51 protein-coding genes (1 of these 51 only partly in view) are annotated in these 57671 nt (G+C 32.1%); 21 read left to right on the forward strand and 30 right to left on the reverse strand.

The window, feature by feature from the left end; genetic code table 11:
* The 3 genes from MARIT_RS14485 to MARIT_RS14495 all read right to left on the reverse strand — a co-directional run.
* Positions 1 to 1600, reverse strand: the 5' portion of a protein-coding gene (locus MARIT_RS14485) for a TonB-dependent receptor (RefSeq protein WP_162288618.1). 824 nt of this gene lie to the left of the window's left edge; the window shows 1600 of its 2424 coding nt (coding positions 1-1600); the start codon lies at positions 1598 to 1600; the stop codon falls past the left edge of the window.
* Between the two features lie 115 nt (positions 1601 to 1715).
* Positions 1716 to 2660: a FecR family protein gene (locus tag MARIT_RS14490; RefSeq protein WP_100211880.1), complete on the reverse strand. Its 945-nt coding sequence runs from the start codon at positions 2658 to 2660 to the stop codon at positions 1716 to 1718.
* Positions 2661 to 2694: 34 nt separating this feature from the next.
* Positions 2695 to 3264, reverse strand: coding sequence for an RNA polymerase sigma-70 factor (locus MARIT_RS14495; RefSeq protein WP_100211881.1), 570 nt, complete (start codon positions 3262 to 3264; stop codon positions 2695 to 2697).
* A gap of 117 nt (positions 3265 to 3381) precedes the next feature.
* Here MARIT_RS14495 and MARIT_RS14500 point away from each other — a divergent pair, with 117 nt between their 5' ends.
* Together MARIT_RS14500 and MARIT_RS14505 are read left to right on the forward strand one after the other, a co-directional pair.
* Entirely contained in the window at positions 3382 to 4008 is a 627-nt protein-coding gene (locus MARIT_RS14500) for an outer membrane beta-barrel protein (RefSeq protein WP_157926299.1), read from the forward strand.
* A 30-nt stretch (positions 4009 to 4038) separates the two neighbouring features.
* Positions 4039 to 4728, forward strand: a complete 690-nt coding sequence (locus MARIT_RS14505) for a hypothetical protein (protein WP_100211883.1) — start codon at positions 4039 to 4041, stop codon at positions 4726 to 4728.
* A gap of 140 nt (positions 4729 to 4868) precedes the next feature.
* Here MARIT_RS14505 and MARIT_RS14510 read toward each other — a convergent pair whose 3' ends face one another.
* The 7 genes from MARIT_RS14510 to MARIT_RS16210 form a co-directional block, all read right to left on the reverse strand.
* Positions 4869 to 5615 carry a succinate dehydrogenase/fumarate reductase iron-sulfur subunit gene (locus MARIT_RS14510; protein WP_100211884.1) on the reverse strand — a complete coding sequence of 249 codons (747 nt, stop codon included), beginning with the start codon at positions 5613 to 5615 and terminating at the stop codon, positions 4869 to 4871.
* Between the two features lie 76 nt (positions 5616 to 5691).
* Complete coding sequence (locus tag MARIT_RS14515) at positions 5692 to 7707, reverse strand: fumarate reductase/succinate dehydrogenase flavoprotein subunit (RefSeq protein ID WP_100211885.1); 2016 nt, start codon at positions 7705 to 7707, stop codon at positions 5692 to 5694.
* A gap of 12 nt (positions 7708 to 7719) precedes the next feature.
* A complete protein-coding gene (locus MARIT_RS14520) occupies positions 7720 to 8397 on the reverse strand; it encodes a succinate dehydrogenase cytochrome b subunit (protein ID WP_024740214.1) in 678 nt (225 codons plus the stop codon).
* Positions 8398 to 8711: 314 nt separating this feature from the next.
* Complete coding sequence (locus MARIT_RS14525; protein ID WP_157926300.1) at positions 8712 to 9356, reverse strand: hypothetical protein; 645 nt, start codon at positions 9354 to 9356, stop codon at positions 8712 to 8714.
* Between the two features lie 4 nt (positions 9357 to 9360).
* The gene (gene tssD, locus MARIT_RS14530; protein WP_100211887.1) at positions 9361 to 11313 is read right to left on the reverse strand and encodes a type VI secretion system tube protein TssD; all 1953 of its coding nucleotides are present in this window, start codon (positions 11311 to 11313) and stop codon (positions 9361 to 9363) included.
* 534 nt (positions 11314 to 11847) lie between these two features.
* Positions 11848 to 12594: a uroporphyrinogen-III synthase gene (locus tag MARIT_RS14535; RefSeq protein ID WP_024740217.1), complete on the reverse strand. Its 747-nt coding sequence runs from the start codon at positions 12592 to 12594 to the stop codon at positions 11848 to 11850.
* 12 nt (positions 12595 to 12606) lie between these two features.
* On the reverse strand, positions 12607 to 13239 hold the full coding sequence (locus MARIT_RS16210) for a DUF4271 domain-containing protein (protein ID WP_024740218.1): 633 nt from the start codon (positions 13237 to 13239) through the stop codon (positions 12607 to 12609).
* Between the two features lie 85 nt (positions 13240 to 13324).
* Between MARIT_RS16210 and MARIT_RS14545 the strand changes: the two genes are divergently transcribed.
* Genes MARIT_RS14545 through MARIT_RS14555 form a run of 3 tightly spaced genes read left to right on the forward strand, consistent with a single transcriptional unit; the run spans position 13325 to position 15836 of the window.
* Positions 13325 to 14047 carry a polyprenol monophosphomannose synthase gene (locus MARIT_RS14545; protein WP_024740219.1) on the forward strand — a complete coding sequence of 241 codons (723 nt, stop codon included), beginning with the start codon at positions 13325 to 13327 and terminating at the stop codon, positions 14045 to 14047.
* Between the two features lies 1 nt (position 14048).
* Positions 14049 to 15386, forward strand: coding sequence for a dihydroorotase (locus MARIT_RS14550; RefSeq protein WP_100211888.1), 1338 nt, complete (start codon positions 14049 to 14051; stop codon positions 15384 to 15386).
* 60 nt (positions 15387 to 15446) lie between these two features.
* Positions 15447 to 15836, forward strand: coding sequence for a DUF4296 domain-containing protein (locus MARIT_RS14555; RefSeq protein ID WP_231975162.1), 390 nt, complete (start codon positions 15447 to 15449; stop codon positions 15834 to 15836).
* Here MARIT_RS14555 and MARIT_RS14560 read toward each other — a convergent pair.
* Both MARIT_RS14560 and MARIT_RS14565 read right to left on the reverse strand, forming a co-directional pair.
* On the reverse strand, positions 15824 to 16825 hold the full coding sequence (locus MARIT_RS14560; RefSeq protein WP_024740222.1) for an NAD-dependent epimerase/dehydratase family protein: 1002 nt from the start codon (positions 16823 to 16825) through the stop codon (positions 15824 to 15826). The two genes, MARIT_RS14555 and MARIT_RS14560, sit on opposite strands and share 13 nt — an antisense overlap.
* Before the next feature lie 72 nt (positions 16826 to 16897).
* Positions 16898 to 17950: a hypothetical protein gene (locus MARIT_RS14565; RefSeq protein ID WP_100211890.1), complete on the reverse strand. Its 1053-nt coding sequence runs from the start codon at positions 17948 to 17950 to the stop codon at positions 16898 to 16900.
* A 188-nt stretch (positions 17951 to 18138) separates the two neighbouring features.
* Here MARIT_RS14565 and tyrS point away from each other — a divergent pair, with 188 nt between their 5' ends.
* Positions 18139 to 19431 carry a tyrosine--tRNA ligase gene (tyrS, locus tag MARIT_RS14570; protein WP_100211891.1) on the forward strand — a complete coding sequence of 431 codons (1293 nt, stop codon included), beginning with the start codon at positions 18139 to 18141 and terminating at the stop codon, positions 19429 to 19431.
* A 1-nt stretch (position 19432) separates the two neighbouring features.
* On the opposite strand, the gene MARIT_RS14575 is transcribed toward tyrS, so the two are convergent.
* On the reverse strand, positions 19433 to 19618 hold the full coding sequence (locus MARIT_RS14575; RefSeq protein ID WP_024740226.1) for a hypothetical protein: 186 nt from the start codon (positions 19616 to 19618) through the stop codon (positions 19433 to 19435).
* Between the two features lie 622 nt (positions 19619 to 20240).
* Between MARIT_RS14575 and MARIT_RS14585 the strand changes: the two genes are divergently transcribed.
* From MARIT_RS14585 to MARIT_RS14630, 10 genes are all read left to right on the forward strand, one after another.
* Positions 20241 to 21041 (forward strand): MbnP family protein, encoded by an 801-nt coding sequence (locus MARIT_RS14585; protein WP_024740228.1) that lies wholly within the window; start codon positions 20241 to 20243, stop codon positions 21039 to 21041.
* A 287-nt stretch (positions 21042 to 21328) separates the two neighbouring features.
* Positions 21329 to 22369: a cytochrome-c peroxidase gene (locus MARIT_RS14590; protein WP_100211893.1), complete on the forward strand. Its 1041-nt coding sequence runs from the start codon at positions 21329 to 21331 to the stop codon at positions 22367 to 22369.
* Entirely contained in the window at positions 22332 to 23324 is a 993-nt protein-coding gene (locus MARIT_RS14595; protein WP_100211894.1) for a hypothetical protein, read from the forward strand. The genes MARIT_RS14590 and MARIT_RS14595 overlap by 38 nt, the downstream gene beginning before the upstream one ends.
* An 89-nt stretch (positions 23325 to 23413) precedes the next feature.
* Positions 23414 to 25768: a TonB-dependent receptor gene (locus MARIT_RS14600; RefSeq protein ID WP_100211895.1), complete on the forward strand. Its 2355-nt coding sequence runs from the start codon at positions 23414 to 23416 to the stop codon at positions 25766 to 25768.
* Positions 25769 to 25861: 93 nt separating this feature from the next.
* Positions 25862 to 27118, forward strand: a complete 1257-nt coding sequence (locus MARIT_RS14605) for a PepSY-associated TM helix domain-containing protein (RefSeq protein WP_100211896.1) — start codon at positions 25862 to 25864, stop codon at positions 27116 to 27118.
* 74 nt (positions 27119 to 27192) lie between these two features.
* Positions 27193 to 27735, forward strand: coding sequence for a DUF2911 domain-containing protein (locus MARIT_RS14610; protein ID WP_100211897.1), 543 nt, complete (start codon positions 27193 to 27195; stop codon positions 27733 to 27735).
* Between the two features lie 136 nt (positions 27736 to 27871).
* Positions 27872 to 30691 (forward strand): leucine--tRNA ligase, encoded by a 2820-nt coding sequence (gene leuS, locus MARIT_RS14615; RefSeq protein ID WP_100211898.1) that lies wholly within the window; start codon positions 27872 to 27874, stop codon positions 30689 to 30691.
* Between the two features lie 105 nt (positions 30692 to 30796).
* Positions 30797 to 31753, forward strand: a complete 957-nt coding sequence (locus tag MARIT_RS14620) for a hypothetical protein (RefSeq protein ID WP_100211899.1) — start codon at positions 30797 to 30799, stop codon at positions 31751 to 31753.
* 52 nt (positions 31754 to 31805) lie between these two features.
* Positions 31806 to 33002 carry a peptidogalycan biosysnthesis protein gene (locus MARIT_RS14625; protein ID WP_231975163.1) on the forward strand — a complete coding sequence of 399 codons (1197 nt, stop codon included), beginning with the start codon at positions 31806 to 31808 and terminating at the stop codon, positions 33000 to 33002.
* 16 nt (positions 33003 to 33018) lie between these two features.
* Positions 33019 to 33885 (forward strand): acyl-CoA thioesterase, encoded by an 867-nt coding sequence (locus tag MARIT_RS14630; protein ID WP_100211900.1) that lies wholly within the window; start codon positions 33019 to 33021, stop codon positions 33883 to 33885.
* A 52-nt stretch (positions 33886 to 33937) separates the two neighbouring features.
* On the opposite strand, the gene MARIT_RS14635 is transcribed toward MARIT_RS14630, so the two are convergent.
* Positions 33938 to 35386, reverse strand: a complete 1449-nt coding sequence (locus tag MARIT_RS14635; RefSeq protein WP_100211901.1) for a DUF5689 domain-containing protein — start codon at positions 35384 to 35386, stop codon at positions 33938 to 33940.
* Positions 35387 to 35429: 43 nt separating this feature from the next.
* A complete protein-coding gene (locus MARIT_RS14640; RefSeq protein ID WP_100211902.1) occupies positions 35430 to 38195 on the reverse strand; it encodes a carboxypeptidase regulatory-like domain-containing protein in 2766 nt (921 codons plus the stop codon).
* Between the two features lie 115 nt (positions 38196 to 38310).
* Between MARIT_RS14640 and MARIT_RS14645 the strand changes: the two genes are divergently transcribed.
* Positions 38311 to 39360 carry an endonuclease/exonuclease/phosphatase family protein gene (locus MARIT_RS14645; protein ID WP_024740240.1) on the forward strand — a complete coding sequence of 350 codons (1050 nt, stop codon included), beginning with the start codon at positions 38311 to 38313 and terminating at the stop codon, positions 39358 to 39360.
* A gap of 65 nt (positions 39361 to 39425) precedes the next feature.
* Here the strand turns inward: MARIT_RS14645 and nadD are convergent, their stop codons facing one another.
* The 12 genes from nadD to MARIT_RS14705 all read right to left on the reverse strand — a co-directional run bounded on the left by nadD (position 39426) and on the right by MARIT_RS14705 (position 49649).
* Positions 39426 to 40013 carry a nicotinate (nicotinamide) nucleotide adenylyltransferase gene (nadD, locus tag MARIT_RS14650; RefSeq protein WP_024740241.1) on the reverse strand — a complete coding sequence of 196 codons (588 nt, stop codon included), beginning with the start codon at positions 40011 to 40013 and terminating at the stop codon, positions 39426 to 39428.
* A gap of 2 nt (positions 40014 to 40015) precedes the next feature.
* Complete coding sequence (gene gmk / locus MARIT_RS14655; protein ID WP_024740242.1) at positions 40016 to 40606, reverse strand: guanylate kinase; 591 nt, start codon at positions 40604 to 40606, stop codon at positions 40016 to 40018.
* Between the two features lie 4 nt (positions 40607 to 40610).
* Positions 40611 to 41477 carry a YicC/YloC family endoribonuclease gene (locus MARIT_RS14660; RefSeq protein ID WP_231975164.1) on the reverse strand — a complete coding sequence of 289 codons (867 nt, stop codon included), beginning with the start codon at positions 41475 to 41477 and terminating at the stop codon, positions 40611 to 40613.
* A 31-nt stretch (positions 41478 to 41508) separates the two neighbouring features.
* Positions 41509 to 42408, reverse strand: coding sequence for a DMT family transporter (locus MARIT_RS14665; protein ID WP_024740244.1), 900 nt, complete (start codon positions 42406 to 42408; stop codon positions 41509 to 41511).
* A gap of 167 nt (positions 42409 to 42575) precedes the next feature.
* On the reverse strand, positions 42576 to 43046 hold the full coding sequence (gene lysM / locus MARIT_RS14670) for a peptidoglycan-binding protein LysM (protein WP_100211903.1): 471 nt from the start codon (positions 43044 to 43046) through the stop codon (positions 42576 to 42578).
* A gap of 212 nt (positions 43047 to 43258) precedes the next feature.
* Positions 43259 to 44305: a zinc metalloprotease gene (locus tag MARIT_RS14675; RefSeq protein WP_100211904.1), complete on the reverse strand. Its 1047-nt coding sequence runs from the start codon at positions 44303 to 44305 to the stop codon at positions 43259 to 43261.
* A 351-nt stretch (positions 44306 to 44656) separates the two neighbouring features.
* Positions 44657 to 46195, reverse strand: a complete 1539-nt coding sequence (locus tag MARIT_RS14680) for a polyamine aminopropyltransferase (RefSeq protein WP_100211905.1) — start codon at positions 46193 to 46195, stop codon at positions 44657 to 44659.
* A gap of 5 nt (positions 46196 to 46200) precedes the next feature.
* Positions 46201 to 46968 (reverse strand): hypothetical protein, encoded by a 768-nt coding sequence (locus MARIT_RS14685; RefSeq protein WP_157926301.1) that lies wholly within the window; start codon positions 46966 to 46968, stop codon positions 46201 to 46203.
* 2 nt (positions 46969 to 46970) lie between these two features.
* On the reverse strand, positions 46971 to 47456 hold the full coding sequence (locus MARIT_RS14690; protein WP_024740249.1) for a DUF4178 domain-containing protein: 486 nt from the start codon (positions 47454 to 47456) through the stop codon (positions 46971 to 46973).
* A gap of 202 nt (positions 47457 to 47658) precedes the next feature.
* The gene (locus MARIT_RS15695) at positions 47659 to 48036 is read right to left on the reverse strand and encodes a hypothetical protein (RefSeq protein WP_024740250.1); all 378 of its coding nucleotides are present in this window, start codon (positions 48034 to 48036) and stop codon (positions 47659 to 47661) included.
* Positions 48036 to 48398, reverse strand: a complete 363-nt coding sequence (gene speD / locus MARIT_RS14700; RefSeq protein ID WP_024740251.1) for an adenosylmethionine decarboxylase — start codon at positions 48396 to 48398, stop codon at positions 48036 to 48038. Before speD ends, MARIT_RS15695 begins: the two co-directional genes overlap by 1 nt.
* A 39-nt stretch (positions 48399 to 48437) precedes the next feature.
* On the reverse strand, positions 48438 to 49649 hold the full coding sequence (locus MARIT_RS14705; RefSeq protein ID WP_024740252.1) for an aminotransferase class V-fold PLP-dependent enzyme: 1212 nt from the start codon (positions 49647 to 49649) through the stop codon (positions 48438 to 48440).
* A 126-nt stretch (positions 49650 to 49775) separates the two neighbouring features.
* Between MARIT_RS14705 and MARIT_RS14710 the strand changes: the two genes are divergently transcribed.
* Together MARIT_RS14710 and MARIT_RS14715 are read left to right on the forward strand one after the other, a co-directional pair.
* Complete coding sequence (locus tag MARIT_RS14710) at positions 49776 to 51101, forward strand: serine hydrolase domain-containing protein (protein ID WP_231975165.1); 1326 nt, start codon at positions 49776 to 49778, stop codon at positions 51099 to 51101.
* Between the two features lie 4 nt (positions 51102 to 51105).
* The gene (locus MARIT_RS14715) at positions 51106 to 51447 is read left to right on the forward strand and encodes an SdpI family protein (protein WP_100211908.1); all 342 of its coding nucleotides are present in this window, start codon (positions 51106 to 51108) and stop codon (positions 51445 to 51447) included.
* Position 51448: 1 nt separating this feature from the next.
* Here the strand turns inward: MARIT_RS14715 and MARIT_RS14720 are convergent, their stop codons facing one another.
* Positions 51449 to 52129 carry an SCO family protein gene (locus tag MARIT_RS14720; RefSeq protein ID WP_100211909.1) on the reverse strand — a complete coding sequence of 227 codons (681 nt, stop codon included), beginning with the start codon at positions 52127 to 52129 and terminating at the stop codon, positions 51449 to 51451.
* Positions 52130 to 52301: 172 nt separating this feature from the next.
* Here MARIT_RS14720 and MARIT_RS14725 point away from each other — a divergent pair, with 172 nt between their 5' ends.
* Together MARIT_RS14725 and rseP are read left to right on the forward strand one after the other, a co-directional pair.
* A complete protein-coding gene (locus MARIT_RS14725) occupies positions 52302 to 54098 on the forward strand; it encodes a M1 family aminopeptidase (RefSeq protein WP_231975166.1) in 1797 nt (598 codons plus the stop codon).
* 76 nt (positions 54099 to 54174) lie between these two features.
* Complete coding sequence (gene rseP, locus MARIT_RS14730) at positions 54175 to 55521, forward strand: RIP metalloprotease RseP (RefSeq protein WP_024741039.1); 1347 nt, start codon at positions 54175 to 54177, stop codon at positions 55519 to 55521.
* Positions 55522 to 55605: 84 nt separating this feature from the next.
* Here rseP and MARIT_RS14735 read toward each other — a convergent pair whose 3' ends face one another.
* Entirely contained in the window at positions 55606 to 56457 is an 852-nt protein-coding gene (locus tag MARIT_RS14735; RefSeq protein ID WP_024741040.1) for a cupin-like domain-containing protein, read from the reverse strand.
* Positions 56458 to 56557: 100 nt separating this feature from the next.
* The gene (gene bioB / locus MARIT_RS14740; protein WP_100211910.1) at positions 56558 to 57661 is read right to left on the reverse strand and encodes a biotin synthase BioB; all 1104 of its coding nucleotides are present in this window, start codon (positions 57659 to 57661) and stop codon (positions 56558 to 56560) included.
* Between the last annotated feature and the right edge of the window lie 10 nt (positions 57662 to 57671).

Raw genomic sequence — 57671 nt, forward strand, 5'->3', positions numbered from 1 at the left:
AAAAAGAACCAAACCATTCATTTTTTGGAGAAGGGGTGTAAGTTATCGTAGCTCTTGGTAAAAAGTTCCATAAACTCTTTCCTTTTACAATATAGGTTGATGAATTAAAACCTAAGCTTAAACGTAATTTATCTGTTAACTTCACTTCACTTTGAACATAACTTATTGCATGAATAGATCGGTTTTCAAATATTTTTTTTCTATTAAGTAAAGACAATGACTCTAATGGAGATTTAAAAGCTACATACTTAAAAGACAATCCGAAATTGGTTTGAATACTAGGGGTATAATACTCAAAATCTGTTTTTAAACTAATGTCTTTTATTTTATTTATCGCATTCACCTTCTCTCCTTTCTCATTGACCATAGAATTCGTTCCCATCTTATTATCAAATTCGCTATATGTAAAACTCGTATGTTGAAATACATTAGGAGTATATATATGATTCCATTTAACCGAAGTCAAGAAATTGCCCCAATTTAGATCTAATCCATCTAATAATGGTAATTCTGAAGATTCTTTAAAGCGATCTCTTCCAGCATACAAACTAAAATATAACTTATTAAATTGGTCAATATCATAATTTACTTTAAAATTAAAATCATAGATACTCATATCCACTGCTCCAATAAAAAAACCTAAGATACTCTTTCTAAAAGAGGTTAAAAATGAAGATTTACCTTTAGCTATAGGGCCTTCTAAAAACGATGAAATTGCAATTGGAGTCCAAACAATACCTCCATGATATTTATCTTTATCTCCATCTTTAGTTCTTACATCAATAACAGATGAAAGCCTTCCATTATAATTCGCTGGAAACACCCCTTTATAGAAATCTACCTTCTTAATAGCCTGAGAATTAAAAATAGAAAATACTCCTCCCATATGGTTATAGTTATATACAGGAATACCATCCATCAATACTAAATTATGATTTGCATTTCCAGCTCTTACATTTAAATTTCCAACTCCTCCAAAATTACTAATAACGCCAACCTTTGTTTGCAACGTTTTGATAAAGTCACTTTCTCCAAATAAGTTTACCCCATTATCAATTCCTTCTTTTAAAATACGCTCGTGACTCTTTGTATGTTTCTTATATAAATACAGCTTTCCATCAATAACAACCTCTTCTAAATTATCTTGATTTAACAGCAAATAAAAATTGTGAAATATAGTATCCTTATCAATAGTAAGGTGTAGTTTTTTAGCTTTAAACCCCAAATAACTGGCTATTAACGTGTCTTTGTCTCTTTCCAGTTTTAAACTATAAAAACCATAATTATTAGCGATTGCTCCCGTGGTTAAGTCTGCTGTATAAATGGAAGCACCTATTAGAGGTTCTTTTGTAAAAGCTTCTTTTATATAACCTGACACAACAATATACCTGCTTCTTTTATTTTTATTTATAAGTAATACTTTGTTTTTTAGTTGTAAAATTTTCAAGGAAGTACCTTGAATTGAAAGGGTTAATAATTCTCTAATACTATATTTCTTTTTTTTTAAAAATAGCTCCTTTGTTACATCTATTTTGTTGGAACTATATGCTAGCCCTATTTTTTGTTGCTCTATAAGTTTAAAAACTTGTTTAATAGGCATCTTTTTTCTTTTAATCTTAAGAACAATTGCGTCCAAAGAATTAATGGGCATTTCTTCTTGCGAATACATATTCATAAAACAAAACAATATTCCTAAAAAGATTGTTTTACAAGGTTTATTTCCTAGAGCAATTCGACCCATTAATAACTATTCCTTTGGCATTAGTACCTACCTCAAAATCAAATAATAATTGAAGCTCTTTAATAATTTCTTCTAAACTTTGTTCTTCAAAATTTATAGTAGCAAAACACTTTGAATTATCTCCTTTAGTTGCTATTGGGGTACTATATATTCTCTCTAATTCAGATAGTATAAAAGAGAGTGATTTATTTTCAAACTTTATCTTTCTTGTTTTCCAAGATAAAAAATTAACATCCTCATTTTCTTTTTTAGAAATTCCTGCTTCTTTGAAAATTCCTTTATTTCCAGCAGTTAACAATACACTTTTATCTTCTCCAGAAGAAAAAGAAACTTGACCACTCTTTACAATAACTTCAACGCTACTCAATTCAGATTTTATATTAAAGGAAGTTCCTAAAACTACAACTCTCGTACCTCCTACTTTAACCTCAAAAGGTTTATCTGGATCTGATTCTACTTCAAAAAAAGCTTCTCCTTCTAGGGTTAATGAACACTTCTTATCCTTAAATTCTAAAGGATAAGATAAGCAAGCTCCTTTATTTAAGGTTACTACTGATCCATCACTCAATGTTACCTTTGTAATTGCGGAAGCTGTAACTGTTTTTATAGTCTCTTGATTCCAAATAAAGGGCAAAGCGAGAGTCAACAAAATGCTAATAGAAGCTGCCACCAACCACATTTTCTTACGACTATTTTTAACGGGAATTTCCTTATTAAATAGCTTCTTTTTTAAAGAGTTCCATCCTTCATCAATATCAAATTTCTCTGTATGATTTTTCATTTGGGTGTGCTTCCAAACATAACTAAGCTTTTTATATTCTATTTCAGATTCTTTTTTCCAAGCCAAAAACTGTAACTCCTCTTCTTCAGAGAATTTTTCTGTAAAATGTTTTGCTATTATTTTATCTATATCTGCCATCTCTAATATATAAACGCTTAACCTTTTAAAACCCCTATTGCCCTTTATATAAGAAAGCTAATACTAACAAAAAGGGAGGTAATGGGTTCTCTTTTATATAACTTCGCATGATTTTAATAGCTTTCCCCATTTGATTCTCTACTGTTTTTATAGATATTCCTAGCCTCTCTGCTATTTGAGCGTATGTAAGCAAATCAAACCTACTCAACTTAAACACAATTAAGCATTTTGGAGGAAGTTCTTCTAAAGCTTTATTTACAAATTGATAAACATCCAGCTCTTCCTCTGAATCACTGTCTTTAGAAACATCTTCCTTTAGTGTATTTCGAACCATAACATCATCTACTGATAAATGCTGCATCTTTTTTCTAAGCTTACTGATACAGTTGTTTTTAACAGCTGTTACTAAATAAAAAATAGCTTGAGGGTCCTCTATAAGGTCTTTTCTTTTTTCCCATACTTTTATAAAGACTTCTTGAACAACATCTTTACTTTCTTCTTCGTCTTCTAGATAATGATAAGCTACAGAAGACAACTCTTTATAAGATTTCTTAAAAAGAATTTCAAATTTAGCAAATCCCATAACCCCTTGTTCATCAAACAATTGAATACAATTTTAAATAATTCAAAGATCAAATGTACTATAATATTTTTTTAGAGTAGGGGTATTTCCAAAAAAAACGTGTTAATAGTGAATTTAAAACTAAAAAAACAAACAAAAATGAAACGAGAATTCAGAACAAATAGCAACATGAGAAAATTATTTATTGCCACTGTTATATCTATACTATTCAGTCAGGCTAACTTTGCTCAAGAAAAAGGCACTCACGAATTAAAAGTTCACGCAGGAGTTGGTACTTCTAATACCATAATAGATTTTATTACAGATTTTTTAACCTATCCAGCAACATTAGGGCTAGTTATCGTAAAAAATGGCACCACTAACCCTGCATTTGGTATCACCTATAAATATGCCATAAGAGACAGATGGATGCTTTTTACCGAAGGAAGTTACCAATCTAGAAATACAGATATCTTTTTCAAACAAAATCAAACAGCAGCAGCAGCAAAAAGCGAAAAAAGATATATTACAGCAGGTATCGGTTCAGATTACTATTTTTTATCAAAAGATATTGTACAATTATATTCTGGAGCTTCTGTAGCTTATACTTTTACTTCTGAGTCATTTAGCAACAATACAGCTGGATTTAAAAGTGATAGTTCAAACTATTTTAACTTTCACATTAATGCAATAGGTTTAAGAGTAGGTAAAAAGTTAGCAGCAAGTATTGAGCTAGGTTTTGGATATAAAGGTATTGCTAATGCTGGTATCTCTTATCAGTTTTAGAAAATGCATCCATGCTAAAAATCGTATAAGATGTCTATAAAAAAATTAATATTTTCAATTTTAGCTTTGCCAATAATGATGAGTTGTGAGTCTATAGATTCTTCAGATATCAATCTAGAAACACCTATTTACCAAGATTACAGTATGACTTATAATCAAACAAATAACACTACTCATATAAATGCTACATTTAGAGTAAAAGATGAGAATGGGGTCAGACTTCGTTTATCAAAAGGTGCAAGTGTTTTATTCAATGGAGAGTCTGAAGATTTTTTCAACACACTATCAGATCACTTTTATCATTGGAAAAGACAGGGAGCTATTGACGTAGAAGTAGAGTATAAAAAAAATTCTAAAACATCTTTTACCAATACTTTAAGCGTTAACAGAGTTCCTGATATAGCATTTAGGAATGATTTTAATTCTTTGTCTTTTGAAAATAAGAATATGATATCTTGGAATGGAGAAGCAATCCAACAGGGTGAGGTAGTTTCAATTAACATCATACAAAAGAAAAGGTCTTATTTCTCAAAATTTGAAAAAGAAGGAAGCTTCAATATAGAAATTCCTAGTCTAAAATCTTTAGGTTTTACAGCGGGAAGTACCGAAATTAATCTCTCTAAAACCCATACTATCTACGATATAGAAAATGCTGACAAGCCTTCGGGGGGAAGGATTTCTTATACAAATCTTATTGTCAAGGCAATAGAAGTTAAATAAAAAATTTAACGCCACAATTTCTATTAACTATTGATAGTTTTTTCTTTAGAGAAAAAGTATCTACAAATAATTATTTATAGAATCAAAAAACCTCAGAATAATAAATTCTGAGGTTTTATTCTTTCAAAGATCTATATTTTCTATCCTTTTAAACTTGCTTTTAAAAACTCTGTATTCATACGAGCTATATTTTCTAAAGAAATTCCTTTAGGGCATTCAACTTCACAAGCACCTGTATTAGTACAGTTACCAAAACCTTCTTCATCCATTTGTTTCACCATATTTAACACACGGTCAGCCGCCTCAATTTGCCCTTGTGGCAATAAGGCATATTGTGACACTTTTGCTCCTACAAATAACATTGCGGAAGAATTCTTACAGGTTGCAACACAAGCACCACATCCGATACAGGTTGCTGCATCCATAGCCTTATCTGCATCCTCCTTTGGTATTAAAATAGCATTTGCGTCTGTGGTGTTTCCTGAAGTATTTACAGAGATATATCCTCCAGCTTGTTGAATTCGCTCAAACGAACTTCTATCAACCACTAAATCTTTAACTACAGGAAAAGCTGCTGCTCTCCATGGCTCTATGGTAATCGTATCTCCATCATTAAACATACGCATATGTAACTGACAGGTCGTAACACCTCGGTCAGGTCCGTGTGCTTCTCCATTGATATACATAGAACACATCCCACAAATTCCTTCACGGCAATCATGGTCAAATGCTACAGGTTCTTCTCCTTGATTTATTAGCTGCTCATTTAATACGTCCATCATTTCTAAGAAAGACATATGCTCAGAAATATCGGTAACTTTATAGTCTACCATTTTCCCTTTATCACTTGCACCTTTTTGGCGCCAAATCTTAAGTGTTAAATTCATGTTTTTTAGATTTTAGTAATCAGTATTGAGTAGTACTTAAACGAACAACTTTTCTCAATACTGAACATCTGTCTTATTACTTGTATGAACGTTGTTTTAATTCGATATCGTTAAACTCTAACTCTTCTTTATGCAAAACAGCATCTGCTGGCTCTCCTTTATATTCCCATGCAGCAACATATGCATAATCTTTATCATTACGTTTTGCTTCTCCTTTTTGTAAGCCATCTAACTCAACTGACTCTTCTCTAAAATGACCTCCACAAGATTCATTTCTATTTAGAGCATCTTTAGCAAATAATTCTCCTAGCTCTAAAAAATCGGCTACACGACCTGCTTTTTCTAGCTCAGGGTTCATTTCATTAGCCTCTCCTGGAACCGTTACGTTTTTCCAGAAATCCTCACGCAAAGCCTTAATTTCAACCATTGCTTCTTTCAAACCTTTTTCATTACGAGCCATTCCACATTTTTCCCACATAATTTTACCTAACTTCTTGTGGTAATAATCTACAGAATGTTTTCCTTTATTGCTAACAAAAAACTGGATGCGTTCTTTAACTTCTCTTTCAGCTTCATCAAACTCTTTCGTGTTCGTTGGTATTTTTCCAGTTCTAATATCACCAGACAAATAATTTCCAATAGTATAAGGTAAAACAAAATAACCATCTGCTAAACCTTGCATTAAAGCAGAAGCACCTAAACGGTTAGCTCCATGATCTGAGAAGTTTGCCTCTCCGATACAATATAACCCATCAACAGTTGTCATTAGATTATAATCAACCCAAACACCTCCCATTGTATAGTGAGTTGCTGGATAAATCATCATTGGAGTTTCATATGGATTATTATCTACAATCTTCTCATACATTTGGAATAAGTTTCCATACTTAGCTTCTACAATTGCCTTCCCTAAATCATAAATTTCTTTAGCAGTTGGGCTAGAAATATTTTTCAATTTAGCTTGCTCCCTACCATAACGGTCAATTGCCGATTTAAAGTCTAAATAAACGGCTTCTCCAGTTGCATTTACTCCATAACCAGCATCACAACGCTCTTTTGCTGCACGAGAAGCAACATCACGTGGTACTAAATTTCCAAATGCAGGATACCTTCTTTCTAAATAATAATCTCTATCTTCTTCAGCTATTTGAGTTGGTTTTAATTTTCCTTCTCTAATTGCCAATACGTCTTCTTTCTTCTTTGGAACCCAAATTCTTCCATCATTACGTAATGATTCAGACATTAACGTTAATTTCGACTGATAATCTCCCGAACGAGGAATACAAGTTGGGTGAATTTGAGTATAACAAGGATTTGCAAAATAAGCTCCTTTTTTATGGATTTTCCAAGCAGCCGTAGCATTAGATCCCATTGCATTTGTTGATAGGAAATATACATTCCCATAACCTCCAGAAGCAATTACAACGGCATGCGCTGAATGGCGTTCTATTTCTCCTGTTACCAAATTACGTGCAATAATTCCACGAGCTTTTCCATCTACAATAACTACATCTAACATTTCATGGCGATTAAACATTTCAATCTTTCCACGAGCTATTTGTCGGTTCATTGCTGAATAAGCTCCTAACAATAATTGCTGTCCTGTTTGCCCTTTGGCATAAAAAGTTCTTGAAACAAGTACTCCTCCAAAAGAACGGTTATCTAATTGCCCTCCATAATCACGTGCAAAAGGAACTCCTTGTGCGACACATTGATCTATAATATTAGCAGAAACTTCTGCTAAACGATATACGTTTGCTTCACGAGAGCGGTAGTCTCCTCCTTTTACAGTATCATAAAATAAACGGTAAAAAGAATCTCCATCTCCTTGATAATTTTTTGCTGCATTCACCCCTCCTTGTGCTGCAATAGAGTGCGCTCTACGAGGCGAGTCTTGGTAAGCAAATGCTTTTACATTATATCCTAATTCAGCTAAAGTTGCAGATGCAGAACCTCCTGCCAAACCTGTTCCTACTACAATTACATCTATCAGACGCTTATTCGCAGGATTTACTAAATCGATCTTATCTTTATAAGTTGTCCATTTATCTTTTAATGGACCTTTTGGAATTTTTGAATCTAAAGTTGCCATACTTGTTTCGTATTAATGATTGAAGTGATGAAATAATGCAATAATTACAAATCCAATTGGCAGTCCAATTGCATAAATTTTACTGAATGTTTTCAATCCTTTAGTGTATTTATTATTAGCTCCAACAGATTGGAAAGCTGAATTGAAACCGTGTAATAAGTGTAATGCTAAGAATACAAATCCTACAACATATAAAGCAACTCTCCACATCGGCTCAAATTTGTGTTGCAATTCGTGGAAGTACCTAAACTCACCATTATGTAAACCGCTCCAATCTCCTTGAATAAATTTTGTATTTAATTCAGGAAACCAGAAATCAATAAAGTGAATGATTATAAATACTAAAATAAAACCACCGCTATAGATCATATTTCTACTCATCCAAGTAGAGTTTGCAGCTCCATTATTTTTAGCGTAACTTACTTTACGTGCGCTTTTATTTTTAAGTTCCAAAACAAACCCCATAACAAAATGAAATACGACACCAAAAATTAAAATTGGCTGCATCACATATTGAACTAACGGGTTGGTTCCCATAAAGTGAGATAATGCATTAAACGTTTTTCCATTATCTGGAAAAATTGATGTAATGTTAATTGCAAAATGTTGTAGTAAGAAAAACATTAGGAAGAATGCTGAAAGTGCCATTGCAAACTTTCTTCCGATAGAAGATTTTAGTAATCCCATTATTTTGTTTATTGATTAAATAATTAACACAAATTTAAGGCGAATCGCCCAACCCTACAAACATTCAGTTTTGTTTTGTTTAATATTTAGAATCGGTTTAAATAGTATTTTTACTACAAAATGCTATTATTTGTTTTTATTGAAGTGATTTCAACTTCTTGTTTTGAAGCGAAAATTTAGTTTTTTTTCAGTAAGATAGCCTTTAGCTACGTTGTGACAAAAAGCTAAAATCAGGGTAAAATAAAACAAATTTGCAGGCATACAAAAAAGTGTAAACTACTTCATTTTTAATCAAATTCACCCAATAATCTCTTATTTTACTTCTTATAAAGAATGTCGTAAACTGCTTTAGTTCCTGTTTTCCCTACAACTCCTTTTCCTTTAAACATTTTAACTTCTAACTCCTCTCCCGTTATACCATTAAGAAGTACCACAAAACGACCTTTTACATCATCATACTCTCCATAAAAATCAAGTGTCCAAGTTGTTGCTTCCTCATCACTCCATCTTGATATACGAACCACTTGCTCCTGAATATTTTCCACCTTATGGTTAAACAAATAATTCTGAATATCTTCCCAAGAATAAACAAAAGGCTTCTCCAAATCTTCTTCTTTAACTAAAATTCCTTTTTCATCATATTCTCTTAATATACCTGCTATAAAATCATTTGGAAAAGACCTAAAAGACGATTTTAAAACACCATCCTTTCGGTATTCATAAACATATTCAAATAAGTTCTTTTTTTCTTTTAAAAAACTATAATAACATTCACTTAATTCTTGCTGTTTTACAACCGTATCATCATTTAATTGATATATATACTCATTCATTGCATTTTTATTTTTATCAAAAACTTCTATATCAAAACTTTCCATCATTTTATATCTTTTTTTCTTATGCTGAGAATTACAACTGCATATTGTTGATACTACCAGCACTATATATAACATTGTTTTCATCTTATTATTCTTTTTCTATATTATTATGAATAATTCCCCATTGCCAATGGTAGGTACTTACAACAGGAATTTTATCAAATGACATGTCTGAATAATCCATAATATTATTTGTTTTATCTTCTTTAAAGGTAAACTCACTATTATTATCAAAAGTATGATACAATCCCATTGCATGGAAGGTTTCATGAGCCAATGTACTATCTTCAAGCCCTGCTTTTAGCACAATAACCGAACGAGAGTTTTTAGGTGCAGGTATATCATATGCCATTCCATACAATCCACCACCGTCTTCATCTATAAAATAGATTTTATAATACTTTGTATAATCTTTCTTTTTTCTTGATTTCAATGCATTATTCAAATAATCTTGAAAATGATTTTCATCTGCATCAATAAGAGCTCCTTTTGATGAATATTTTCGATTAAACTGTATATCGGTAGATAAATCTAAATCTACAACCTCATAGTTAGCATTGGCTAAGGCTTGATTAAAATATTTAGTAAATTCGCTCTGTCCTTTTGAAGATTTTCCTGTTTTAGGCTTTCTTCCTAATTTCGTAGTCACATTAACAAACGCTATGTCTGCTCTATACCTATGCGGTTTATCATTTGCTAATATTTTTAATTTACCTGAAAGTTCTCCATCAGCTTCCACTTCAATATATTGATCAGAAGCAAATTCTTTTATACATTTTACTTCCAGATAATCCTTTAGCGTTTTTTTCCCTATTTTTTTATACGAGATCTCATCCTTATTTAATTTAAAGTATGTTTTATCATATTTCAACTCCACTTTTTTGGGCATCGTATTAAGAATTTCTACATTTAGAGAAAAAACTGCCTTTTTATCTGGCAATAATGTCAATATAGGAATTGTATAGTCTTCTCCTTTCTTTACAGGATGACTAAAACGCTCAAACTTATTTTGTAATTTCGTGTATTCCGCGTTGCTTTGTACAAACCTTTTACCTCTGTTATATTTTCCAATTATATCCTTATATTTAGTATCTCCTTTTTTCCCAGTATCTCCCACTCGTATCCAGTCAAACCCAAATTCTCCTTTATACTTTTCGTGCACTCTAAAGTTAACCAATACCTTTGATTCCGATAATATATGTAATGATTCACTTTTCTTTTCTTTACCATTATATTCTGCCGTTACAACAAGCTTGTTTATTTTACCTTTTTTAACATTTTTCTCCCACGCTTCTTTAATTTCTATGTCATTTACAAAAAGGACATCCCCTTGTACGCTTTCTTCTATGAGTATCTCTTTGGTTTGGTTATCGAAATCAGTTCCATCTTTTTTCTTAACCCTAAGCTTGACCTTCCCTCCATTTTCATTTTCAAAATTTATTTTCAATCCTACGCTAGTTTTATATCCAGTTTCTTTAATAACTTGCTTCTGAACATCTACCCAAGCTATAGAAGTTATAGCAGGCGTTCTTTTTTTATTTTGCTTCTTAGGAATCGAAGGCATTTCCTTTCTTTTTTTCATTCCTTTTTTAACAAGGGGTGCATTCTTTTTTTCATTCCATTGCTTTATAAAAGGGTGATTTGTTTTGTAACGTTGTATTCCTGCTGAAAGTACAATTTCCGTTTCCATTCCCCACTTGTTACTAAAAGATTCTCGATAGCTTATAATCGTACAATCATTAAATTTATACTTAAATAAGGTCCTTCCATTGAAATCTCCCTCATAAAAGGCAATTTCTCCATCTTTAATCGTATATAAACTATTAGGAAACGCTACATCCTTATCTTCCATTCTATCTGAAAAAGCCCAGTTTAAATAAAAATCTTCATCTCCTTTTGGAACAAAACAAAGCTGAATAAACCCTCCCATTACCTCACTGGAGGGTCTCCCTGTTTTACGCGTATAGCGTTCATAATCCAAATCTACATAATGTAATTCTCGCTCCTCTCTTCCTATAAATAACTTTGCTACAATACTCATTATAATTTATAAATATTTTACATTAACAATTAAAATAATTTTCTCTAAAAAGAATTTATAATGATTTTAATCCTTCCCTAAAAATAAAACTTATATACGTAGAATAACAATCTTAAGAGGCGCTCCTAAGCCTCAACGAAAAAGTAATCAGCTTTTTATATAGAACTACTAAACAAAAGTAACTTACTATTCATACTTATATTTATTCTCTTGAGTTTTACTATTAGGGTATTAGGCAATAGTTTGTAAGAAAAATCATTAAAAACTTGATTAACTACAACCATCACAAATCACACTAACTCTATTTTATTAAACATCCTTTTTCATAGGTGCCCCTCAAAAAAATATACTATCTAATAATTCTTATTACAAAACAATTATCCTTTAGCTAAATATCTCAATATGAATAGATAGAATTTCTAGCCATTGAAGTTACTAAAATATTTTAATTATACAACATCTAAAAAACTTCACACAAAAAAGAATAGCCTCGCAAAATGCGAGGCTATTCTTTTTTTACTTAAAAAATAAGTATTATTTTTTATTTACTTGCTTTATATATTTCTCTAAAGCCATCGTCATTGAAGGATTTTCTGGTGTTGGTGCTGCTATATCAACACGCAAACCTCTTTCTTCAACAGCTTTAATCGTTGTATTTCCAAATACGGCTATCCTCGTATTATTCTGTTTAAATTCTGGAAAATTTTGGAATAAACTATCAATACCTGAAGGACTAAAAAACACCAATACGTCGTAAAAAACATTTTCTAAGTCAGATAAATCACTCACGACAGTTCTATACAAATCTGCTCTTTTCCAATGTACTCCCAAAGCATCCAACTCCTTAGGAATTGACGGCTTTAATTTATCAGAAGAAGGTAATAAGAATTTTTCATCCTTATGCTTCTTTATTAATTTCGTTAAATCTGAAAACGTTCTAGTACCTACATAAATCTTACGTTTACGATATACCACATACTTTTGTAAATAATAAGCAACAGCCTCTGACTGGCAAAAATACTTCAAATCATCTGGTACTTTAAAACGCATTTCTTCAGCAATTCTAAAGAAATGATCTACAGCATTTCTACTAGTTAAAATAATAGCTGTAAAATTATTTAAGTCAATTTTATGACCTCTGACTTCCTTTACTGAAATACCTTCTACATGAATAAATGAACGAAAATCAATATTCACCTTGTGTTTTTCAGACAAATCGAAATAAGGGGAAGTTTCAGTTTTTGGAGCTGGCTGAGATACCAAAATAGTTTTCACTTTCATAAGATCTTTCCTTTATTTAATAGTTAATTTATAAAGAATAAATAGCGGTGCTATTTCGAGTGTGCAAAGGTACAAAATAAAATAAAACAACTGACTTAAAATCAGCTTTTTGTTATTTACTAAAATTAACACGAATCTCAAAGCGACTAAAAGGGTAAAAAAAACGAATAATACAGTATTATTTTCACAAGCATATAATCTAATGATAATGACAGGAAACAACCACAAACACAGCGTATAAAGATATCCTACTTTAGTTAACAAAAAATATCTCACCTCATTAAAAACCCCCAATATCTTACTGAGTAAAATATCTGTAAAAATGCGAAAAGAGATAAAACTAATAATAAAGATATTTATCATAGAGAAATCATAGAGATTTCCTCTTCTTAGGGGCATTTGAAGATAAAAAAACAATGATAATACCAGCGAACTAAACAATACCAATAACATATAAAAAAAAGAAAAGTGCGATAGGTTTTCTGCCGCTCTCTTTACCATAAAACCTTTGGTAAAAAAAGAAAAAGTATAACCAGCTAGCTTTTTGGGGTTAAACATCTTCATTAATGATAGCATAATTATTGCAATGACTACTAACACTGTAATCCAACTATCCAATAAAATTTCACGTTCAATTGCCTGCACAAATATGTTTTTAGCTCTCCATTTAACACAAAATTAGTGATAAATTAGTGTATCTTTGCCTTACTTGCAGAAGAAATTTATTTTTATGTCAGATACGCTTGTAATAATCCCTACATATAACGAAAAAGAAAACATAGAGGCTATTTTGCGAGCTGTTTTTTATCAAAAGAAAAAATTTGATGTCTTAATTGTGGACGATAATTCACCAGATGGGACTGCCGCAATTGTTAGCAAAATGCAGGCTTCTTTTCCTGATCAGCTTTTTTTAGAAAAAAGATTAAAAAAAAATGGATTAGGAACTGCTTATATTCATGGTTTTAAATGGGCACTTGCTAAGAAGTATGATTACATCATAGAAATGGACGCTGACTTTTCTCACGATCCAAACGATTTAATTCGATTATATGATGCTTGTAAAAATGGAGGAGCCGATGTATCAGTAGGATCTCGATACTCTACTGGAGTCAACGTTGTCAACTGGCCTATGAGCAGAGTGTTACTCTCTTATTTTGCTTCAAAATATGTTCGCTTTATTACTAGGATACCTGTGTATGATACTACTGCTGGTTTTGTTTGCTATCAAAGAAAGGTATTGGAAACTATTCAATTAAACAAAATCAAATTCGTTGGATACGCTTTTCAAATAGAAATGAAATTTAAAGCATGGTTACATCAATTTAAAATACAAGAAGTTTCTGTAATTTTCACAGACAGAACATTAGGTGAGTCTAAAATGAGCGGAAGTATTTTTTATGAAGCTTTATTTGGAGTTATCAAAATGAAAATAAAAGGATTACCAAAACGATAACATGAACAACTATTTAATAAAAAACGCAACAATCGTTAATGAAAACAGTACCTTTATAGGTGATGTTTTAATCGAAAACGAATGGATCTCAAAAATTTCAAAAAACATTACCCCTTCAGAAAACAGCACTGTTATCAATGCGGAGGGAAAATACTTAATTCCAGGAATGATTGATGATCAAGTTCATTTTCGCGAACCTGGATTAACCCACAAAGCTAATATTGCAACAGAAAGTAAAGCCGCTATCGCTGGAGGTATCACCTCTTTTATAGAAATGCCCAATACCGTTCCTCAAGCAACTACTCAAAAACTATTAGAAGATAAATTTCAAATAGCTTCGAAAACCTCATATGCAAACTATTCTTTTATGTTTGGAGGAACGAATGATAATTTAGAGGAACTCCTAAAAACAGACCCTAAAAATGTAGCAGGGATTAAATTATTCTTAGGATCTTCTACTGGAAATATGCTTGTTGATAATGAAGAAGTCTTGGAGAAAATATTTTCATCAACCAAAATGATTATTTCTGTACATTGTGAAGATGAAGCCACTATAAAAAATAACACCGCTAAGTTTAAAGCTACATATGGAGATGATATCCCTATCAAATACCACCCCATTATCAGAAGTGAAGAAGCTTGCTATTTATCTTCTTCTAAGGCTATTGAATTAGCAAAAAAAACAGGTGCTCGCCTACACATATTCCACCTATCTACAGAAAAAGAAACGCACTTATTCCGTAATGACATCCCCTTAGAAGAAAAACAAATTACAGCAGAAGTTTGTGTACATCATTTATGGTTTACAGATACTGATTACGATGAAAAAGGAACTCACATCAAATGGAATCCCGCTGTAAAATCGCAAAAAGATAAAGACGGATTATGGAAAGCTTTACTGGATGACCGAATTGATATCATTGCCACAGACCATGCACCTCATACCTTAGAAGAAAAATCAAATGTATATACTAAAGCTCCCAGTGGAGGACCTTTAGTACAGCACGCTGTACTTGCTATCCTTGAAAAGGTAAAAGAGCAAGTTATTTCTATTGAAAAAGCTGTAGAAAAAATGTGTCACAATCCTGCTAAAATTTTTAAGGTAGAAAAAAGAGGGTTTATAAAAGAAGGGTTTTATGCCGACTTAGTGTTGATTGACCCTAACAGCTCTTTAAAAGTATCTAAAGAAAATATATTATACAAATGTGGTTGGTCTCCTTTTGAAGGAACCGAGTTTTCTTCAGAAATTACACATACCTTTGTAAATGGCAATTTAATGTACAATCAAGGAAAGTTTAATGAAGAAATAAAAGGAAAACGCTTATCCTTTAATAGATAAATGAAAATATACATATATATAATAGTGGTGTCCTTTTTGGTTTCTTGTACAAGCAATACAATGTACGAAAAACCAAAAGGACTCATCCCAAAAGATACAATGGTCTATTTGCTAACGGATTTATTTATTGCTGCTTCGGCCAGACAAGAAAAAAATATTTATCTTAAACGAAGGGAAAACTACCTCCCTTTAGTATATCAAAAATTTAAAATTGATAGCCTCCGTTTTTATGAAAGTAATATTTACTATACTTCTAAAATAGAAGTATATGATGAAATTTTAAAGGCTGTTAAAAGAAACGTTGATACACTTCAAAAAAAATACGAAAAAGAACTAAGAACCAAAGATTCATTGGATGCCGAAAAGCGAAAAGAAATTAAAGATGAAGTTGACACGATAGTTCCTACAAAAACAATGCGATTCAAAAAAAACAAAAGTCAATTTAAATAATTCTCACAAACCTCTTGAACAACTTTATGAATAGGTGTAAACTCAATATGTAACCTTCCTTTTATTTTAGCTGAAGAATAATAAGATACGTTATGAGAAGATTTTGCAGTGTTCTTAACCAAGAAAGGCTTTTTGCCTGTTATTATAGTAAGCAGCCAATCCATTCTCCAAACAATGGACGTAACTAGCTTCCCTACTTTAATGAATGCTCTTTTCTTTTGAAAAAAATCTGCCATTAAAAACAGAATATTTCTAAAAGATTTATTTTCTGACACTAGAATAAATCGTTCATTTTTCGAGGAAGACTTCATTAAACTTATCATTACCTTTACTACATCTTGCACGCCAATAAATCCTGTGACTCCTTCTGTGTAGAACCGAAGCCCATTATAAACCTGTGCAAATAGCTTTCCCGAACCTTCTTCCCAAAAACCACTCCCTAAGATTACTCCTGGATTTACAATAACAACATCAACTCCTTCTTGACTCCCTCTCCAAACCTCCATTTCTGCCCCATATTTAGTAATAGCATACCCATGATTTTCACCTGTTTCAATCCATTCATTCTCTTCTGTAATCAACTTTCCTTCTATGGAGTCTCCTACAGCTGCAATGGAGCTCACAAAACATATTTTCTGAATACCTTTATCAATACATAAATTTACAACATTAGCAGTTCCTTCAATGTTTACTTGACGCATTTTCCTATAATCTTTAGGGTCAAAAGAAACCAACGCCGCGCAATGATACACCTGTATTACCTCCTCAAATACAGGTATTAAAGAAGGAAGCTCCGTAATATCAGCCCGTACCCACTCTATTTTATTAAATCTTCCTAATACATCATCAGTATAAAAAGAAAACACCTTTTTAACCTTTTCAATTTTTTCTTCAGTTCTATAAATCGCTCTAATACGATGATTGGCTTCTGTCAAATAATACAATAAATGTGATCCAACCAAACCTGTTCCCCCAGTGACTAAAATCATACTTCAAAAATAAGCATAAAAAAAAAGCCATTTAATTAAAAATGGCTTTCTTAAAAATTATATCGATTTTCCTTATTGTTTTACAGGAATCGCGTTTACCTGAACTTTCACATCAAAAGTAATTTTTCCAGCAGAACCAGCACCAGCATTAATAGCAACTACCTTAATCAACCCTTTATTTCCATATTGATCTACAAACTCCACAACATCTCCAACCTCTAATCGTTGAATACGTTGACTAGCAGGCTGCTCTATAAAATCTAAATCTGCTCCCGAGGCAACTGCATCAAAATCTGCAGTAGAAATCTTAAAATAAAACTTATTCAACTCCGCCAAGTCAGCCCCCACAAACTCAGAAACATGTAACCCTTCAGCTCCATCTTTCTTAAATACTTTTGGAAAATCAGCTACAGAATAAAAAGAAGCTCCTGTTGTATTTCCATAAAAATAACCAAAATCCCATAAAGCTAAAGTTTCGGTTCCATCATTAATTTTATACACTTCTTCATTAAATAATGAAAGAAAAGTTTTTGAAGTACCATCTGCTAATGGAGCTGCTAATATCGTTTGTGTAAAGCTCGTAAAACCACTAGCTTGCGCACCGTTACCCGCTTTAATAGTGATAGTACCATAAGCATCCTCTGCAATGGAGTTTCTTTTAGATATATCTCTAAAATCCCCTCTATCATTTGTTGTCCAAATAACATACTGCACAACATCATCCGCTCTTGATGGGGTATCAAAATCAAAAGTAAAGTTAAAAGAATCTTTATCATCACCATCTAAATCAATAGAACCATCACTTTTTTTACTTCCTAAAGGGTATTCATAAGGCTGAGGACCTTGATGGCTACTAAAAACGTTTTTTGTCATGTAAATCCTACGCATCTTTTTATCACCTGTAAAGCTTACTTTTACTTTTACCTTACTTCCTGCTTGGGCAACAATATCAATGCTTCTTTCTTCTGAAGCAGCATTCGTAGGATTTACGATTATCTCGTAATTCTTATCCGTGTTATCATCAATGTCTTTAAAAATTTCATTTCCATCATCAGTACAACTTGTAAAGATTAATGAACTAGCTATAAAAGCGACAATCGATAAAGGTTTCAATAATTTTTTCATTCCTATTTTTTATTATTTTATGGGTTTATGAATTAAGACACTAAAGATATCAAACAGTCACTAAATACAGTTGTTTTTTAGATAAAAAAAAGTAAACCACTCTTGTAAAAAAGGCTTCTAACCATTTATTTTTTTATGCCTGTTTTTTTTAAAAGAGTATATTTGCGTACCTAAACGCATGATACATAATGAAAAATTTTATTAAAGAATTACAATGGAGAGGAATGCTACATGATAGCATGCCAGGAACAGAAGAGCACCTTATGGAACAAATGAGAAGTGCCTATGTTGGTTTTGATCCAACAGCTGATTCTTTACATATTGGAAACTTGGTTCCTATTATGCTACTAGCACATTATCAACGTTGTGGCCATAAGCCAATTGCCTTAGTAGGAGGAGCTACAGGAATGATTGGAGATCCTTCAGGGAAATCATCTGAGCGAAATCTACTTGATGAAAAAACATTACGCCACAATCAAGAATGTGTAAAAAAACAATTAAGTCATTTTCTAGATTTTGAAAGTAATGAAAATAATGCCGCTATTTTGGTGAATAACTACGATTGGATGAAAGATATTTCATTTCTAGATTTTATTCGCGATATAGGAAAACATATTACTGTAAATTACATGATGGCAAAAGATTCTGTGAAAAATCGTATTAGTGCGGAATCAAAAGAAGGAATGTCCTTTACTGAATTCACTTATCAAATGGTTCAAGGGTATGATTTCTTGCATCTATATAAAGAAAGCTCTGCTACCCTTCAAATGGGAGGATCTGATCAGTGGGGAAATATTACTACAGGAACTGAATTAATACGTAGAGTTGGAGGAGGAAAAGGCTATGCTATTACCTGCCCATTAATTACAAAATCAGATGGTTCTAAATTTGGGAAATCAGAAGGTGGAAATGTTTGGCTAGATGCTAAAAGAACATCTCCTTATAAATTTTACCAATATTGGTTAAATACTTCTGATGAAGATGCTGAGAAATACATCAAAATTTTCACTTTTTTAGATGAATCAACAATCCATACTTTAATTGAAGAACATAAGGAAGCTCCCCACGTAAGAATATTACAAAAACGCTTAGGAGAAGAAGTAACCGTTCTTGTACACGGTAAAAAAGAATATGACAAAGCAATTGCTGCTTCCAATATCTTATTTGGAAAATCTACTGCAGAAGCTTTAAAAAGTTTGGATGAACAAACCTTCTTAGATGTATTTGATGGTGTTCCTCAAGCAGAAGTTTCTAAAGAAGACGTTGAACAAGGTTTAACCATGGTTGATTCTTTAGCAGGAAAAACTAATTTCCTAAAATCTAATGGAGATGCCCGTAGAGCTCTAAAAGAAAATGCTGTTTCTGTTAACAAAGAAAAAGTTAAAGAGGATTATACTATTAGCTCAAAAGACTTGATTGCTAACAAGTATGTATTATTACAACGAGGAAAGAAAAGTTATTTTTTATTAAAAGTCGCTTAATTTAAGAAGCAGCTTTTATATCAAAAGTTAAAGGGCATCGCTTACAGTTGATGCCTTTTTTTTGATATTTATTACAACATCTACTCTTTGGTTTTACACAATTGGCAATACAAATACGATCACAGGTATCCGATTTCTCAGAAACCAAAGATGTAACCCCTTTATTTTCAGTATAAAAAACAATCATCTTATATAAATATGACGCAAATGTAACAAATTTATTTAGAACAAATAAAAATAAAATAAATTTACCTTTTATGTAGCTTCTTTATTAAAAGTAAAATACCTTTGCAGAAAATTTGTCCATTAGTACGTTTTGATTAAACAATTAATTACATATTTATTTGTTTTTTTATATATGGTTGCCATGTTGCGCCCCATAACACCGTTCGTGGAATATGCTATTAATTACGATTATATTTCAACAGTTCTTTGTATTAACAAAGACAAACCTCAATCAAGTTGTAAGGGGAAATGTCAATTAATGAAAAAGCTAGAGCAGCAACAAGAAGATGATTTCAATTCTTTACAAATATTTATGGAGGAATATCCTATAGGTTTTGTACAGTTCATAAACTTTACTGGTAAAAAGCTTCTCTATACATATAAAACAAGGCTTTTTTTCTACAAACAAAATTATTCCTATTTGTTTGAATGTTTTACTTTCCATCCACCTAACGTATTTTTTTCATAAGCACTCATACTTTATGCCTCTGTACAATACATGAGGCATACGAACAATTAAATCTTTAAAAACAACATTCTAAAAAACTAACTTTTGTTTATTTAGGATGATAAACACATACAACATGAAAAAAATATTCACTTTATTAGCAATTACCTCAATTTTTACTTTCACTTCTTGTAGTGATGATGATACTCCTATAACACACGGAGGAAAAAATAACGTTTCTATTGAATTTGACAGCTCCTTCAATGAAGATGATTTAATCTTAGGAAGCTCATATATTAATGGTAACGGCGAAAACTTAACGATATCCTCTTTTGATTATATCGTAAGTAATTTTGTTTTAATTACTGAAGAGGGAAAGGAAGTTCCTTATCCAAAAGAAAAAAGTTATTTTATTATTAGCGAAGGAGGAAACGGTAAAGATAAAAATGTGAAGGTAATGCTCAAAGATATGCCTGCTGGAAAGTATATTAAAATGAGATTTGGTATCGGCGTAGATCAAAAAAGATATATGGAAGGGCAAGCTGCTCAAGAAGAATTTTGGACAAAAGCAGAAGGATATAATTTAACATGGAACTGGCAAGCGGGATATAAATTTGTCGTTTTAGAAGGTAACGTTAAAACCAGCGGTCAAGCAGACAAAGAAAAATTCATGCTGCATATTGCTAGTCGTGGTACCTCAATAGATTTATACAAAGAAGTAGAAGTTTCTATGGAGACCGCTTTAGTTGATCACGATAAATCTCCACAAATCCACATAAAGGTAGATGCCAGTAAAATGCTAGATGGTACTCATAAAATTAAGCTTTCAGAAGGCACTACTATCATGGGAGGTGAAAAAGCCAGCTTAATAGCCGATAATAATAAAGAAATGTTTGCTGTTCATCATGTTCATAACGGTAGTGACAGCCACCATTAAAAGCCTAAAACCAACAGGTATATACATCAACACCTGTTGTTTTTTTAATCATCTTATAGTGAAGTTAGCTTTTTCTCACAACGTAGCTAAGGCTATGTTACTCAAAAAAGACGTATTAGGGCAAAAAACCCTAAATTTTCGCTTCAAAACAAAAAGTTGAAATCACTTCAGTAAAAAATCATAGTTTAAAAATATCCTTTCCCTTTTACTTTTTTTTACAAAAGTGGAATTGAACGGAACACGCATGTTTTTTACAAGCTTATGATAAACTCATCAAACATTAAAAGATGAAAAAAATTATATTATTAATTAGCGGGTTGATCTTTTTTACAAACTGTAATAACGAAACTGTAAAATATGAAAAGGTGCCATTACCTTTTGAAAAACCTAGTAATTTTCCTGAATTAAAATATAACTTAGAAAGTAATCCTTTGACTGATAAAGGATTTGAACTAGGAAAAAAACTATTTTATGATGGAAGATTGTCTTCTGATGGTGCTGTTGCTTGCGCTTTTTGTCATCAACAAAAATTCGCATTCACTCATCATGGCCATCAATTCAGCCATGGCGTCGAAGACAGAAAAGGAACTCGAAATTCGCAACCTATACAAAATATGGTTTTTCAAAGCCAATTCGCTTGGGACGGAGCAGCTTTTCATTTAGATTTATTCCCTATCATTCCCATAACTAATGAGAATGAAATGGGAGAAACCGTAACTAATGTTCTTGAAAAACTTCAACAAGATCCCTACTATCAAGATTTATACACGCTGGCATTTGAAGATGGTAAAATAAATACAGAAAATACCTTCAAAGCACTTTCTCAGTTCATGATCATGATGGTTTCAGCAAATTCTAAATACGATAAGTACATTAGGAATGAACCTGGAGGTGATTTTACGGAAAGTGAAAAAGAAGGGCTTCGTTTATTTGAAAAGAAATGCGCTTCTTGTCACAAGACTGCTTTATTTACTGATGATTCATTTAAAAACAATGGATTACCTATCAATCCAGAAATCAACGATGTAGGAAGAATGCGTGTAACTCTTTTGCCTGAAGATAAATATAAATTTAAAGTTCCTAGTCTTAGAAATATTGCTCTAACAGCTCCTTATATGCATGACGGCAGGTTTGGATCATTAAAATCTGTGCTCAATTTTTATGCTAATGGAATGCAAGAAACAGAAAACCTAGCCCCTATATTAAAACACGACAATGGTTCTTTAGGTATCCCTATGTCTTCAGAGGAACAACAAAACATAATCCTCTTTTTAGAAACTCTAACAGATAATGAATTTATTAACGATGAAAGATTTAAAGAAAAATAATATTCTATTCGTACTACTATCTATACTATTTTCAGCAAACAGCATAGGAAACAACCCATTCCCTACAAGCTATGAATCTTTTTTAGAAGATTGTGATGCTTGCGGATGTGGTAATAACGGAGGTAGCTTAGGCATGGGAGGTGTTATCGATAATAATTTTATCGGTATTAGGTATTTATACCAAAAGTACAACTCCAAAGATGGAATTTTTAATAATTCGCCTAGCATTGATGAATCATTTAATACGATACAAATTTGGTCTCGAATTCCTATTACTGAAAATATAGAAATTCAAGCCTTCGTTCCCTTTCATTTCCATCATAGAAACTACATCAATAAGACAACCTCTATAAATGGACTCGGAGATATCAGTTTATTTGCTAATTATACCTTACTAAAAAAACAAAACAGTAATTATATAGAAACAACCGATAAAATTACCTCAACAAATCATTTGTTAAAAATAGGTGGAGGAATTAAAATACCAACTGGAAAATTTGATGAAAAAATAAATAATACTATCAATCCTAGCTTTCAATTAGGCACAGGAAGTATTGATTATATGACAAATATTCAATATACATATAAATATAATGAACTAGGGATGACTAATTTTTTAAATTACTACTTTAAGACAACCAATGAAAAAGAATATAAATTTGGGAATCAACTCAATTTCAGCAGTTCTTTTTTTTACGTTTTTAAAGACAATCAAAATCATTCTTTCGTACCTTCTTTAGGTATTTCTGGTGAGTTTTACAAAAGCAATAAAAAATTCAATCTCGAAATCAAAAATACTAAAGGACATGCTTTATTTTCAAATATTGGTATGGAGTATAACACTGAGAAATTAACCTTTGGTGCATTAGCTATATACCCCATAAACCAAAAATTAGCTCAAGGAACTATTGAAATAGAGTACAGAACGAGTATCTATCTTAACTACAATTTTTAATTTTCTATTTCAACTGTAAACTAAAAAACACAATAATAATAGAGTTATCTCTTAATAACAAGCTAGTAACTCTATGTTAAAATACAATCATGAATAACAAAATTTTAATCATCTGTATAGCAATTATATTACCTATAATGTCTTATTCGCAACAGATATATACAGGCAAGATTATTGACCAAAACAACAATCCTGTTGTCGGTGCTGCTATAATTTCTTTAGAAAACAAAAACAAAGGAACTACTACTGACCTTCATGGATCTTTCAGCATTACACTTACTACTCCTAGCGTACAAATATCTAGCATTGGTTTTAATACCAAAACGATCACACTACTAAAAAAAAAGAATCTTATTTCTTTAGAGGAAACCATTGAAAGCTTAGAAGAAATTATTGTATCAGCAAGTAGAGAAATCCAAAAAAGAAAAGAAATACCAGCTGCTATAGGTGTACTAAGCTCTACTCAAATAAAGGAAACAAAAGCTTTTGGTATCGAACAATTAGTAAATCAAATACCTGGAGTTTTTATGAGCACTTCAAAAGCAGCTAGTAACGAACAGCATTTCATGGCGACTAGATCTCCCATATCTACGAAATCTTTATTTCTATACATTGAAGATGGACTACCAATTAGGCCGGTAGCTGTATTCAATCATAATGCTTTATTAGAAATGAACTCTACTGCGTTTAATCGCGTAGAAGTTTTAAAAGGACCTGCTTCTAGTATTTATGGTAGTGAAGCTATTGGAGGTAGCTTTAACTTTATCACTAAAAACCCCTCAAAAGAACTAAGCGGTTCTTTAGGTCTTCAAATTAATAGTTTAGGACTCACTAGACAAGAAGCTGATATTTCAACTACAGTAAACGAAAAATATGGTTTTTATTTTGGAGGACATCATATAGCACGAAAAAATGGCCCAGTTGCCCATTCTAACTACGAAAAAACGGCACTGACGTTTAAAAATGTGAATGATTTCTCTGAAAATTTAAAATGGATAAACACCGTTACATTCATTGATTATCGTTCAGATATGTCTGGCTCTATTTCTGAAAAAAATTATCTTGATGGAGACTATAAGAGTAATCAAACATTTACCGAAAGGGAAGCCAAATCAATCCGATTTCGCTCTTCGTTAAATAAAATATGGAATGACCATCATAAAACATCTTTCAATTTTATATACCGAAATAATGAAATGAATCAAATTCCTTCATATAGAATTAAACAACATAGAGAAAATGGAAAGCTAACAGGAACTGGAACTGGTGAAATCAATTCCAATAAGTTCACCAGTTATGTAGGTTTAATACAACATAAAATTGACTTTAACTTTGCAAGTGCATCTTTAATTACAGGAGCTACAGCAGATTTTTCTCCTCAAGACTATATAGCAGAAAAAATTGATGTAACAGTAAATACCAATAATGCACAAAACATAGCCTACTCCCTAAAAAAAGACGCTGACATACTCAACTATGATGCCGATATTTTTAACTATGCAGGCTATGCTCAATTTGAAATTTCTCCATTGGAATCTTTAAAGTTTACTAGTGCTATTCGTTACGATGGCTTTTCTTATGATTACAACAATCGGATAGAAGATATCGCTGGGGTAAAAGATACTAAAGTTACCTATCATAATATTGCTCCTAAACTAGGGCTTAATTATAACATAAATAGAAACTCCGGTATTTATGTAAATTACTCGAAAGGTTTTACTCCACCACAAACGGCATCTTTATTCAGAAATTCTAAGAATAAAATGGCCGGAAATACTGTTTTTGATCTTAACCCTGCTAAATTTAACAACTATGAAATTGGCGGATATTTCTCAGTTCCTTCAAAACTAAAGTTAGACATTGCATTATATCAACTAGATGGAAAAGACCGTCTGATTTCTATCAGAGATGCAAATGGTAATTTTGCACAAAAAAATGCAGGAAAAACACGCTCAAGAGGTATCGAATTAGGAATAAAATATAATTTCTTAGAGCACCTTTCTTTTTCCTACAGTGGAAGTTATGCTACGCATAGATATACCCGTTTCTTTCATAGAAATATTGATTATTCTAATACAGATATGCAAACCGCTCCTAATTATTTAGCCAATGCTAGCCTTACTTACAAACCTATTCAAAATTTAAATATAAGTTTAGAACATGAACAGATTGGAAAATACAATACCAGCTTTGAAAATCAAGCCATTATTGGTAAAGACACCAATGGAAATAGTATTAAAGGCACCTCTACTTATAAAGGGCACCATGTGTTTAACCTAAGAATAACTTATAGAATCAAAAAACTTGAAGTTTGGATGCATGCTTTAAATATATTTGACCAGTTATATGCTGTAAGAGCTTCTTATAGCCCTTGGAGTAAACAAAATTCCTATAGCATTGGAAATCCTAAGGCTTTCCACCTCGGTGTAAAGTATAACTTTTAAACCAGAATCATATTAGGTTAATACTCACTTGAATAAACTTTATTCAAGTGAGTGATGCTTATAACATTATATAATCTAAGGAAGTATCTTTTCATGAAAAATCGAAAATTAAACCAATGGATCTGGAAGTGGCATTTTATAGGAGGAATCATTTCACTTCCTTTTGTACTAGTCCTTTCAATAACAGGAGCTATTTATCTATTTAATCCAGATATTGAAAAGAAAGACGTAGCCTCTTTTCAAAAAATTACGCAAAAGCAAGAAAAACAACAACTATTATCTTATCAAAAACAGTGGAAACTCGCTCAAAAAGCCTCTAAAAAGCCATTAAATAGTTTGATTATCTCTACTGACTCACTAGTAAATACCATATTTACATCAGGAAGGTTTGGTGGAAGAAAAAACATATATATCAATCCTTATTCTGGAGAAACAGTAGGTACTTTTTCTCCTAAAGATTCTTGGATGTATAATATCAGAAAACTGCATGGAGAGCTACTGGGTGGTAAAATAGGCACAAAGATTATAGAACTGGTTGCTAGTTGGATGGTTGTACTCATTATTACGGGGTTGTATGTTTGGTGGCCATTCAAAAAAGGAATTAATGGTGTTTTTTTAATTCGTTTCAAAAAAGGGAAACAGCTCTTCTATAGAGATATACATGCTGTTATTGGTTTTTGGATTTCTATTTTATTATTGATAACACTAGCAGGAGGGTTACCTTGGACAGATATTTTTGGAAGTAATTTTAAATGGGTTCAGAAAATCACCAATACAGGATATCCAAAAACATGGAGCGGTAAAGGACTTGCTTCAGTTCCTGCTGAAAAACCTATTACCTTAGACGAAATGGTAATCATAGCTAAGCAACAACAACTAAAAGGAATTACAAGTATAGGCTTACCTAAAACTTCAAAAGGTACCTTTAGTGTTTCTAATAAAACTTATGATTTAGCTAGCCAGAAAATGCTACATTTCGACCAATACTCTGGAAAATTAATCAAACAGCACAACTGGAGTGATGTAGGTGTTTTAATGAGGGGGAGAATGTGGGTAATGGCTTTTCATCAAGGTCAATTTGGTACTTGGAACTGGTGGGTAATGTTTTCTTTAGCAATTATACTTACAATAATGAGCTTATCTGCTTTAGCTTCTTATTTATTAAGAAAAAGAAAAGGTCATTGGGGAGTTCCTAAAGTACCATCAAAATTTAAAGTGGAAAAAGGAATCATATTCATACTCATACTATTAGGAGTGATATTACCTACTTTTGGAATTAGCCTAATACTTATAACACTCATTAACACACTGCCTAAAAAGCTTATTTTTTCAAAATTATCTTCATTTTAACAGTGTCTTTATGTAAGGAATTATACATTTAAAGACTAGTGTAATACATAAATTAATTTTTAGATCTATATAAAATGAAAAAAAGAATTTTAGCATTGGTTGTTTTGGCAGTAACAATACTGTTTTCTAATGAAATTACAGCCCAAAAGTTTGCAGGACTAGATAAAAGCCCTATGGATGCTGCTACCTACCCTAGTAGTTATAGAGTATCAGATAAATTAGTGAAAATTATTTACAGTCGCCCTCAATTAAAAGGTAGATCTCTAACAAAGTTAGCACCTGAAGGAAAAGTTTGGAGAACAGGAGCAAACGAAGCTCCCGAAATTACTTTTTATAAAGATGTTACTTTTGGAGGAAAAAATGTAAAAGCTGGCACTTATACTTTATTTACAATTCCAGGGAAAGAAAATTGGACCTTTATCTTAAGCACTGCTAAAAATGTTTGGGGTTCTTATTTTTATAAAGAAAATGAAGATGTAGTTCGCGTAACAGGAAAGCTTTCAAAATCTAAAAAACCTATTGAAGCTTTTTCTATTGCTTTTGATGGTAAAGATAATGATGCAACTATGTACCTAGGATGGGGAACTACTGTTGTGTCTGTTCCTGTGAAAGGATAACGAAAAACAATCATAAAATACATAAAAAAACCTTTTCGGGAAGAAAAGGTTTTTTTATGTATTTTATTTCAATGTAATGGATGTTTTATACTTCCAAACAATAAGCGTAAATTTGCAGCTTCTTAAAAGATATACAATGCAATACAATCACCAAGAAATAGAAAAGAAATGGCAACAGTTTTGGGCAGATAACCAAACTTTTAAAGCCAGCAATACATCGGAAAAACCTAAATACTATGTTTTAGATATGTTTCCTTACCCTTCTGGAGCAGGGCTACACGTTGGACACCCTTTAGGTTATATTGCAAGTGATATCTATGCCCGTTACAAACGTCATAAAGGATTTAATGTATTGCATCCTCAAGGATATGACTCTTTTGGTTTGCCAGCAGAGCAATATGCTATTCAAACAGGGCAGCACCCTGCTATCACTACAGAAACAAATATCAAAACTTACCGTCGTCAACTGGATAATATAGGTTTTTCTTTCGACTGGTCTAGAGAAGTGAGAACTTCTAATCCGGAATATTACAAATGGACTCAATGGATTTTTATACAACTGTTTAACTCTTGGTATAATAAAGACACTGATAGAGCCGAAGATATTTCAACCCTAATTTCAACATTCGAGTTAGCAGGAAATGCAAATGTAAACGCTGTTTCAGATGAAAATACAACTTGCTTTTCTTCAAATGATTGGAAAACTTTTTCAGCTACAAAACAGCAAGAGATTTTATTACAATATCGTTTAACCTTTTTATCTGATACAGAGGTTAACTGGTGCCCTGCATTAGGTACCGTTTTGGCAAATGATGAAATTATAAACGGACTTTCTGAGCGAGGATCACACCCTGTTATTCGTAAGAAAATGACTCAGTGGTCAATGCGTATTTCTGCTTATGCCCAACGTTTGTTAGATGGTTTGCAAAAAATTGATTGGCCTCAACCTTTAAAGGACTCTCAAACCAACTGGATTGGCCGCTCTCAAGGAGCAATGGTCTCTTTCAATATCAATGGTCATGATGACAAAATTGATGTATTTACAACACGACCTGACACTATTTACGGAGTTTCTTTTATGACTCTTGCTCCTGAGCATAAATTGGTTAGCCAAATTACAACTGCTGAGCAAAAAGAAGCCGTTAATGCTTATATAACAGCAACAGCCAAACGTTCTGAAAGAGATAGAATGGCTGATGTTAAAACTATTTCTGGAGTTTTCACAGGAGCGTACGCGCTACATCCTTTTACAGGAAAACAAGTTCCTATTTGGATTGGTGATTACGTATTAGCTAGCTATGGAACTGGAGCTGTTATGGCTGTTCCTTGCGGAGATCAACGTGACTATGATTTTGCAAAGCACTTTGGATTAGAAATTCCTAATATTTTTGAAAATGTAGCTATCTCTGAAGGGGCGCATACTGATAAAGAAGGCACTAAAATAGCTAATTCTGACTTCTTAAATGGCCTATCTTATAAAAAAGCTATGAAATTAGCTATCTATGAAATAGAACAACGTGGCTTTGGGTTTGGAAAAATTAATTACCGTTTACGTGACGCCGTATTTAGCCGCCAACGATACTGGGGAGAGCCTTTCCCTGTGTATTATAAAGAAGGAATGCCTCAAGTAATTGCTTCCAAATATTTACCGATCGTGCTTCCAGAAGTTGAAAAATATTTACCTACAGAAGACGGAAAACCTCCTTTAGGAAATGCAACTGCTTGGGCATGGGATACCACTACGAATACAGTTGTTGAAAATAATAAAATTAATCATAAAACTATATTCCCTCTAGAATTAAACACCATGCCTGGATGGGCAGGAAGCTCTTGGTATTTCAATCGCTATATGGATGCTAACAATCAAGATAGCTTTGTTAGCAAAGAAGCGGTTGACTATTGGAAAGAGGTTGATTTATATATAGGTGGCTCTGAGCATGCCACAGGGCACTTACTATATGCCCGCTTTTGGCAAAAATTCTTATTTGACAAAGGGCTATTACCTACAGATGAATTTGCAAAAAAACTAATTAACCAAGGTATGATTTTAGGAACCTCTGCTTTTGTTTATAGAGTAGAAGGAACCAATACTTTTGTTTCTAAAGGACTAATTGCCCAAAAGAAGGTACAACCAATACATGCTGATGTTTCTCTAGTAAATTCTTCAGATGAATTGGATATAGAAGGCTTTAAAAACCACCCTTTAAACATCGATTTTAAAAATGCAACGTTTATCTTAGAAGAGGGTAAATATATAGTTGGAAGAGAGGTTGAAAAGATGTCTAAATCAAAATACAATGTAGTCAATCCTGATTTGATTTGCGAAGAGTATGGTGCTGATGCTTTGCGTTTATTTGAAATGTTTTTAGGTCCACTAGAACAAACAAAACCTTGGAAGACTTCAGGAATATCAGGAGTATCTTCTTTCTTAAAAAAATTATGGAAGCTTTATGTTGGCTCAGAAGGGATTACTGTTTCCGATGCTGAACCAACTAAAGAAGAACTAAAAACATTGCATAAAACAATAAAAAAAGTAGAAGACGATATTGAAAACTTCTCGTTTAATACTTCTGTTTCTACCTTTATGATTGCAGTAAATGAGCTAACTGCTCAAAAATGTAATAAAAGAGCTATCTTAGAACCTCTTTTAGTATTAATTTCACCATATGCACCACATATAGCAGAAGAGCTATGGAATCAATTAGGACATAATACTTCAATAGCTACTGTACGCTTTCCTAAGTTTGAGGCTTCTTATTTGGTAGAGAGCGCTAAAAACTATCCTATTTCTTTCAATGGAAAGACACGTTTTACCTTAGAGTTACCTTTAGATTTAAATAAGGAAGAAATTGAAAAAATTGTTATGGCAGATGAGCGAACATTATCACAGTTACAAGGAAGGACTCCTAAGAAAGTAATTGTAGTTCCTGGAAAAATTATCAATATTGTAGGATAAGTTTATGTATCTCTATGCATTTTAAAAGCTCCTTTGTTTAAAAATCAAAGGAGCTTTTTTACATGGAGAATTAAAAATATTCTCAAATTTGCAATAAAAAAAATTATGACTAAATCATTTTTTAACAGGTCTTGGTTATTTCTAGTAATTCCTGTTGGTTTTATCCTTTTTGTAATTGCTCCTGAAATTCAAAAAAAATATAATGATTACAAAGAACATCAAATAACACTTCGAAATAACATTTATACATTAGATTCTTTAAAACAGCTAAAAAAAACAAACACTAAAGACAATCATTTAATTAAAAAATTAGAAATCACTATCCCTATCCACACAAAGGTTTACAGAAGACAAAAATTTCTGTATTATAAAACAGGAGGTTTATTAATTATTTTAATCCTTATGGGTATTTATATAATAGGGCTTTGCCACAGTTCTAATAAAAAGAAAGCAACTAAAAGCAAAAGGATCAATTTTAATTTTGAAAACCCAGAGAAAGATAGAATCGCTCAGCAAATTTCATGGAACTCTTTAGAAAGTAGCAGTAGTAATTTTAAAAGTGAAATTTTAAAAAAGACGAAAAATGGATACCAGATAATGGCCAGTCCAGTTATAAAAGTATTTGCTTGGAGCTTCTTTTTAATCGGGGGAAACTACCTTCTTTTCTCAATCGTTCAACACTATGAATCACTCTGTTCTTCATTTTCTTTTATACAAATAGGTAAATTATTCTTTACTTCTGGAGGTCCTTTTTTACTCACAGGAATCTTCCTTATAGCCTTATCTTTACCCAAGGTTTATATCAACACCTTTAAAAAAGACATTACTTTTTTTAATAAGAAAATTTTATTTCAGGAAATATACGCACTACAAATTATAGAAAAATTCTCTAAAAGCAAGCGCTCTTCAAATAGTTATCCTTCTTATGAATTAAATATAATTACTAAAAACGGTAATAGGTATAATTTACTAAATCATGGAGATAAAACTCACCTTTTAAGCGACATGGTAAAAATAAGCAAAGTTCTAAAAGTTCCTATTTGGAATAAAATCATCTCATGATTTGTATTCAGTAAACTTTTAGTAATTTACGCCCCAATTATAAAGCTCTTAAGTGAAGATTTTATCCTGTAATAACAATACCCCTAATGCTCGTTATTTTTTATCAATAAACGAAATTCCAAATGATCTTTGGGAAAAACTTCAATGCACTAATAACAACTACTTTAATCCCTTATATTTAAGCGCACTAGAAGTAAACAATCCACAAATTTCATTTTCCTATATTGTTCTACTAGACATTCATCAAAATCCAATAGCCTTTGCAAGCATACAAATCCTTGATTTTTATCTAGATAATGTTCAAAACAAAGTATTATCAGCTGTAGAAAAAATAAAATCTATTGGGCATAAATTAGGAGTTATCTCTACAGAAAAACCTCTTAAAATAGTAACTTGTGGAAATACCTTTGTAAGTGGAGAACATGGAGTTTTTATTAAAGAGCATGAAAACAAAAAAGAAGTTATAAAAGATTTAGCAAGAGCTATTACAAACTTTCCAAACTCTAAAAAAGATCTTAAGAATAAGGTTGATGCTTATATGTTGAAAGACTTCATACAAGAATCACTTTTTATTACTGATGAACTTCATGGTTTACAGTACTACTCTTTCAATGTAGAGCCTAATATGGTGCTCTATTTGGATGAAAAATGGAATGATTTTCATGATTATCTAGCAGTATTAAAAACAAAATTCCGAGTAAAAGCAAAAAAAGCTTTTAAGCAAAGTATCGATTTAGATACTAAAATTATTACAGAAGATAATATTGATCTTTTCTTGCCTAAAATGGAAGAGCTTTATAAAAAAGTTTCTACCAAAGCAAACTTTAATCTGAATGATTTCAATATAAACACCTATAAAGCACTCAAGCAAAATTTAAAAGAAGCTTATATATTACAAGCCTATTATTTACAAGATAAAATGGTAGGTTTTTTATCAGGTATGATAAATCAAAATGCATTGGACGCTCATTTTGTAGGAATAGACTACGAACTAAATAAAACATATGCTATTTACCAACGTATGTTATACGACTATATAGGAATCGCTATTAAAAACAAATTAAGCATTATTAATTTTGGACGTACCGCAAGCGAAATTAAAAGTTCTATTGGAGCTGTACCACAAGATTTAACTATTTATTTACGCCATAAAAAATCAATTCCAAACCGAATTCTCAGCTTGTTTTTAAAACGAATTCAACCTACTGAATTTAAGCAAATGCATCCTTTTAAATCAAAAAATTCATAAAAAATTACCTGTAAAGATGAAAAACGCACAAGAATTACTAGAAATCCTTACATTGAAAGATTTAGGAAACAATGATTTTGAAGGTACTAGTAAAGACATTGGAAGCCCTAATGTTTTTGGAGGACAAGTACTAGCACAATCATTAAACGCAGCTTATAGAACAGTTTCTGAAAGCCGCTTTCTACACTCATTACACTCTTATTTTTTAGAAGCAGGAAATTTAGAACTACCTATCACTTATCATGTGCAACGAATTAGGGATGGTGGTAGCTTTTCTACACGTAGGGTAACTGCCTCTCAAAATGGGAAAACCATTTTTATTTTAGCTTGCTCTTTTCATAAGGTAGAAAAAGGGTATGAGCATCAAATGCCCATCAAAAAAGAGATAAAACAACCTGAAGAATTATTAAGTTGGACAGATATTTTAGATCAATTTGGCGCCTTTTTACCTAAAAAACTAAAAGCTTTTTTAAGTATTGAGCGCCCTATTGAATTCAAACCTACCGAAGTACCTAACCCGTTAGAAGTTAAAAACCTCCCTCCCGTTTTAGATGTATGGTTCAAATTAAAAGGAGCCACCACTAATTTAAGTTTACCTATAAAGCAACAAATACTAACCTACCTCTCCGATTATAATATCTTAACAGCTTGCTTGAATCCAAATGCTAGCGAAGCTAATTTTGGAAATACGCAAATGGCCAGCTTAGATCATTCAATGTGGTTTTATAGAGATTTTGATTTTAATGATTGGATGCTTTTTTCTATAGAAAGCCCTAACTCCTTTGGTGCACGTGGCTTTGCTTGTGGAAATATTTATACAAGAGATGGGAAATTAATAGCCTCTGTTGCTCAAGAAGGTTTAATGCGTCCTATGAAAAAATAGTCCTTAACAACATCCTCTAAATTTCTTATGCTACTTTCTTATAATGAAAACCCTATTCACTCCCTGTAAACTTAACATTATCAATACGGAAAGTAGTTGTAACTGTTCCATCTCCTCCTAAATATCTAAACGCTAAATGAATATTTCCAGACAAACAAGAAACATCAACACTACCTGAATTGGTGAAATTCGTTTGATATCCTGATACTGGACCATCTGCTAGTTTCGCATCTTCTATATGCAACCACGTTGCACTTTCTATATCTCCTGTGAAATCAGCAGCAACCCATATTGACAAAGCTTCTCCATTATTGTATCCTGTTAAGGTGTCAAAAGATAGAGACTCATTAATCGAAGCGTCTAAATTAATTGGAGGACTTACCAACCACACTTCCATTGGGTTTTCTCCTGACCTGAAAGCGCCTAATTGTACTGAGTTATTCCCATTACTTTTATTCAACGCAAATAAATTATCCCCTCCATTCACATTGACATTTCTCCATCCTTCTACTTCTAAATCAGTTATTGAGTTCCTGTTTTCAAAATTTTCTTCATATATAACAATCCCTGTATTTGTACCCTCCGAATCACAAGCCAAAACAGTAGGATCGCATCTATTCAACTCAACAAAATCTAAATCAGAAGGCGTATTAACTAATAGCACAAAAAAATCAGCACCAAAATCCTTTGATAAGACAGCATTAATTTTACCACTTTTACTAGGCAATCTATTAGATTTAAAACTAGCAAAAGTACTTGTTTGCAAAAAGATAGAGTTCCCTGTTTCACATTCTAATAAAGCCCTAAATCCATCATACTGATCATTTACTTCTCCCGAAAAAGTTTTTCCTAGTTGCTGCTTTTCAAATTGAATCCCTTCTAAAGAAACAAAAGTATTTATATATTTTTCTTCTATTTGCCTTAATCGAATGGTCGTTGGCTTTATAGCTTCTACAACAGATGATCTCACTATATAATCTCGATAAGATGTAGAAGGAATCGCTTCTAATCTTCCCATATAATTTAAAAGCCCCAATGTAAACTTTCCTGGAATGGCATTGGTAGGGTTGATACTATTTAAAGGCTGACCATCATCATAAGTTACTGTTAGCCCATCCAATTTGAGATACACTTTTCTACCAACTTCATATACCTGATTTAAAGAACTACTATTAACTCGAACCTCAAGACCTGCATTAGGATTCGTTGGACGATCTTGTATTATCAGCTTTTTATAAAAATTACCTTCACTATCATTAGAAATAACATAGCCTATAACATATGTTGGTTCTTTCCTAATCGGATAAGTGTATGTTAACTTCCCATTTGCTCTAAACTCCTGCATTAAATCTTTCTGAACTTTATGGATGGTCAACTCTGTATGAATCTCAGGTTCTTTTATTACAATATCCGGTATCGTAAAACTATGCTCTATGCAAGAGAGCAAAAAATTACTTATTACTAATAAAACACAAATGCCTTTAATTTTAATTATTTTCATCTTTCTCTTTTTTTATTTTTTACAATTTCATCAAATAACAAGTTCAAAATGAATACGTAAGATTAACAAAATAAGTTGCCCCTCTCCCATACCAATATTGATTCCCGAAGATTGGATTTTTCAATGCTTTATCTTCTTTCAAACCTCTATAATCAGCATTTCTACGCTGCTCATAACCTCCTGTTTTATATATTGTATCTAATACATTATTAACACTTACAAAAAGCCCTATATATCGATTTTCTCCTACTCTCCATGATTTTCCTCCTATCACATTTATTATTAAATAATCACTAAATCGCTCTTGTTCGAGTAATTTTTTTGCTTCTACCGGTTCATAATCATTAAAAGGCAAACCATCTACTGGATCTAAAGAAAAGATAGCAGTTCTAGCTAATGGAGCAATAGCAACATAAGCGTTACTAAAATAATTGGCTGTACTTCCTACGAACCAATATGCTGGATCTTTATATTCAAACCCTATAGAATATGCACTATGAGGACCTCCTGCCAACCTATAATTTTTTAAAAATGAAACTCCTTCAAATTGCCTTTTCCCATCATAATAAAGGTATAAATCAGGATTACTATCATAAAAATATTGCCCTATTCCTACAACTCCTTTTATATTAACTGTTGGCATTATATTCAACTCAACACCTAACTCCAAACCTATATTCTTTTTATCAATTCCTACCAATGCTTCCTTAGAAAACGAGCGTCCATTTACATAATAAAATGAAACTTCACTCATGTCTTTTATATGAGTATAATATCCTGTTAACTTTCCACTAACTATAGGAGTTCTCAAGATATAACTAATATCAGCACTTAATTTTTTCTCTTCCGTAACATTGGGTATCACTTCATTACTCTCTCTGATATTTATAAAAGTATTTTGAACATTTGGGGCTTCAACCATATACCCCCCATTAAGCTCCAACAAATGCCTTCCATTTACTTTATAAGTTACACCTGCTTTCCCTTTTACACCTGTAAAGCTTAATGAACTACTATTTCCTAATGAGGAGTTGGGGTACTTTCCATTCTTATACATCCCTTTTCGCTGATATGTTGTTTTTAACATATTTGCTGCTATATAAAAATCTATTTTTTTATAATTGAACTGTGCCTGTATAAACCCATCAATAGTATTTGCATAAAGCTGATAATTATACTTAAACCGATTTCCTCTTGCTACAACTCTATTAGGAGTTAGGTTATTTACTTGCTTACTTTCATAAGTATCTCCAAACGGATCAATATCTAAATATCCAACTCCTCCTAGAAGATCTAGAACCTCGGCAAAATTGACTGAATTTACTCGTTGATATTTTATTTTTGCATTCAGTTGTATATGTTTTGTCAATGCTACATCAAGAATACTATTGACTACGAACTGTGTTTCATCATTACGATCTTCATACAAAATATATGCAGCATTTCCTTTAGTTCCTAAATTCTTTTCATACAATTCACTCCATTTTAATTGCCCATTTTGGATGAAATCTTGCATTACCTCATAAGCATTAGAATAGCGCTCTCGTAAGCTATAGCTTGGAAGCTTTTTATAATAAGTAGGAATCGGATTTACCCCTCCTAATGCTCCTATAAAAAAATTCCCTTCTCCATCCTTTACATTTTTATTTAAAAATCTCCCATTGTACTCCAATCGACTATTCCCTATTTCTCCAAACTGATACAATAAATTTGTATTTAAACTGGCCTTATTAGAAATAGTCCAATAGTGATTACATAAAAACAAGGGCTCTTCTACCCTTTTTATACGCGAATTTCTTTTCTTCCCTTCTTGGTTCCCCCAATAAGGATTGTATTTAATTCCTTTTAGTTTATACACCTCTTCCGTATTTGCTGAAGATTTTCCTCTTTTACTAAAAGCAGCAATTCCTGTAAGATTAATACTATGCTTATCATTCATTTTATTTTCTACAGAAATTAATAACGAGTTTCCATCATATAACGTTCCATCTACAAATCCTTCTTCTCCGATTCTCTTCCCTGCTGAAATAGCAAAAGCCCATCCATTCTTTAGCATTCCAGAAGTATAAGACGCCATAATTCTTTGCTGATAACTTCTATTAGTAGTGGCCATTGATAGTTTGATTCTTTTTCTATATTCAGAAGCCCTCGTATTCATATTCACGGTTCCTAAAAGCCCTCCAAAACTAACATTTGAAGCCCCTAAACCACTGGTGAAATCTTGGTTTCTAAATACATCATTAAGCCCTCCCCAATTGCTCCATAAGGGTTTCTTTGTAGTAAACTTATTCATTTCAACCCCGTTGATTAACACCTTACTATTTTCTGAATTTAACCCTCGTATCTTAAAAAAAGAAGTACTGAAATCAAAGGCTGCTGCTCGTAAATAAATTCCTTTCGATGCCTGTAATAACCCTGAAATATTATCTATGCTATTTCTTTCTGAATCTAGTTCTTCATCGGAAATTAGAATTGTACTCATTTCTGGCTCTTTGATATCGTTTATCTCATCCATAAGAAGCTCTCCTAAAAGTATCCTTTTTCCTAATAAAACTATTGGATATTTTTGAGCACTATACCCTTCCTTTCTAACTTCTAGTAAATACTCTCCATTAGGAAGACCTTCGAATACAAATATCCCTTTAAAGCTTGTTTTTCTTTCTAAAGAAAGTTTTTTGATATAAACAGCTACACCTTCTATAGGTTTTTTCGAATTGCTATTCAGAATCGTGCCTTGAATGAAGTTTTGAGATAACGAAGAAAAACTATACAGTAAACTCAATAGTATTATAATTCCATTTTTTTTCATAGCTTTCGATTTTTCTTTTCCAATTCAAATGTAACTATTTAAAAATCAACATTTAACATTATTTGTCATTTAAAAAAACATTTTTTTTATTTATTTTATAGCAAACTTTAAACCTATGAAGAAAATATTCACACTTATTTTTATATTAAGTATCACTATCTGTTTTTCTCAACAAAAAAAAAGATACGATATAAGAACCGTCGCTTTTTATAACCTTGAAAACTTATTTGACACCATCAATGACATCACCAAAAATGATGAAGCTAGCCCTATCATGAAACTTCGTGAAAATAGAAGCAAGGTATATTGGGATAAGATTGCTAAATTAAGCGAAGTAATTTCCCAAATAGGAAAAGAAAAAACAAAAACAAGTCCAGCTATCCTAGGAATTGCCGAAGCTGAAAACAATACTGTTTTACAAAACCTAATAAATACTAAAAAACTGAAAGGTATGTATGATATTATCCATTTTGATTCTCCTGACGAAAGAGGTATCGACGTAGCTCTTTTATATCAAAAAAAATACTTTACTCCTACGCATTATGAAGTATTCAATCCTAATATTTATGTAGAAAACAGAAAAAAGCATACGCGAGATATTTTATTAGTTACAGGATATTTGGACAACGAATTGGTGCACATCATCATAAATCACTGGCCTTCTCGTAGAGGTGGAGAGGAAAAAAGTAGTCCTTTAAGAGAAAAAGCAGCTTATAAAGTTACTCAAATCATTCAAAAGATTAGAAATCAAGACGAAAACGGTAAAATACTAATTATGGGAGATTTTAATGATGACCCTATTAATAGTAGCTTCAAAAATGTATTAAAAACTAAGCGTAAAAAACGCAATGTAAATAAACAAGACATATACAATCCTTATGAAGATATGTTCCGAAGAGGGTTTAGTACGCTCGGGCATAGAGACCAACTTCATTTATTTGACCAAATTTTAATTAGTTCTTCTCTATTAAATAAGAATAAAAAAGATTTTTCATCTTATAAATTATTCAATGCCTCCATTTTTAATAAACAATTTCTAATAAACAAAAAGGGGCGTTATAAAGGGTATCCTAAAAGAAGTTTTTCAAGGGGGAAATACACAGGAGGGTATAGTGATCATTACCCTGTATATATTCATTTGATTAGAGAAACGAATTCATATTAACCACAATGAAAAAAATAAGCGAGAGGTGCAACATTATACCTCCCGCTTATTTCCAATAAACTTTGCTATTTTTTATAGAAATTCATTTCATCAATATATTTCCAGACGGTAGCAGAAAGCAATGGTTTGCTATTTTTTCCTTCCTTAATTTGATTTCGAATCATTGTTGAAGAAATTTGTATTATAGGGGCTTCTACCCTATGTATTTTATGATGGTTATCAAACTGAGTAGCTACCTTACCCTCCGAAATCCTAGGATATACATATACTTCATAGTCTTCTAAAATTGTTTCATAATTTTTCCATTTATGAAGCCCTTTTAAATTATCCTCTCCCATTATCAAATTAAATTGATGATCTGGATACTTCTCCGAAATATGAGCTAAAGTATGTACCGTATAATTCGGCTGAGGTAAATTAAATTCAATATCAGAAGGTTTTATTTTATCATATCCTTCTGTAGCTTTAAAAACCATTTCTAACCGATGGTAATTATCCAATAATGTACTTTTCTTTTTAAATGGATTATGAGGAGTTACCACCATCCATATTTCATCTAAATCAGAATTTTCTACCATATAGTTCGCGATTATTAAATGCCCTATATGTATGGGGTTAAATGTTCCGAAATATAAACCTATATTCTTTGACATGATTATACTGGAGAGGTTCCTAAAAATTCATCTACTAAGCTCTCTGCATCCTTTAAAGCTACTGCTAAATCATAGTTCTTTATTGTTTTATCAAACATAGGTGCAGTGGCTAATTCTATTGGTGCCTTTGCTATTCTTGCTGCTATTTTTTCATCGCTCTCTTCTCCTCTTTTTTTTAAGCGCTTTAATAGTTCATTAATATCTGGTGGTTTTACGAAGACCGCTAAAGTTTCTTCTGGGAATTTTTCTTTAATTCTTAATCCTCCTCTAACATCAATATCAAAAATTACATGCTTACCTTTTGCCCAAATCCGTTCAACTTCCGTCTTTAGAGTTCCATAAAAATTATCTCTATAAACCTCTTCCCATTCCAAAAATTCTTCTTTTTTTATTTTCTGCTTAAAATCTTCTAATGAAATGTAATAATAATCTACTCCTTCTTTTTCATTGCTTCTAGGATTACGAGAAGTTGCTGAAATAGAAAACTCTAAATTAAATCGTTCTTGAGCCAGTAAATGACGTACGATTGTTGTTTTTCCTGAGCCTGAGGGTGCTGAAAACACAAATAGTTTTCCTTTAAATTCTTTAGTCATTTTGCTATAAAACGTTTAAAATTTGTTCTTTTATCTTTTCTAACTCATCTTTCATTTGAATAACTAATTTTTGCATTGGAGCAAAGTTAGCCTTAGATCCTGTAGTATTTATTTCCCTTCCTATTTCTTGAACAATAAACCCTAATTTTTTTCCATTAGATGTATCATTTGCTAACTCTTGTAAGAAATAGTCCAAATGATTTGCTAGACGAACTTTTTCTTCATTAATATCTAGTTTTTCCAAATAATAAATTAATTCTTGTTCAAAACGATTTTCATCTACCTCAACTTTTAGATCTGCTAAAGCTTTTTCTAAACGTGTTTTTACATGTTTTATCCTCTCTCCATCAAGTGCTTTTACTTCTTCTAATGCTAGTTTTATATTTGCAATTCTTAATTTAAAATCCTCTTCTAAAGAAGCTGCCTCATCTATCCTATACTTTACAATTTCTTTGATAGCTTCTTCAATGTGCTCATTAATTTGACTCCATTCTTCCTCATCTAGTTCTTCTCTTTCCGTTTTTAAGGCATCCGGCATACGAACAGCCATTTTCAAAAGTTCAATATCATCAGAAGATCCAGCCTGAGTTACATTTCTTAACTGCTGAATGTACTCTCTTACTACTGCATTGTTAATTACTGTTGAAGTTTCATCAGCTGTCATTTCTATGTAAATAGAAAAGTCAACTTTTCCTCTTACTAAGTTAAAAGCTAACTTCTTTCTTACTTCCAGCTCTTTTTCTTTATAATACGACGGAATACGAACATTTAGATCAAGATTTTTACTATTTAACGATTTAATTTCAATCGTTACTTTTTTAGTTGGTAATTGTAATATGGACTTTCCATATCCCGTCATTGACTGTATCATAATTTCATTTTTATGGAAGGCAAATATACAGTTATTTGTTGGGAGTTGTAGCTACTTGCTTGGTTACTAAATACACCCCTAAGAATATTAACAATGTTGCAGAAATTTTTATTGTATTTAAACTATCACTTCCCACCAATAATGCATATATAGAAGCAATAACTGGTTGTAAATATATAAAAACACTTACTGTTGTTGGTTTTAATTTAGATAATGCAAACAAATTGAACAAATAAGTCACACATGTAGTAAATAAAACAACGAATCCAACTTTGGCATAAATATTCATAGGCATTGTACTCCATGAGACCTCCATGAGTTCTAAAAAACCAAAAGGAACCACAAATAGCAACCCGAATAAATACAGCCATTTAACAAAAACAATGGGGTTATATTTAGAAACTAACTCTTTTACAATTACTAAATACATTGCATAAGATGCTGCATTTATAAAAACTAAAAAGTTTCCAAACACCATATTTTTAGCATTTACAGATGATGAGTTTCCATAAACTATTAAAACAATCGCTCCTATTAAACCAATAGCTACTCCTGCTATTTTACGAGGAATTAATTTTTCTTTTAATATGATACTTGCAAAAATCAACACTAAAATAGGAGACATCACCATCATTACTGAAGCACTAATAGGCGTAGTATAGCTCAATCCTTTAAAAAAAGATAGCATATTTAATCCTATCCCGAAAAAAGAAGCCATTATAATTCTTTTATAATCTCCTTTTTCAATGGATTGCCCCTTTACAAATAAGCCCAATAGCCAAAAAACAATCGTAGCTCCAAGGACTCTTAAAAGGATAAAACCAAAAGGTTTAATATACAAAGGCATTACTTCTTTTGCAACGGTGAATGTTACCCCATAAATTATTGTTGCAATTGAAGCCGCAACAAGCGGAAGTGTTCTAGTGTTCATGAACTTATAATCTCTTTTATTTACCCCGCAAAGGTGCAGATAATTATTAATTTTTAAACAAAAAAAAGCTTTTTAACACCTTCTTTTTTCAAACGTCCATCTTACCACTACTTTCAAAAAAAAAGTGCCACGAAACGCAGCACTTGTTATTTTTATTGATCTAATAACTAATCCATTAAAGGTGGGATTCTCAATACTTGTCCTGGGTAAATCTTATCAGGATGAGACAGCATTGGTTTATTAGCTTCAAAAATTTCAGGATATTTCATCGCATTTCCATAATATTCCTTTGCTATTTTACCTAGCGTATCTCCACGTTCTACTGTATGAAACTGAGCCATTATTTCTTCTTCTATAACTTCCACTTCTGCTACTGTCATATTATCTTCTACAGTAGCAATACCATTTGTATTCCCTATCACTAAAACTACCTTTTCTTTTGTTGGTAAGTCCGCCGCTTCTCCTGACACAACCGCTTTGTCTTCTTCTACGCTCACAGATAAATTTTCCACAGATAGATCTAGCGCTTTAACTGCATCCACTAATTTCATTGCTTTTTCTACTGCTTCTTCTTCAGTTGTTTTACCAATACCAAATACCTTAGCACCAGCATCTTTAATAAATGAAAATAATCCCATTTTTCTTATTTTTTGTTGATTAATAAATACATTTCTACTGCACAATATACAACTTTTATGCCATTATTTAATATTCTTATTGTCAACTCTTCATTACTCTTAAATTTAGCAGGATGCTATTTTAGAGATCCTTTATCCCATAAAAAACCCTTTGAATAAATTATCCAAAGAGTTCTTTATTTATCTTAAATTAAGATATTGAAGTTTCCCACTTAGTTAATCATTGAAGCCCTTGCACCTCCTGAGGCAAAAATAGCTCTCATTCTGTTACGTTGACCATCTGTAAACATATACATACAAGCATCATAAGTATAATCCATATAATTCATCGTCATATCTGCACTTTTACAACTTACATCTGGAAATGTTGGACAACCTCCGTTAGAAGCATCTGCAGATGGTGTATCTGCTACAAAATCATCCTGACGACATCTACCATCACCCCAAATATGACGTAAGTTTAAATAATGACCTACTTCATGGGTGGCTGTTCTTCCTCCTCCATATGAACCACTTGTAATACCGAAATAATCTCCGCCTAATACGATACCATCTGTAGAAGGACTTCCTCCTGGGAACTGAGCATACCCTAAAATACCTCCACCTATTTCACAAACCCAAATATTCATATGAGTTGAAGGTGTTATAGGAGGATAAGCACTTTTTATGGCATCATTAGTTCCCCAAGAAGATCTAGAATCATTATGTCTAAACACCCCTTCTAGAGAAAAACTAAACCCTGCATCTGTTGCATCATTTGCAAAAGTAGTTCCTGAAGGGAGTTGCGCTGTATTAATACTCCTAAAATCTGAATTTAACACATTCATTTGAGAAGTTACTTGAGCATCAGAAATTACATTTGCATTCGGATAAACAATATGAACATAAACTGGAATATTAATAATTCCTAATCCATCTTCAATAGGGGCTACATCTACATCTCCCCCGTTTCCTCCACCTCCTGGCTTTCCGCCTCCTGGTTTTCCCTTTGCTGCTATATTTTTTCTTGTAGCATACTCTACATCATACATCTTTTTATATAAACTCGGATTCTGCCTCAACTGCCTATTTAGCACCTTCATTGAATGACATCTTTCCCCGCTTGCTCCCCTCTCTTCTGTATCATCAGAATCTGTATGAACGTAAAAATCGCTCATATCAATTTTTGCCTCTTGACTTACAGGTATATCAGTTGAACTTCCTTGGCACCCAATTAAAACCCCAGCGACTACGGCTAACGATAAAAATACTCTTTTCATGTTGTGAAAATTAAATTTAGTTAAATTATTTTGTTACGAAACACAAAATACGTGTTAAAAAAGTTAATGAAAAATATTTAATACAATAAAACTGTTAAAAAACAGATATAAAACTAATAAAAAACTATTTTCATTGACGATTTCAAATATATAGTTTTTTATTATATAAATAATCTTTTTATTAAATATGAATATTTACCTCGCAAAGCCTTTACCAATCACTTGGGAAGCGAAAAACAACATAATACATTAAAAATATTTTTTTAACAAAAAAAGTAAAAAAACGTCATTTTTAAACAACCAAATCTACCAATATGCTTAAAAACACATCTAAAAATCAGAAAAATTTCTTTAATACAAATCCCAATTACCCTGTCTATAATAAGTATAAAGTTTGGGAGAAAAAATAGTATTGATTTGTATTCCTGTAGTATCTACTAGAGGTTTTCCAAACGAAGTTAACTGAGGGAGTGCGCTGTTAGTTAGCCATTTTAAATTTAAAGAAGTTACCTTAACTGCCTTTATCTGCTCTAATAATATCTCTTTCTTCTTAGCCATAACCCAGCCCCACTCTCCTAAAGTAAGTATTTGATTATGCATTGGCATCGTTCGCAAACCCGCTGCTTTCATTGTTTTATCAATACAATAAAATGCTTTAGTTGCATAATACGGACTTCCTGCCTGCGTAATAAGGATTCCTGTTTCTTGCAATTTTAAATTACATAAGCTATAAAACTCTTTTGTATATAATTTATTTAAATCAACATTATTAGGGTCTGGAAGATCTACAAAAATAACATCATACCTTTCTTTTACCTCTTCTAAAAAATTAAAGGCATCTTGAATCACAATCTTTAGCTTAGAATTATTCATTGCATTCTGATTTAGTTCTTTTAATACCTCATGGTTCTTCCCTAAATCAATCATCCTTTCATCCAAATCTACTAATGTTATTTTTTCAACATTAGGATACTTTAAAACCTCTCTCGCCAAACAGCCATCACCCCCTCCTAATACTAAGATATTCTTAGTAGCTCCTGCTAACTGCATAGGGATATGCACCATAGGCTCATGATACATAAACTCGTCAAAAGAAGACAATTGCTGATTTCCATTTATATACAAAGAATGCCATTCCTTCCATTTTGTTAATACAATTTTCTGATATTTCGTTTGCTCAGTATATACTATTTTATCTTTGTATTTTACCTGTTCTCCAAACTTTACGATAGGTTTTGCAAAATATAGCCCCAAAAGAATTGATAACGTAACAATAATATAGGACAGTTGTAATCTCTTTATTATGTTGATAGGAACATATTCCTTTAAAACCCTAAACAAATAGTAAGAAACTCCCAAGTTCAATATTCCTAGCATAAAAGGTGTGTAGGTAAGACCTAGATATGGGAGTCCTACAAAAGCGAAGAAAAGGCCTCCAATTAAGCTACCGAAATAATCTTTTTCTAAAATATTCGATATGTTTAATCGGAGTTCTTCAAATTCATCGTTAATTCTTGTTGCAAATGGAATTTCAAGTCCTATGAGCAAACCTATAGCAATAGATAAAATATAAATCACTAACCAAGAAACATCCGTAACTCCATAAGTTACGTACAATATCAATGCAGAAAAGGACACTAACACTGACAAAATCAACTCTGTAACAATAAAGTAAGCAATTACTTGCTTTGTAAACTTTTTACTTAACCGACTACCCAATCCCATCGCAAATAGCATAATGGACACGATTAGGGTAAATTGTAAAATAGCATTTCCTATAAAATAAGATGCCAATGTAGACAAGATGTACTCCGCTACAATTCCGCTAATTCCAGTAGCAAATAAAGCTACTTTTAACGCAAACGATTTTTGTTTTTTAGTATATCTCAAAGCTATTATTTTCCGTAACCACCAGAACGAGATCTAGTCGATGAACCGCTTGAGTACCTTGACGAACTCCTTGATGATGTACCACTCAAACTATTCCATCTATTTGTATGCTCTTTTTTTCTTGAGAAAAAAGAACTTCTTGCTGTCTTTTCATGTGCACTTCTCGTTCCATAAGTATAATTCCCTCTGGCATCTTTATTTCCATAATAAGAACTCCCTCTATGATTAGAAGACTGAAAGCCACTATAATCATTTCTAAAAATATTTCTTCTCGACCCTAACCAAAGCCAAAAAAATGGACTTGAAGAATATGTTTTCCAACGTCGTTGAGAAGAATGATTTGTCGAACTTTTATTAGTTGAATCTTTTTGAACGGCTTCCCATTCTCCATGTTTCTTATTCCCAATAGCCCACCCAAATCCTACCGGCCTTGCTACTCTAGATAATTTCCCATTATGACTAGATACGATTTCCATTCCTAAATCATTCTCATGTGCTTTAAAAAATTTTTTATTCACCGTTTCCCAAGGTGTTTTTTTAACATGCAAGGAATCCTTTTTTAAAGTCAATATCTTATACTTTTGCTGATAAACCATCAAGCTAGGTTCCTCTTCTATTTTCATATCATCTAAAACAATTGAAAACTCTTTCCCTTTATATTGCTTAATAATTCTTTCTGTAGGTTCAATAGCCACTGTTTTTGGTGGTTTGCTACCTTTTGAACATCCCATCAACAAGAATCCTACCAGGAATACATGTAATACTTTTTTCATATTTAATTTTCTTTTATATCTTTTATTTTTTTTGCTTTTAATTCTTCTCCTAAAAAGGCCTCGTATGTTCCATCACTCCATCTTTCAATAGTTAACAACTCTTCTTCCCCTGTATAGAACAAAAAGCACTCTAAATTTTCTCTAGGAGAGGAAGTTGTTAGGTTTTTATAATCGCCACTATATTTTTCATCTAATTGAAACAATTTATTTTCATATACAATTTCTTCTGTACAAATTGCTTCAATTAAACGTGTATCCTCTATAGAAACAGCTTCTGAATAAGTAACTTCATAAACTCCTTTATAAAATTCCACTTCCAAAAAAGCTTCCTGATGCCCCGAAACGATTTTATATTCTACACTAGAATTGTCCATACGCCAATCGTACCTGCCTATTTCTTTAATTTCCCATTTCTTCTTATATAAAGTAAAAGTGTGTCCTACTTTCAACTTGTCTAAATCATATTCTTTTGAGCTATTCCAAAACATATCAACTAATTTTTTTCCGCAATGCGGGCATTCACAATATTTTTTTATTTCCTTTAATTTTCTTATCTCTTCAATATAAACGGAACTGATGATTCTTGCTGGTAACGCAACAATACCAATACCTAATAAAGCTATATATCTTACCTATTCCTGTTGCAGGATAAATATCTCTATAACCAACAGTAGTCAACGTTGCTGCTACTCACCATAACGCTTGTTCTATATTTTGAAACGCTTCTGATTGAGCTATTTTCTCTATATTATACATTAACATTGATGATAAAATAAGTAATATAAGCACTAGAAAAAGGGTTCCTATAATTTCGTTTTTTATAATACTTAACGATTTAAAGTACCTCTTCAACTTTACAAGCCTTAACAGACTAAGCATCCTTAAATCTACTTTTATCAGATAAAGTATATAAAATGGAATTATTGACAATAAATTATAATACTCTAGCAATATAGCTATAGCGTTAATAATAATCAATGAAGAAATAAAATACTCTACAAATTCACCTTTTTCTAAAGGTCTTCTTTCATCATCAAATAATAATGCTATTTTTTGCTTAATAAACATTATATGATCTTCTCTAAAAAACCTCGTTGACTTGAATTTTTCTCTAACCGTTTTGATTTAAACTGCTCCTTGATCCACAATATCCCTTCCTCTAAATCAAAAGACTTATTACATGTAAAGAAATCTAATGCAACATACTTATGCTCCGGCCAAGTATGAATGGCGATATGGCTTTCTTTAATCACAATAACCCCACTAATTCCTATAGGGGAAAATTCGTGAATGGTCGTATTTACCACAGATAAATCCATGATTTGAGCAGCTTTCTCTAAAATTTTTTTTATGGAAGTTGTGGTGTTTATGATTGCAGCGTCACAATCGTAAAAATCAACTGTTGTTTGGTAACCTAAACTCTTTTTCATGCTTCAAATATACATCTTTTAGAATTACCATAAAAGACCTTAGGTTAACATTTTTTTAGCCTTTTTTACTGCTTCTATCAAAACATCTATTTCTTGCTTGGTATTATAAAAAGCGAAAGAAGCTCTTACTGTTCCTGGGATGCCATAAAAATTCATTATTGGTTGCGCACAATGATGGCCTGTTCTTACGGCAACTCCTAATTTGTCTAAAATAGCTCCTATATCATACGGATGCACTCCTTCAATATTAAAAGAAATTACAGCCGTTTTTTCAGCGGTCCCATAAATCGTCAATCCTTCTATTTCTTTCAACTTTTCAGTACCATATGCTAATAGCTCATTTTCATAAGCAGCAATAGCATCGAAACCTATTTTATTCATATAATCTAACGCAACACCAAAAGCAATCCCTCCACAAATATTAGGTGTTCCTGCTTCAAATTTATGTGGCAATCCCGCATATGTAGTTTTTTCAAATGTTACGGTTTCAATCATTTCCCCCCCTCCTTGATAAGGAGGTAACTTTTGCAATAATGCTTCTTTTCCATATAATAGTCCCACCCCTGTTGGGCCACATATTTTATGAGCAGATGCCACATAAAAATCAACATCTAAATCTTGTACATCAGGCTTAATGTGTGGCGTAGCTTGTGCTCCATCAATTAAAACATATGCTCCAAATTTATGAGCTGCTTGAATAAGTTTTTTAATAGGGTTAATAGTTCCCAGTGCATTGGAAACATGATTGCAAAATACTAATTTTGTTTTTGAGTTTAGCAATTCATGATAGATAGTCATTTTTAATGTTCCATCTTCATTCATAGGGATTACCTTTAAGACCGCCCCTGTTTTTTCACAAAGCATTTGCCAAGGCACAATATTTGAATGATGCTCTAATGCAGAAACAATTATCTCATCTCCCTCTTCCAGTAAAGAAGCAAATCCAGAAGCTACAATATTAATACTATCTGTTGTACCAGAAGTTAATATAATCTCATAAGGATGCTTTGCATTAAAGTGTTGTTGAATTTTAATACGCGCCTCTTCATATTTATCTGTTGCTTCCTGACTTAATGTATGTACTCCTCTATGGATATTTGCATTATACCCCGAATAGTAATCAACAATTGCATCTATTACTACTTTAGGTGTTTGAGAAGTTGCTGCATTATCAAAGTAAACTAATGGCTTTCCGTTTACAGTTCTTTGTAAAATAGGAAAATCTGTACGTATTTTTTCTACCGAAAACATTTCTAAACTATTTAAGAAAACAAAGGTACTTGTTGTTTTTTAAAATTACTTAAAAAGGGCTACATAAATTCTTATATTTGTTAGTATCCTTATTCTATAAGTCAATTTATTTCAAAACAATTCTCTGTGAAATCAACAAAGCGCATCTTTTTTATAGTATGTATATTACTAACAACCACTATTTATTACAACTATTCAAAACTTAATATCATTGCTGGTTATTCTGCAAAAAACATGAGTTCTGCCGTTTTTTTAGCAGGAAGAAATGCTGATTTTACGGATGAAACAGATCACAATTTCTTCCCTATAAATTTAGCTAAAGATGTTATTAATAACAGCGAAAAACAGGTTACTACCACAGCAATAGGGCTCCTTAAAAGAAAAGCTGTTTATAGAGAAGGAATAGGAAGTGTGTTAACCATTGATGGAGTAAGTACAGAGAAACCTGTTCTTGTACCAGCACGGAGCCTACCTAATAATACTATTCCATACCCCTATGGAAATGCCACTCCTAAAGACTCTATTTTTTCGAATATTGATTATACAAAGCTAAATGAAGCTATTTCTTTTTTATTCAATCCTATTCATAAGACTCGGGCAGCATTGGTCGTGTATAAAGATCATATTATTGCAGAAAGATATGCTGATAACTTTAATAAAGATTCCAAACTTTTAGGTTGGTCCATGACAAAAAGTATTACAAGTACCCTTTTTGGAATCCTACAACATCAAGGTAAAATAAACATACGCGATACTGCTCCAATAGATGCGTGGAAAAACGATAAAAGGCAACACATAACTATTCATAACTTACTACAAATGAATAGTGGATTGGAATGGACGGAAGATTATAATAGTATTTCTGATGTTACCAAAATGTTGTTTTTAGAACCAGATATGAGCAGAAGTCAAATAAATAAACCTTTAATAGGGAAGCCAAATCAAACATGGAATTACTCCTCTGGAACTACCAATTTACTTTCTGGAATTTTACGAAAGATCCTTGGATCTCATCAAACTTACTTAAACTACTGGTACGAGGCTTTAATTGATAAAATAGGTATGAATTCTATGGTTATTGAAACCGATTTATCAGGTAATTATGTAGGATCTTCCTACGCTTGGGCTACTCCAAGAGATTGGAGTAAATTAGGGTTGTTATATTTACACAATGGAACTTGGAATAACGAAAATTTATTCGACAAAGAATGGGTAAACTATGCTACAACTCCTACCCCTACTTCCAATGGTAGATATGGAGCTCAAATATGGCTAAATACAAAAGGGCACTATCCTGATATTCCAAAAAATACTTACTCTTTTAATGGGTATCAAGGTCAAAATGTCTTTATTTTGCCAGATCAAGAAATGGTGGTTGTTAGAATGGGACTAACCAAAAATGCAGATATGAATTTATTTTTAAAAAATATCATTGCATCTATAAAAAACTAAACGAATGAATCCTTATTATTATGTATTATCGGTAAACGGACTGCTATTTGCTCTTAGCATTGTTTTTTACTTCTTTCCTCCTAAAAAAATAAATTCAATTTATGGGTATAGAACCAATAAAGCAATGAAAAATGACACTGTATGGAAATATGCCAATTCTTTTTTTAATAAGCAATTTTTAATTTACTCAGCAATTTCTTTTGTTTCAGCGATGCTTTTTGTTTATTTAAATCCAAATATAAATTGGCAGCCAATGGCTATTATGATTCTTTCTTTAGCTGTATCCGTAATAAAAACAGAGCAAGAATTGAATAAGAATTTTGATGATGAAGGAAATAAATTATAACCTACCTTCTGCTATATTCTTCTTTTAACATTTGAATATCATCAATGATTTTTTGAATATTTTTTTTATCTGTTCCATCATAAGAACCTCTTATTCTACGCTCTTTATCAATTAAAACAAAATTTTCCGTATGAATAAAGTCATCTTCATCTCCCTCCCCTTCGTCTAATACTGCAAAATAACTTTTACGTGCTAATGCGTAAATATGTTTTTTACTTCCTGTAGTTACATTCCATTTTTCATCAATAACTCCCTTTCTGTTTGCATATGCTCTTAGCACAGAAACACTATCAATAACAGGAGTTACTGAATGTGATAAGAACATAATATCTTCATCATTTTTATAATACTCTTGTAGCTTCATCATATTATCCGCCATTAAAACGCAAATTGAAGGACATCGAGTAAAGAAGAAATCAGCTATATAAATTTTTCCATCGTAATTCTTATTGGTGATGATTTTTCCATTCTGATTTACAAGCTTAAAATCAGCAATTGTATGATTCTTTTTTACGTGTTTTACAGAGGCATCCACTAACCGAGGGTTAAAATCTACTGGATTATATATCCGTAGTTTTTTATCTACTTTTAACAAATGATAAAACACAGGAATTGCTATTGCAGAAAACACGATTATAAAAATCAGTGTATATTTAGATTTTTTAAAAAATTGAAGATTCATCAAAAGTAATTATATTTACGTTTCAAATTTACAAAATTAGGTTCTAATGAAATATCTTTCTCTACTATTTTGCCTTTTATCCTTCTCTATTTTCAGTCAAAAAAAAACATTTTATAAAGATTCTTATTTAAAAGAGCTCATTCTCGCTGAAAAAAAAGCTGGTTTGAAAAAAATGCACTTTCAAAACAACGCAAACACTACTAACTATGATGTAAAGTACCACCGATTGGTATGGAATGTTGATCCTACAAAAGCACATATTAGCGGTCATGTAACTACTCATTTCATTGCCAATATGAATATGAATAAAATTGTGTTTGACATGGCTAATAACCTAACCGTATCTTCTGTAACTCAAAGAGGTGCAAACCTTCCTTTTACAACCAATTCCAATGATGAACTTATCATTACGTTACCTTCTACTCAAAGTTCAGGTACTTTAGATTCATTAACCGTAACCTATAGTGGAAATCCTGTAAGTAGTGGCTTTGGCTCTTTTGAGGTAGGAACCCATAATGGAACTCCTGTATTATGGACGCTTTCTGAACCTTACGGAGCAAAAGGTTGGTGGCCTTGTAAACAAGACTTGAATGATAAAATAGATGTTATCGACGTTTATATCAATGCCCCTTCTGAATATACCGCAGTATCTAATGGTTTATTAAAATCTGAAGTTACCTCAGGAACTACTAAAACAACTCATTGGAGGCACGAATATAAAATCCCCGCTTACCTAATAGCCATTGCCGTAACTAATTATAGCAAATACTCTCATCATGTTGCTAATGGTAATTTCAGCATAGATAATTACGTTTATCCTGAAAGCTTAATTTCAGCACAAAGCCAAACACCTGTTACTGTGGATATCATGAATTTATTTGGTGATTTGTTTGAAATTTACCCATTTGCTAACGAAAAATATGGGCACGCTCAATTTGGATGGGGAGGAGGAATGGAACATACTACCATTTCTTTTATGGGAAATTTCAGCCGCGGTCTTATTGCTCATGAACTAGCACATCAATGGTTTGGCAACAAAATTACTTGTGGTTCTTGGGAAGATATTTGGCTAAATGAAGGGTTTGCTACCTATTTAACTGGATTAACCGTTGAAAATTTAGACGGCAAGGAAGCCTTTATTAATTGGAAAAAAAGAAAAACTAGCAGTATTACCTCACAAAGTTCTGGTTCTGTTTTTTGTACAGACACAACCTCTATCGGTAGAATATTTAGCTCTCGTTTAAGTTACAACAAAGGAGCTATGCTTGTTCATATGTTACGTTATAAACTAGGCGATACTGATTTTTTCAATGGAATTAAAGCTTATTTACAAGATCCTGAATTGGCCTATGGCTATGCTAAAACCTACCAACTAAAACAACATTTAGAAACTGCTAGCGGCCAAGATTTAACGGAGTTTTTTAATGATTGGTACACTGGAGAAGGCTATCCTAGCTATCAAATTCAAGCAGACAACTATGGAAAATCAATACGTATTACGGTACACCAAACCCCATCTCACAATAGTGTTTCTTTTTTCGAAATGCCTCTCACTTTTAAGGTTATTGGAACTAATGGAGAAGAGGAAGTTTTCAAAGTAGCGCACACTAATAATGGACAAGTATTTAACCATACAACTTCTTTTGATATTTCAACTTTAATTTTTGATCCAGAAAGCGATATTATTTCAAAATCCAATAACCTTACCCTAGACGTAAAAAATGAAGTCTTAGACAATGCTATTTCAATCTTCCCTAACCCTGCAGGAGAAACTTTAAGAATAATAACAGGTAACATCATCAAGATAGAAAAGTTAAGCATCTATAACGCACTAGGTCAAGTTATTTTTGAAAACATAAATCCAAAAACAAAAAACATAAACATAAAAAACTTACAACAAGGAACTTATTTTGTTAAAATAACAACAGAAAAAGGTACTATTTCTAAAACTTTGTTAAAAGAAAAATAGCTAAAGCTACTTTCTTTTTAGAACTCTACATAAAAACGTACATTTGTGCGTTTTAATTTTTGATATAAAAAACTACATGGAAATATTAATAAAAGCATCGCAATTCATACTAAGTCTTTCTCTTTTAATTGTGCTGCATGAATTAGGGCATTTCATCCCTGCTAAATTGTTTAAAACTAAGGTAGAAAAATTCTATTTATTTTTTGATTATAAATTCTCATTGTTCAAAAAGAAAATTGGAGAAACCGTTTATGGTATCGGCTGGATTCCTTTAGGAGGCTATGTTAAAATTGCAGGAATGATTGATGAAAGTATGGATACTGAACAGATGAAAGAAGCACCTAAAGATTGGGAGTTTCGCTCTAAGCCGGCATGGCAACGTTTGATTATTATGCTAGGTGGAGTTTTTGTAAATTTCGTGTTAGGTATTTTTATCTACATCATGTTAATGTATGCATACGGTGAAAAATTCTTACCTAATGATAGTTTAAAAGATGGTATTTGGGTACAAGATTCTTTAGCTACCGATTTGGGATTAGAAACAGGAGATAAAATTTTAACTATTGATGGTCAAAAAATTAAAAAATTCAGAGAGCTCACTCCAGAGTTCATTAATGGAAATAATTATTCTATTGAAAGAAATGGGCAGATTCTTGAAAAAAAGATACCTGTTGACTTTATCTCTAAGTTAATTGAACGTGATAAAGCTGCAGGTCCGTTTATAGCCCCTCGCTATCCTTTTGTGATTGGTGGAGTTTCTAAAGATTCTCCTAATACTAATAGTGGATTACAGTCTAAAGATATTGTAACAGCAATTGGAAATACTCCTATTACTTATTTCGATGAAGCTAAAAGCCAATTAAACATCTTAAAAGGAAAAACAACAACGGTTAAAGTTAAAAGAGGAAATAAAGAGGTAATCATTCCTGTACAGGTTACAAATCAAGGTAAATTGGGAGTGAGCTTAGGGCAACTTCCGATGAAAGACTTAGAAAAATTAGGGTATTATAAATTATCAGAAAAGTCATATTCTTTTGCAGAAGCTATTCCTGCTGGAACTGAAAAAGCTTGGACTACATTAACTAATTATGTAAAGCAATTAAAAAAGATTTTTAATCCTAGTACTGGTGCCTATAAAGGGTTAGGTGGTTTTATTTCTATAGGAAGTATCTTCCCCTCTGAATGGAGTGCAGAATCTTTTTGGAATATTACCGCATTTCTATCAATAATGCTAGGTTTTATGAATTTACTACCAATACCTGCTCTGGATGGTGGTCATGTAATGTTTACACTTTGGGAAATGATTACAGGAAAAAAACCTAGTGATAAGTTCTTAGAATATGCTCAAGTTACTGGATTTGTATTATTATTGGTACTGCTAATTTTCGCAAACGGAAACGACATATTCAAACTATTCAAATAAGACTAGTATATTTTAAAAAGCTAAAAAATGCGCTTGAACTATTCAAGCGCATTTTTTATGATCTAACAATTGATAGATTAATTACTATTTTGTATTTACAATAGCTTGTTCATTTTTCCAATCTATCCACTTTTGTCCTTTTATTCTACGCATTAAATTGTCATAATTACGCATTACAAATACATTATAAATTGCCTTTCCTAAGTTTTTAGGGTTTCGTGCCATAGCCCTTAGGCTCATTGAAAAACCAGGAGTAATATAACGCATATAATGCCACCATCCTTCAGGCATGTATAACACATTTCCGTGTTCTAGATTAGCTACATGTCCTTTTGCCTTTTTTAAGGCTGGCCATTTCTCAAAATCAGGGTTTGCAAAGTCTATATCCTCTCTCGTAATTAGAGAATGTGGTATCTTATACAAATACTTACTTTGTTTCTGATCAAATAAAATGCATTGTTTTTTTCCTTCAAAATGAAAATGAAAAATATTTGCCAAATCGATATCATAATGCATAAAGGTATAAGAATCTCTACCTCCAAAAAAAAGCATTGGCAGTCCTTTCATTAAACGCAATCCAAAATCTGGAAAAGAAAAATCTTTTTGAAGGACTGGTACTTCTTTTAAAATGTTCCATAAGAAAATACGAAACTTTGTTGGTTCTTTTTTTAGCAAATCAACATACTCACTCATTTTCATAGTAGCATGAGGTTCATTAAAGCCATCTTTATAATCTACAGGTCTGTTATCATATAAAGGTACTTCTTTATCTCCTGCAACCTCTTTCATATAATCCAAACTCCATTTCTTATATGCTGGCCAGTCTTCAATAAAACGTTCTATAACGACAGGCTTTTGAGGCTTAAAGTAATTTTTAATAAAGTCTTCTTTTGTTATTGTCTCAACCCTATCAATTTCCTGTAATTGCAATCCCATATTCCCTAAAATTTAGCTTACAAAGTTAAGAAAATGGTCTGATACTTTTTATATGCTTATTTGTTAAAAAACAACCCACTAGAGTAGCGGGTTGTTTATTTTATGCTTGCGATCTAAGTTCTTTTGCTTTTTGTTTTGCTTGCTCATTACGCTCTATCTTATAATCTGGTCTGGTCCATTTAGGCTTTTCTCCTAAGGCTTCTAATTTTGAATCTTTAGCTTCAACAGACTCTCTTTGTTCGTGTTTAAAGAAAGGTTTTTGCGTATTCAACCCTAAACTTTCAAACATCTTCATATCTTCATTAATATCAGGATTTGGAGTTGTTAATAATTTATCTCCTGCAAAAATAGAGTTTGCTCCCGCAAAGAAGCACATAGCTTGCCCTTCTCTACTCATTTGTGTTCTTCCTGCTGACAAACGCACTTGTGAATCTGGCAATACAATACGAGCAGTAGCAACCATACGAACCATTTCAAAAATATTTATAGGAGGTTGCTCTTCCAAAGGGGTTCCTTCAACTGCTACCAAAGCATTTATTGGAACAGACTCTGGGTGAGGAGAAAAACGAGTAAGTGTTTCTAGCATACCTGCTCTATCTTCTAAACTTTCACCCATTCCTATAATTCCTCCCGAACAAACAGTTACATTCGTTTTACGAACATTTTCAATAGTATCAATTCTATCTTTAAAAGCGCGAGTAGAAATAACATCATCATAATATTCTTCAGAAGTATCTATATTATGGTTATAAGCATATAAACCTGCTTCTGCCAAGCGTTTCGCTTGATTTTCTGTTACCATTCCTAGCGTACAACAAACTTCCATATCCAACTTATTTATGGTTCTCACCATATCTAAAACTTGATCAAACTCAGGTCCATCTTTTACATTTCTCCAAGAAGCTCCCATACAAACTCTTGAAGATCCACTTTCTCTAGCTCTTAGAGCTTGTGCTTTGACTTGATTTACCGTCATCAAATCATTTCCTTCTATATCAGTATGATAGCGAGCTGCTTGTGGGCAATACCCACAATCTTCAGAACACCCTCCTGTTTTTATGGATATTAGTGTACTTACTTGTACCGTATTAGGATCGTGATATTTTCTATGTATAGTGGCTGCTTCATATAAAAGCTCCATTAAAGGCTTATTATATACTGCTAGAATTTCTTCTTTCGTCCAATCATGTCTTACTTCGCTCATATTCTTTGAG

Origin of the sequence: Tenacibaculum maritimum NCIMB 2154 (genome assembly GCF_900119795.1) — a bacterium.
GTDB classification, from domain to species: Bacteria; Bacteroidota; Bacteroidia; order Flavobacteriales; family Flavobacteriaceae; genus Polaribacter; species Polaribacter maritimus.

Excerpts from the sequence above, each read along its gene's own strand:
- MARIT_RS14490 (WP_100211880.1), bottom strand. The coding sequence starts at position 2,660 with ATGGCAGATATAGATAAAATAATAGCAAAACATTTTACAGAAAAATTC.
- MARIT_RS14500 (WP_157926299.1), top strand. The coding sequence starts at position 3,382 with ATGAAACGAGAATTCAGAACAAATAGCAACATGAGAAAATTATTTATT.
- MARIT_RS14505 (WP_100211883.1), top strand. The coding sequence starts at position 4,039 with ATGTCTATAAAAAAATTAATATTTTCAATTTTAGCTTTGCCAATAATG.
- MARIT_RS14510 (WP_100211884.1), bottom strand. The coding sequence starts at position 5,615 with ATGAATTTAACACTTAAGATTTGGCGCCAAAAAGGTGCAAGTGATAAA.
- MARIT_RS14515 (WP_100211885.1), bottom strand. The coding sequence starts at position 7,707 with ATGGCAACTTTAGATTCAAAAATTCCAAAAGGTCCATTAAAAGATAAA.
- MARIT_RS14525 (WP_157926300.1), bottom strand. The coding sequence starts at position 9,356 with ATGAAAACAATGTTATATATAGTGCTGGTAGTATCAACAATATGCAGT.
- tssD (WP_100211887.1), bottom strand. The coding sequence starts at position 11,313 with ATGAGTATTGTAGCAAAGTTATTTATAGGAAGAGAGGAGCGAGAATTA.
- MARIT_RS14535 (WP_024740217.1), bottom strand. The coding sequence starts at position 12,594 with ATGAAAGTGAAAACTATTTTGGTATCTCAGCCAGCTCCAAAAACTGAA.
- MARIT_RS14545 (WP_024740219.1), top strand. The coding sequence starts at position 13,325 with ATGTCAGATACGCTTGTAATAATCCCTACATATAACGAAAAAGAAAAC.
- MARIT_RS14550 (WP_100211888.1), top strand. The coding sequence starts at position 14,049 with ATGAACAACTATTTAATAAAAAACGCAACAATCGTTAATGAAAACAGT.
- MARIT_RS14555 (WP_231975162.1), top strand. The coding sequence starts at position 15,447 with ATGTACGAAAAACCAAAAGGACTCATCCCAAAAGATACAATGGTCTAT.
- MARIT_RS14560 (WP_024740222.1), bottom strand. The coding sequence starts at position 16,825 with ATGATTTTAGTCACTGGGGGAACAGGTTTGGTTGGATCACATTTATTG.
- MARIT_RS14565 (WP_100211890.1), bottom strand. The coding sequence starts at position 17,950 with ATGAAAAAATTATTGAAACCTTTATCGATTGTCGCTTTTATAGCTAGT.
- tyrS (WP_100211891.1), top strand. The coding sequence starts at position 18,139 with ATGAAAAATTTTATTAAAGAATTACAATGGAGAGGAATGCTACATGAT.
- MARIT_RS14575 (WP_024740226.1), bottom strand. The coding sequence starts at position 19,618 with ATGATTGTTTTTTATACTGAAAATAAAGGGGTTACATCTTTGGTTTCT.
- MARIT_RS14585 (WP_024740228.1), top strand. The coding sequence starts at position 20,241 with ATGAAAAAAATATTCACTTTATTAGCAATTACCTCAATTTTTACTTTC.
- MARIT_RS14590 (WP_100211893.1), top strand. The coding sequence starts at position 21,329 with ATGAAAAAAATTATATTATTAATTAGCGGGTTGATCTTTTTTACAAAC.
- MARIT_RS14595 (WP_100211894.1), top strand. The coding sequence starts at position 22,332 with ATGAATTTATTAACGATGAAAGATTTAAAGAAAAATAATATTCTATTC.
- MARIT_RS14600 (WP_100211895.1), top strand. The coding sequence starts at position 23,414 with ATGAATAACAAAATTTTAATCATCTGTATAGCAATTATATTACCTATA.
- MARIT_RS14605 (WP_100211896.1), top strand. The coding sequence starts at position 25,862 with ATGAAAAATCGAAAATTAAACCAATGGATCTGGAAGTGGCATTTTATA.
- MARIT_RS14610 (WP_100211897.1), top strand. The coding sequence starts at position 27,193 with ATGAAAAAAAGAATTTTAGCATTGGTTGTTTTGGCAGTAACAATACTG.
- leuS (WP_100211898.1), top strand. The coding sequence starts at position 27,872 with ATGCAATACAATCACCAAGAAATAGAAAAGAAATGGCAACAGTTTTGG.
- MARIT_RS14620 (WP_100211899.1), top strand. The coding sequence starts at position 30,797 with ATGACTAAATCATTTTTTAACAGGTCTTGGTTATTTCTAGTAATTCCT.
- MARIT_RS14630 (WP_100211900.1), top strand. The coding sequence starts at position 33,019 with ATGAAAAACGCACAAGAATTACTAGAAATCCTTACATTGAAAGATTTA.
- MARIT_RS14635 (WP_100211901.1), bottom strand. The coding sequence starts at position 35,386 with ATGAAAATAATTAAAATTAAAGGCATTTGTGTTTTATTAGTAATAAGT.
- MARIT_RS14640 (WP_100211902.1), bottom strand. The coding sequence starts at position 38,195 with ATGAAAAAAAATGGAATTATAATACTATTGAGTTTACTGTATAGTTTT.
- MARIT_RS14645 (WP_024740240.1), top strand. The coding sequence starts at position 38,311 with ATGAAGAAAATATTCACACTTATTTTTATATTAAGTATCACTATCTGT.
- nadD (WP_024740241.1), bottom strand. The coding sequence starts at position 40,013 with ATGTCAAAGAATATAGGTTTATATTTCGGAACATTTAACCCCATACAT.
- gmk (WP_024740242.1), bottom strand. The coding sequence starts at position 40,606 with ATGACTAAAGAATTTAAAGGAAAACTATTTGTGTTTTCAGCACCCTCA.
- MARIT_RS14660 (WP_231975164.1), bottom strand. The coding sequence starts at position 41,477 with ATGATACAGTCAATGACGGGATATGGAAAGTCCATATTACAATTACCA.
- MARIT_RS14665 (WP_024740244.1), bottom strand. The coding sequence starts at position 42,408 with ATGAACACTAGAACACTTCCGCTTGTTGCGGCTTCAATTGCAACAATA.
- lysM (WP_100211903.1), bottom strand. The coding sequence starts at position 43,046 with ATGGGATTATTTTCATTTATTAAAGATGCTGGTGCTAAGGTATTTGGT.
- MARIT_RS14675 (WP_100211904.1), bottom strand. The coding sequence starts at position 44,305 with ATGAAAAGAGTATTTTTATCGTTAGCCGTAGTCGCTGGGGTTTTAATT.
- MARIT_RS14685 (WP_157926301.1), bottom strand. The coding sequence starts at position 46,968 with ATGAAAAAAGTATTACATGTATTCCTGGTAGGATTCTTGTTGATGGGA.
- MARIT_RS14690 (WP_024740249.1), bottom strand. The coding sequence starts at position 47,456 with ATGTTTTGGAATAGCTCAAAAGAATATGATTTAGACAAGTTGAAAGTA.
- MARIT_RS15695 (WP_024740250.1), bottom strand. The coding sequence starts at position 48,036 with ATGTTTATTAAGCAAAAAATAGCATTATTATTTGATGATGAAAGAAGA.
- speD (WP_024740251.1), bottom strand. The coding sequence starts at position 48,398 with ATGAAAAAGAGTTTAGGTTACCAAACAACAGTTGATTTTTACGATTGT.
- MARIT_RS14705 (WP_024740252.1), bottom strand. The coding sequence starts at position 49,649 with ATGTTTTCGGTAGAAAAAATACGTACAGATTTTCCTATTTTACAAAGA.
- MARIT_RS14715 (WP_100211908.1), top strand. The coding sequence starts at position 51,106 with ATGAATCCTTATTATTATGTATTATCGGTAAACGGACTGCTATTTGCT.
- MARIT_RS14720 (WP_100211909.1), bottom strand. The coding sequence starts at position 52,129 with ATGAATCTTCAATTTTTTAAAAAATCTAAATATACACTGATTTTTATA.
- MARIT_RS14725 (WP_231975166.1), top strand. The coding sequence starts at position 52,302 with ATGCACTTTCAAAACAACGCAAACACTACTAACTATGATGTAAAGTAC.
- rseP (WP_024741039.1), top strand. The coding sequence starts at position 54,175 with ATGGAAATATTAATAAAAGCATCGCAATTCATACTAAGTCTTTCTCTT.
- MARIT_RS14735 (WP_024741040.1), bottom strand. The coding sequence starts at position 56,457 with ATGGGATTGCAATTACAGGAAATTGATAGGGTTGAGACAATAACAAAA.
- bioB (WP_100211910.1), bottom strand. The coding sequence starts at position 57,661 with ATGAGCGAAGTAAGACATGATTGGACGAAAGAAGAAATTCTAGCAGTA.